Annotated in this window: 52 protein-coding genes, 2 tRNA genes and 1 riboswitch (2 of these 55 only partly in view); of the genes, 43 read left to right on the forward strand and 11 right to left on the reverse strand. The window is 51.8% G+C overall.

Features of this window, described 5'->3' with window-relative positions; all coding sequences use genetic code 11:
- The 3 genes in view from HYT76_01205 to HYT76_01215 are tightly spaced (each overlapping or abutting the next) and all read right to left on the reverse strand, a layout consistent with a single transcriptional unit that may run on beyond the window.
- On the reverse strand, nucleotides 1–134 hold the beginning of the coding sequence (locus HYT76_01205) for a hypothetical protein (protein ID MBI2082163.1). Its footprint begins 421 nt before the window's first position; only the first 134 of its 555 coding nucleotides appear in the window; the start codon lies at nucleotides 132–134; its stop codon lies off the left edge, out of view.
- Nucleotides 118–1,368 carry a hypothetical protein gene (locus HYT76_01210; protein ID MBI2082164.1) on the reverse strand — a complete coding sequence of 417 codons (1,251 nt, stop codon included), beginning with the start codon at nucleotides 1,366–1,368 and terminating at the stop codon, nucleotides 118–120. The genes HYT76_01205 and HYT76_01210 overlap by 17 nt, the downstream gene beginning before the upstream one ends.
- Nucleotides 1,361–4,897 carry an Ig-like domain-containing protein gene (locus HYT76_01215; GenBank protein MBI2082165.1) on the reverse strand — a complete coding sequence of 1,179 codons (3,537 nt, stop codon included), beginning with the start codon at nucleotides 4,895–4,897 and terminating at the stop codon, nucleotides 1,361–1,363. Before HYT76_01215 ends, HYT76_01210 begins: the two co-directional genes overlap by 8 nt.
- 108 nt (nucleotides 4,898–5,005) lie before the next feature.
- On the opposite strand from HYT76_01215, the gene HYT76_01220 reads away from it, so the two are divergent.
- The 8 genes from HYT76_01220 (at nucleotide 5,006) to HYT76_01255 (ending at nucleotide 12,381) form a co-directional block, all read left to right on the forward strand.
- Entirely contained in the window at nucleotides 5,006–5,257 is a 252-nt protein-coding gene (locus tag HYT76_01220; GenBank protein MBI2082166.1) for a hypothetical protein, read from the forward strand.
- 68 nt (nucleotides 5,258–5,325) lie between these two features.
- Entirely contained in the window at nucleotides 5,326–6,180 is an 855-nt protein-coding gene (locus tag HYT76_01225) for a sulfide/dihydroorotate dehydrogenase-like FAD/NAD-binding protein (protein MBI2082167.1), read from the forward strand.
- 347 nt (nucleotides 6,181–6,527) lie between these two features.
- On the forward strand, nucleotides 6,528–7,751 hold the full coding sequence (locus tag HYT76_01230; protein ID MBI2082168.1) for an FAD-dependent oxidoreductase: 1,224 nt from the start codon (nucleotides 6,528–6,530) through the stop codon (nucleotides 7,749–7,751).
- Nucleotides 7,732–8,349 carry a hypothetical protein gene (locus HYT76_01235; GenBank protein MBI2082169.1) on the forward strand — a complete coding sequence of 206 codons (618 nt, stop codon included), beginning with the start codon at nucleotides 7,732–7,734 and terminating at the stop codon, nucleotides 8,347–8,349. Before HYT76_01230 ends, HYT76_01235 begins: the two co-directional genes overlap by 20 nt.
- On the forward strand, nucleotides 8,349–9,287 hold the full coding sequence (locus tag HYT76_01240) for a 2-oxoacid:acceptor oxidoreductase family protein (GenBank protein MBI2082170.1): 939 nt from the start codon (nucleotides 8,349–8,351) through the stop codon (nucleotides 9,285–9,287). The genes HYT76_01235 and HYT76_01240 overlap by 1 nt, the downstream gene beginning before the upstream one ends.
- A 67-nt stretch (nucleotides 9,288–9,354) precedes the next feature.
- Nucleotides 9,355–10,665, forward strand: a complete 1,311-nt coding sequence (locus HYT76_01245) for a hypothetical protein (GenBank protein ID MBI2082171.1) — start codon at nucleotides 9,355–9,357, stop codon at nucleotides 10,663–10,665.
- A complete protein-coding gene (locus HYT76_01250; GenBank protein ID MBI2082172.1) occupies nucleotides 10,662–11,690 on the forward strand; it encodes a hypothetical protein in 1,029 nt (342 codons plus the stop codon). Before HYT76_01245 ends, HYT76_01250 begins: the two co-directional genes overlap by 4 nt.
- Nucleotides 11,691–11,778: 88 nt before the next feature.
- The gene (locus tag HYT76_01255; protein MBI2082173.1) at nucleotides 11,779–12,381 is read left to right on the forward strand and encodes an isochorismatase family protein; all 603 of its coding nucleotides are present in this window, start codon (nucleotides 11,779–11,781) and stop codon (nucleotides 12,379–12,381) included.
- A gap of 2 nt (nucleotides 12,382–12,383) precedes the next feature.
- Here HYT76_01255 and HYT76_01260 read toward each other — a convergent pair whose 3' ends face one another.
- Complete coding sequence (locus tag HYT76_01260) at nucleotides 12,384–12,800, reverse strand: Rrf2 family transcriptional regulator (protein MBI2082174.1); 417 nt, start codon at nucleotides 12,798–12,800, stop codon at nucleotides 12,384–12,386.
- A gap of 82 nt (nucleotides 12,801–12,882) precedes the next feature.
- Here HYT76_01260 and HYT76_01265 point away from each other — a divergent pair, with 82 nt between their 5' ends.
- The 16 genes from HYT76_01265 to HYT76_01340 all read left to right on the forward strand — a co-directional run bounded on the left by HYT76_01265 (nucleotide 12,883) and on the right by HYT76_01340 (nucleotide 27,854).
- Nucleotides 12,883–16,332, forward strand: a complete 3,450-nt coding sequence (locus HYT76_01265) for a molybdopterin-dependent oxidoreductase (GenBank protein MBI2082175.1) — start codon at nucleotides 12,883–12,885, stop codon at nucleotides 16,330–16,332.
- On the forward strand, nucleotides 16,325–16,678 hold the full coding sequence (locus tag HYT76_01270; protein ID MBI2082176.1) for a hypothetical protein: 354 nt from the start codon (nucleotides 16,325–16,327) through the stop codon (nucleotides 16,676–16,678). Before HYT76_01265 ends, HYT76_01270 begins: the two co-directional genes overlap by 8 nt.
- Nucleotides 16,671–17,870: a 4Fe-4S dicluster domain-containing protein gene (locus HYT76_01275; protein MBI2082177.1), complete on the forward strand. Its 1,200-nt coding sequence runs from the start codon at nucleotides 16,671–16,673 to the stop codon at nucleotides 17,868–17,870. The genes HYT76_01270 and HYT76_01275 overlap by 8 nt, the downstream gene beginning before the upstream one ends.
- Nucleotides 17,860–19,041, forward strand: coding sequence for a c-type cytochrome (locus HYT76_01280; protein ID MBI2082178.1), 1,182 nt, complete (start codon nucleotides 17,860–17,862; stop codon nucleotides 19,039–19,041). Before HYT76_01275 ends, HYT76_01280 begins: the two co-directional genes overlap by 11 nt.
- Complete coding sequence (locus tag HYT76_01285) at nucleotides 19,038–19,688, forward strand: molecular chaperone TorD family protein (GenBank protein MBI2082179.1); 651 nt, start codon at nucleotides 19,038–19,040, stop codon at nucleotides 19,686–19,688. Before HYT76_01280 ends, HYT76_01285 begins: the two co-directional genes overlap by 4 nt.
- Nucleotides 19,685–20,146, forward strand: coding sequence for a hemerythrin domain-containing protein (locus HYT76_01290; protein MBI2082180.1), 462 nt, complete (start codon nucleotides 19,685–19,687; stop codon nucleotides 20,144–20,146). The genes HYT76_01285 and HYT76_01290 overlap by 4 nt, the downstream gene beginning before the upstream one ends.
- 84 nt (nucleotides 20,147–20,230) lie before the next feature.
- Nucleotides 20,231–20,407: a twin-arginine translocase TatA/TatE family subunit gene (locus HYT76_01295; GenBank protein ID MBI2082181.1), complete on the forward strand. Its 177-nt coding sequence runs from the start codon at nucleotides 20,231–20,233 to the stop codon at nucleotides 20,405–20,407.
- Nucleotides 20,406–20,542, forward strand: a riboswitch (molybdenum cofactor riboswitch). (Overlaps the previous gene by 2 nt.)
- Entirely contained in the window at nucleotides 20,535–21,752 is a 1,218-nt protein-coding gene (locus HYT76_01300) for a molybdopterin molybdotransferase MoeA (GenBank protein MBI2082182.1), read from the forward strand. Its footprint overlaps the riboswitch before it by 8 nt.
- On the forward strand, nucleotides 21,749–21,994 hold the full coding sequence (locus tag HYT76_01305; GenBank protein ID MBI2082183.1) for a MoaD/ThiS family protein: 246 nt from the start codon (nucleotides 21,749–21,751) through the stop codon (nucleotides 21,992–21,994). The genes HYT76_01300 and HYT76_01305 overlap by 4 nt, the downstream gene beginning before the upstream one ends.
- 2 nt (nucleotides 21,995–21,996) lie before the next feature.
- Entirely contained in the window at nucleotides 21,997–22,401 is a 405-nt protein-coding gene (locus HYT76_01310) for a molybdenum cofactor biosynthesis protein MoaE (protein ID MBI2082184.1), read from the forward strand.
- The gene (locus tag HYT76_01315; GenBank protein ID MBI2082185.1) at nucleotides 22,385–22,963 is read left to right on the forward strand and encodes a molybdenum cofactor guanylyltransferase; all 579 of its coding nucleotides are present in this window, start codon (nucleotides 22,385–22,387) and stop codon (nucleotides 22,961–22,963) included. Before HYT76_01310 ends, HYT76_01315 begins: the two co-directional genes overlap by 17 nt.
- A complete protein-coding gene (gene moaA / locus HYT76_01320; protein MBI2082186.1) occupies nucleotides 22,953–23,939 on the forward strand; it encodes a GTP 3',8-cyclase MoaA in 987 nt (328 codons plus the stop codon). Before HYT76_01315 ends, moaA begins: the two co-directional genes overlap by 11 nt.
- A 2-nt stretch (nucleotides 23,940–23,941) precedes the next feature.
- Nucleotides 23,942–24,847: a bifunctional molybdenum cofactor biosynthesis protein MoaC/MoaB gene (locus tag HYT76_01325; GenBank protein ID MBI2082187.1), complete on the forward strand. Its 906-nt coding sequence runs from the start codon at nucleotides 23,942–23,944 to the stop codon at nucleotides 24,845–24,847.
- A 27-nt stretch (nucleotides 24,848–24,874) separates the two neighbouring features.
- Nucleotides 24,875–25,609 (forward strand): sulfite exporter TauE/SafE family protein, encoded by a 735-nt coding sequence (locus HYT76_01330; GenBank protein ID MBI2082188.1) that lies wholly within the window; start codon nucleotides 24,875–24,877, stop codon nucleotides 25,607–25,609.
- Nucleotides 25,606–26,679 carry a radical SAM protein gene (locus tag HYT76_01335; GenBank protein ID MBI2082189.1) on the forward strand — a complete coding sequence of 358 codons (1,074 nt, stop codon included), beginning with the start codon at nucleotides 25,606–25,608 and terminating at the stop codon, nucleotides 26,677–26,679. Before HYT76_01330 ends, HYT76_01335 begins: the two co-directional genes overlap by 4 nt.
- Nucleotides 26,676–27,854, forward strand: coding sequence for a radical SAM protein (locus tag HYT76_01340; protein MBI2082190.1), 1,179 nt, complete (start codon nucleotides 26,676–26,678; stop codon nucleotides 27,852–27,854). The genes HYT76_01335 and HYT76_01340 overlap by 4 nt, the downstream gene beginning before the upstream one ends.
- On the opposite strand, the gene HYT76_01345 is transcribed toward HYT76_01340, so the two are convergent.
- Together HYT76_01345 and HYT76_01350 are read right to left on the reverse strand one after the other, a co-directional pair.
- Nucleotides 27,833–27,909, reverse strand: a tRNA-Pro gene (locus tag HYT76_01345). The genes HYT76_01340 and HYT76_01345 overlap by 22 nt on opposite strands.
- A 44-nt stretch (nucleotides 27,910–27,953) precedes the next feature.
- A complete protein-coding gene (locus HYT76_01350) occupies nucleotides 27,954–30,761 on the reverse strand; it encodes a hypothetical protein (GenBank protein ID MBI2082191.1) in 2,808 nt (935 codons plus the stop codon).
- Nucleotides 30,762–31,047: 286 nt separating this feature from the next.
- Between HYT76_01350 and HYT76_01355 the strand changes: the two genes are divergently transcribed.
- Genes HYT76_01355 through HYT76_01370 form a run of 4 tightly spaced genes read left to right on the forward strand, consistent with a single transcriptional unit; the run spans nucleotide 31,048 to nucleotide 35,455 of the window.
- Nucleotides 31,048–32,436 carry a M20/M25/M40 family metallo-hydrolase gene (locus HYT76_01355; protein ID MBI2082192.1) on the forward strand — a complete coding sequence of 463 codons (1,389 nt, stop codon included), beginning with the start codon at nucleotides 31,048–31,050 and terminating at the stop codon, nucleotides 32,434–32,436.
- Between the two features lies 1 nt (nucleotide 32,437).
- Nucleotides 32,438–33,310, forward strand: coding sequence for an arginine N-succinyltransferase (locus HYT76_01360; protein ID MBI2082193.1), 873 nt, complete (start codon nucleotides 32,438–32,440; stop codon nucleotides 33,308–33,310).
- Between the two features lie 8 nt (nucleotides 33,311–33,318).
- Entirely contained in the window at nucleotides 33,319–34,305 is a 987-nt protein-coding gene (locus HYT76_01365; GenBank protein MBI2082194.1) for a hypothetical protein, read from the forward strand.
- Nucleotides 34,306–34,336: 31 nt separating this feature from the next.
- A complete protein-coding gene (locus tag HYT76_01370; protein ID MBI2082195.1) occupies nucleotides 34,337–35,455 on the forward strand; it encodes a deoxyhypusine synthase family protein in 1,119 nt (372 codons plus the stop codon).
- Here HYT76_01370 and HYT76_01375 read toward each other — a convergent pair.
- Together HYT76_01375 and HYT76_01380 are read right to left on the reverse strand one after the other, a co-directional pair.
- The gene (locus tag HYT76_01375; protein ID MBI2082196.1) at nucleotides 35,452–35,877 is read right to left on the reverse strand and encodes a hypothetical protein; all 426 of its coding nucleotides are present in this window, start codon (nucleotides 35,875–35,877) and stop codon (nucleotides 35,452–35,454) included. The genes HYT76_01370 and HYT76_01375 overlap by 4 nt on opposite strands.
- Nucleotides 35,858–36,487 carry a nucleotidyltransferase domain-containing protein gene (locus tag HYT76_01380; GenBank protein ID MBI2082197.1) on the reverse strand — a complete coding sequence of 210 codons (630 nt, stop codon included), beginning with the start codon at nucleotides 36,485–36,487 and terminating at the stop codon, nucleotides 35,858–35,860. Before HYT76_01380 ends, HYT76_01375 begins: the two co-directional genes overlap by 20 nt.
- Before the next feature lie 169 nt (nucleotides 36,488–36,656).
- On the opposite strand from HYT76_01380, the gene HYT76_01385 reads away from it, so the two are divergent.
- From HYT76_01385 to HYT76_01420, 8 genes are all read left to right on the forward strand, one after another.
- Nucleotides 36,657–37,766: a porin gene (locus HYT76_01385; GenBank protein ID MBI2082198.1), complete on the forward strand. Its 1,110-nt coding sequence runs from the start codon at nucleotides 36,657–36,659 to the stop codon at nucleotides 37,764–37,766.
- A 45-nt stretch (nucleotides 37,767–37,811) separates the two neighbouring features.
- Complete coding sequence (gene amt / locus HYT76_01390) at nucleotides 37,812–39,224, forward strand: ammonium transporter (protein ID MBI2082199.1); 1,413 nt, start codon at nucleotides 37,812–37,814, stop codon at nucleotides 39,222–39,224.
- An 11-nt stretch (nucleotides 39,225–39,235) separates the two neighbouring features.
- On the forward strand, nucleotides 39,236–39,574 hold the full coding sequence (locus HYT76_01395) for a P-II family nitrogen regulator (protein MBI2082200.1): 339 nt from the start codon (nucleotides 39,236–39,238) through the stop codon (nucleotides 39,572–39,574).
- 82 nt (nucleotides 39,575–39,656) lie between these two features.
- Entirely contained in the window at nucleotides 39,657–41,078 is a 1,422-nt protein-coding gene (gene glnA, locus HYT76_01400) for a type I glutamate--ammonia ligase (protein ID MBI2082201.1), read from the forward strand.
- Between the two features lie 125 nt (nucleotides 41,079–41,203).
- On the forward strand, nucleotides 41,204–42,235 hold the full coding sequence (locus HYT76_01405; GenBank protein ID MBI2082202.1) for a thioredoxin domain-containing protein: 1,032 nt from the start codon (nucleotides 41,204–41,206) through the stop codon (nucleotides 42,233–42,235).
- Between the two features lie 9 nt (nucleotides 42,236–42,244).
- Nucleotides 42,245–43,519 (forward strand): serine--tRNA ligase, encoded by a 1,275-nt coding sequence (gene serS, locus HYT76_01410; GenBank protein ID MBI2082203.1) that lies wholly within the window; start codon nucleotides 42,245–42,247, stop codon nucleotides 43,517–43,519.
- Nucleotides 43,520–43,840: 321 nt separating this feature from the next.
- A complete protein-coding gene (locus tag HYT76_01415; GenBank protein ID MBI2082204.1) occupies nucleotides 43,841–45,280 on the forward strand; it encodes a hypothetical protein in 1,440 nt (479 codons plus the stop codon).
- Between the two features lie 69 nt (nucleotides 45,281–45,349).
- Nucleotides 45,350–47,878: a hypothetical protein gene (locus HYT76_01420; GenBank protein ID MBI2082205.1), complete on the forward strand. Its 2,529-nt coding sequence runs from the start codon at nucleotides 45,350–45,352 to the stop codon at nucleotides 47,876–47,878.
- Here the strand turns inward: HYT76_01420 and HYT76_01425 are convergent.
- Entirely contained in the window at nucleotides 47,875–49,224 is a 1,350-nt protein-coding gene (locus HYT76_01425) for an MFS transporter (GenBank protein ID MBI2082206.1), read from the reverse strand. The genes HYT76_01420 and HYT76_01425 overlap by 4 nt on opposite strands.
- Nucleotides 49,225–49,329: 105 nt before the next feature.
- Here HYT76_01425 and HYT76_01430 point away from each other — a divergent pair, with 105 nt between their 5' ends.
- Genes HYT76_01430 through HYT76_01440 form a run of 3 tightly spaced genes read left to right on the forward strand, consistent with a single transcriptional unit; the run spans nucleotide 49,330 to nucleotide 53,860 of the window.
- A complete protein-coding gene (locus HYT76_01430) occupies nucleotides 49,330–51,741 on the forward strand; it encodes a hypothetical protein (GenBank protein MBI2082207.1) in 2,412 nt (803 codons plus the stop codon).
- Nucleotides 51,704–52,744 (forward strand): class I mannose-6-phosphate isomerase, encoded by a 1,041-nt coding sequence (locus HYT76_01435; GenBank protein MBI2082208.1) that lies wholly within the window; start codon nucleotides 51,704–51,706, stop codon nucleotides 52,742–52,744. Before HYT76_01430 ends, HYT76_01435 begins: the two co-directional genes overlap by 38 nt.
- A 60-nt stretch (nucleotides 52,745–52,804) precedes the next feature.
- Nucleotides 52,805–53,860 (forward strand): serine/threonine protein kinase, encoded by a 1,056-nt coding sequence (locus HYT76_01440; GenBank protein ID MBI2082209.1) that lies wholly within the window; start codon nucleotides 52,805–52,807, stop codon nucleotides 53,858–53,860.
- Here the strand turns inward: HYT76_01440 and HYT76_01445 are convergent.
- On the reverse strand, nucleotides 53,857–54,075 hold the full coding sequence (locus tag HYT76_01445; GenBank protein MBI2082210.1) for a DUF378 domain-containing protein: 219 nt from the start codon (nucleotides 54,073–54,075) through the stop codon (nucleotides 53,857–53,859). The two genes, HYT76_01440 and HYT76_01445, sit on opposite strands and share 4 nt — an antisense overlap.
- A gap of 100 nt (nucleotides 54,076–54,175) precedes the next feature.
- On the opposite strand from HYT76_01445, the gene HYT76_01450 reads away from it, so the two are divergent.
- From HYT76_01450 to HYT76_01465, 4 genes are all read left to right on the forward strand, one after another.
- On the forward strand, nucleotides 54,176–55,156 hold the full coding sequence (locus HYT76_01450) for a GGDEF domain-containing response regulator (protein ID MBI2082211.1): 981 nt from the start codon (nucleotides 54,176–54,178) through the stop codon (nucleotides 55,154–55,156).
- A 38-nt stretch (nucleotides 55,157–55,194) separates the two neighbouring features.
- Nucleotides 55,195–56,619: a S8 family serine peptidase gene (locus HYT76_01455; GenBank protein MBI2082212.1), complete on the forward strand. Its 1,425-nt coding sequence runs from the start codon at nucleotides 55,195–55,197 to the stop codon at nucleotides 56,617–56,619.
- A gap of 151 nt (nucleotides 56,620–56,770) precedes the next feature.
- Nucleotides 56,771–57,352 carry a hypothetical protein gene (locus tag HYT76_01460; protein MBI2082213.1) on the forward strand — a complete coding sequence of 194 codons (582 nt, stop codon included), beginning with the start codon at nucleotides 56,771–56,773 and terminating at the stop codon, nucleotides 57,350–57,352.
- 92 nt (nucleotides 57,353–57,444) lie between these two features.
- Nucleotides 57,445–57,535 (forward strand) — tRNA-Ser (locus tag HYT76_01465).
- Nucleotides 57,536–57,543: 8 nt separating this feature from the next.
- Here HYT76_01465 and HYT76_01470 read toward each other — a convergent pair.
- On the reverse strand, nucleotides 57,544–57,671 hold the 3' portion of the coding sequence (locus HYT76_01470) for an HAD-IB family hydrolase (GenBank protein MBI2082214.1). Its footprint extends 538 nt past the window's final position; only the last 128 of its 666 coding nucleotides appear in the window; the start codon falls outside the window, past its right edge — the gene reads right to left on this strand; its stop codon occupies nucleotides 57,544–57,546.

The raw sequence follows: 57,671 nt of genomic DNA on the forward strand, positions 1-57,671 counted from the left end.
GACGCCGCCTCAAAAATCCCGGTATGCATCTCGTGATCGTAGAGATCAAAGGGGTGTTTTTTCTTCGCCTCAACCTTCATCGGAATCAAAAACAGGAGGCTTAGCGCAAAAATGATTTTATAGGATCGACCCATAGCGGTACTCCAATTTTAGTGATCCCCTCACATCCCGTTCCAAAAGATTGTTCCGATTGTACTCCCCACCGATAGAAAGCCGGAGGTTGTGCGGAAACTCATAACCTGTCCAGACAATCGTCGAAAAGGCGCTGTCATTATCACTCGTAATCTTGTCGTACGTGGCATAATCAAACGACAATTCTCCGTATCCCTTTTTCAGGAGTGTCTTGTAGACAAAAAAACGGATCCCATGGACATCGCCACCGAAACTCTTTGCAAAAGAATATTGAGGGCCAAAATCGAGCTCAAGATTTTCAAGAGAAAAAGGGAAACCTATTTCGAGCAGATGGGCCCGCCGATGATCCGCCTCGCGAACCTCCATCCATTGGTAGGAATAACTTTGGGTAAGGTCGAGAAAATTTTTAATGAGTATCCAGTTCGAAGAAAACCGACCGGTGATTAGTTCCCCTTCGGAAAAAAGACTCAAGATCGACCGCCGTGTCGACTCCCGATTCGCATTGAAATAATTCCCTTCGATCCCGATCGAAACAATAGAGAAAGGAGCCATATCAACGCCAAGGGTCCCCGTCTCTAGTGTCTTCGATCCGGTCTCATACTCAACAAGTCCTGAAATGAGCGGCCTCATCGATCCGGAAAAGAGGTAGGAGAGTGATGAACCGACCCGGATCTCGTCGTTTCTCCCCAGATCGGTCTCTCCCCAATCATTTTTCTGCCAGGCGGTTGATAATCGCGCCTGAAATCCTGATCCATTTTGCCAATCCAGAAAAAGCCCGGAGAGGAGTTGGTCATGATGGTGAAAATCCCCCTCTTCCACGCGTCTCGGAATTCCACCGTAGGTTCCGATACGAAAATTCTCTGTCGGATTGAGTGTTAACTGCAACCCATCGATAATCCCTGTCGAAAAACCGGGATTTAAAAATTGTCGACCAAAATCGATCTGAAACGATTCACGAGGCCTGACATGGAGAACTGTTTGATAGAGATCATAATCATCCAAGGAACGATCGAGATCCCGGAAGAAGCGCATATCTGATTCGCCAGAAAATCTTCCGTCCGGCCTTCTCAGTCCCATACCCAGATAGCCATTGAGGGGGATCTCCGTCTCGTTTTTATCATTCTGACGAACTTGACTCAAAAGAGTTGTATTCAGATGGAACGGACTTCCCCAAACAGGGGCTGAGAAGAGAAAAAGGGAGATGAATAATAAGGCACGCTCAACCACGTTATTCAAACCCCTCTGTCGTGAATGTCCATACATGATTTGTCGCCAATCGATTTCCGGCAAGATCTTGTGCATTCGTTGTGACTGTTGCCCGATAGACCGTCTCCTCACGAAGTGGCCGGGCATTGGTGGCAATCGTAAAATCAACCGCCTGGCATGTCGCCGTCCGGCAATGGACGTTTCCACTGACACTTAACCACTCCCATCTCCGGGTTCTACTATTCCAATTCCTTCTTGAAAGGGTGAAGACGCCGGAAGACTCGACACTCGCCCGAATCATCGCCTCATTAAAATTAACTGTGATGATTGTGGTCGATGTCAAAACATCAGTCGCGCCGTTCGTGGGTACCGTCGAATTCACAATCGGCCGAGTCGTGTCTGGGGTCAGGGTCGTAAAGGTCCAGCGATAATCTGTCGCTAGCGGCGTGCCGCCCCAGTCTGTCACCACCGTGGTAATCCTTCCTCGATATTGGGTGTTCGGTTGCAGCGGGGTCTCCGGTGAAAAGGTCGCCGTCAGACACCAGTCGGCACTGCAAGCGACACGCCCTGCCACCCGACTTCCATCCGAAACCTTTTCCACAACAAAACTGTTTTCGACTGGAGGCGCTATTGTGCTGCGCAACATCGGCTCACTGAATGTAATTCTGATGGTTGTCGGCGAGAAGGGTGTTCCCAACGCAACTCCCGTCGCCCCATTCGTCGGTATCGTTGAGGAAACGGCCGGTGGACCACTAGCAACCTGGTCATTCCCAGGGGGATTGCAGTCAGGGAGTTCCGGTGGGAAGGGACGACTGCTGCTGTGACAGACACCGCCACATGTGCTCTCTGTTCGATAAGAGCGGTTCCCATTGGTATGGCAGGAACCGTCGCTCCCACAGCCGCCTCTGGCAACGCTATCAATATTGTTATCGAGTAAGTAGAGCACGTGACCGAAGTTGGCAGCCGTTCGGGAACCACAGGTCGAACTGACGACCGGTTCCCAATTGTAAGAAGTGGTCCGTGCCGTTGGCGGATCTCCGCTTGTGACGATTTGCTCATAACCGACATGGGGATAGTTCTGGTGACACATATAACAATAGGATCGGGAGACGAGTGTCGCACGTGTCTGTGTCTCATTGAAGGCAGTGGGAGAACCGTCATGACATCCGCCGCAATCCGCCTCACCCCAAGTGGCTGACGTGAAGCGACTTGAATAGGACACACCATGCCCCGATCCCCGCCACCACGTTGATGATGAATGGGGATAACTCGGGTGACAGGTGTAACAGGAGATTGTCGAGATCCCCCCTCCGTAATCGTCCCCGTGACAACTTCGACACCCAACCCGGCTGGCATTGAACCTATCTCCGTGACGGGCGCTACTACTGCCCGTAACCCAATCCTGATCCTCAGAAACATCAGGCGACCGCAGATGCGGGTAGTTCGGATGGCAGGCAGCAGAACCGCAGGAGGTTGCGCGTCCATCGGGGCCTGCACCGAAATTCAAATGACACCGTGTGCAGCTACTCCTTAAACCCCGAACACCGTCCAAATAGGCGGTCGTATGCTCCCCTCCCTGATCGGTCTTCCAGTCCGTAACAAGTTGATGCGGATAGTTTTCGTGACACCCTGAACCGGAACAGGATCGGCCGGAATTACCACCGGCATAGTTGGTTCCATGACAGAGCGAGCACCTGTTAAACGAATCGGGGAAATCATTATCCTGTTGTTCCAGATACTCCGCCGCATGGGGGCTTGGAAAATTTGCTGCCCGGCTCCGCTCAACATCCCAACAAGTCGGTTCATCAGCGCCGTCACACTCCTGCTCCGTCCAGGTCTCTGTCCCCACCTCATATTCCGTCCAGCCGGACCGATGCGGGAAATTGGTATGACAGGAATAGCAATTACGCCCATCAAATTCCCTCTGAAAATCGGTCCCATGACAGCCGGCACAACGCAACTGACGATTCGCATCGCTGATCGCGAACGGCCCGTGCTCCGTCGTTTCCCAGTTCGGCAATAATTCATGCGGGTAGAGATGGCACTGCAGGCAGGGACGCGCCGCAGCGGTCCCCGCTATCTCCCGGTTATGACAGGTCATACAATTGTTAAACCCATCCCTCAAGACAACAGCACCATGTCCTGCGGCCCCACGCCAGTTGTCCTGACTGTGGGTCTCCGGGAAGCCACTGTGGCATTCATTACAATTCGCCCCACGTGTCCGCTGAAGGTCCGGGATCAGATTCACCCCGTGACACCGCGCAGTCCCGCAGGTTGCACGTCCGTTTTCCTGGACAAAGTCGCCATGGAGTTGCGGCTGCCCTTGCTCACGACGCCATCCCTCAGGATGCGGAAAGGGGTTATGGCACTCCCCGCAGCGTCGATTCCCTCGTGGAGACGAATCAGAGGTCAGGGAATGACAAGTCCTGCATTCGTTACGCATCAGGACAGGAAGCGCATAGGATCCATGTCCTTCAAATTCACGCCATCCGGAGGGATGAGAACCGGCAAATGAGGGATGGCAGGAGAAACAGTTTTGTCCCTTGAGAACCTTTTTGAGATCGGCTCCATGACAGAGCTGGCATTTTTCTGTCTCCCCCTGATAGGTCACACGAACACGCTCTCCATGCCCTCCTGAAAAAGGGATCCAAGTAGCACTCGCCGGATGGGGATAATCGGCATGACAGGTGGTGCAATTTTTCCCGGCAACTAGTCTCTCTCCCCGCTCTCCATGACACCCCTGACAGGCGGTGCGACCAAGCTCCAATGAGGTGGGACCATGCTGCGTCTGCCACCCTTCCCCATGCGGATAGAGGGTATGACAACGATTGCAGGCGATCTGCGAAAGTCCTCCATTCAGATCAGCTCCATGGCATTGTGTCGTACATCCTTCCCTCCCATTATCCAGAACATAAGGGGCATGCTTGGTCTTTTCTCCCCAACCGACTTCATGGGGATAGATCGCATGACACTTGAAACAACTGGTCCCGCTCGACCCCCCTTTCAGATCCTCTCCATGACAAGACCGGCAGAGATCCTTCCCTTCCCCTTTCGCAAACTCTCCGTGAAAATTAGCCCCCTTCCATTCGGAAGAATGGGGATAGACTTCGTGACACTTTGTGCAGGAAACCTTGGTCAATCCGCCCGAGAGATCGGTCCCGTGACATTGAGTCGCACATGAAAGGCGGTCATTGGTTCTGACCCAAGTCCCGTGTCTCTCTTTCGATTTCCAGTCAGCCTCATGCGGGTAAAGGGGATGACAGCCCTGACATGTCGGTGTTCTCTCGTTGGTCGTCGAACTGACCTTATGACACTTGAGACAGGCCGGAAGTCCGTACCGCTCCTTGCCACTCCCATGAGAGGCTGGTTCTTTCCACCCCTGCGGATGGGGAAAAAGGGGAAGAGGTTCTGCGATATTTCCGTCCGGAGAAATGCTGGGGGTAAGATCAGAAACATCACGGGAATGGGGCTTCTTTTTGGCACATCCAAAAAGAAGAAAAAGAAGAAAAAAAAAGACTAACCCTCTGAAAAAGACACCCTGACGCCAAGATCGTGGCAAGCGAAGACCCTCCATCAATATTATCGTCCAATAAGGCCTTAGGTAGATATGATACAGATCATCCCTTCGTAGGGCAAAAAGGTTTACTTATCAAAAGGGGGTGATTTTATGCCGGGCCTCCACGTCAAATTCGAGATCTCGCCAGAGGAGTTTCTCTCACATCTGGCCGATGCCGCCTATCAGGTCGCCTTGAAACAAGGTTTTCGGGGTTCCTTCATCGATCTCCGATTGGGCCTTCAGAGGGCACTTCATGAAATGATCCGGAAAGATATGTTCGTCACCGATCTCTGCGGTCTCTACACCATCTGCCAGGAGGCAGAAAAAATCGAGCCCTGGTCGGAAAAGGCAGAGGAAGTGTGACCTTGCGCAGTCCGAAACCTGATACCGATCATACCTCTTTTCCCTGAATACGCTGAGTATCCTCATTGATGTATACAATATTGAAAAAAGAGGTCTTTTCCCCAACAACATTCCTTTGGGAGGTCTTGGCACCTGATATTGCTCATGCGGCAAGGGCAGGCCAGTTTGTCATGGTCCACCTCAACTCCTATGGGGAAAGGATCCCGCTCACCATCGCGGATTTTGATCGGGAAAAAGGAACGATCACGCTTGTCGTCAAGGTAGTCGGAAAAACGACCGAGGAGATGTCGACCTATGCTGAAGGAGCGACCTTTCTTGATCTGGTCGGACCGTTGGGGACACCAAGCCTGGTCGAGCCACTCAACCATGTCGTCCTCGTCGGGGGAGGGATCGGCATCGCCCCACTTTTGCCTATCCTGAGGGAATTCCGAGAGACCGGAAGTTATGTCACCGTCATCGTCGGTTTCAGGACAATGGGAGAGATTTTCTGGAAAGCTCGATTTGAAAAACTCGCCCACCAACTCGTTTTGATGACCGAAGACGGTTCCTCAGGAGAAAAGGGGACGGTGATTGATGGTCTGAAAAAAATCCTTTCCGAGGAAACCCCGATTGAAGAGGTCCTCGCGATCGGCCCGATCGGAATGATGCAGGCGGTCGCCGAAACAACCCGCCCCTGGGAAATACCGACGTTCGTCTCGATGAATCCGATCATGGTGGATGGGATCGGAATGTGTGGTTCGTGTCGTGTGAAGGTTGGCGACAAAATTCTTTTTGCCTGTGTCGATGGACCGGACATGAATGGTCACCTGGTTGATTTCAAAGAACTGAAGACCCGGCAAATCCGATTCTTCAATGAAGAGCAAAGATGCCTGAAGGCCTATCATGAGAGGCAGCCTCCGCTCACCCAAGGAGGGTCGAGATGAATCGGGAAACAAAAAAATTAAACCCGAACCGGATCCCGATGCCGGAACTCCCGATCGATGCCCGACGTCTCCTCTTTGAAGAGGTCAACTGCGGTTATACGTTCGAAGAGGCCCAGGAAGAGGCGACGCGGTGTCTCTTCTGCAAAAAACCGTTTTGTATCCAGGGCTGTCCCGTTGAGATTGATATCCCCGGCTTTATCAAAAAGATCGTCGAGGGGGATCTTCATAGGGCCTATTCGATTCTCAGGGAATCCAACCCCCTGCCTGCCGTCTGCGGCCGTGTCTGTCCTCAAGAGACCCAATGCGAGGCACGATGTGTCGTTGGCAAGAAAGGAACTCCCGTAGCGATCGGGTGGCTCGAGCGATTTGTCGGAGATTGGGCGCTCCAGCAAGGCGAAGCACTCTCTGGTTTTTCTGCGTCGTCAGGTGCCTCCGCGGCGACCTTTAGGGCGCTAGCAGCCAATGAACCTTCTCGCACAAAACGCGAGTTTTCATTGTCTTCTAGCACTCCTAAAGGGCCCGCCGCTCCTGGCAATGCCGACTCGAAAATTCCAGAGAGTGCTTCGCCGCTGAAAATTGCCATCATCGGCTCCGGTCCCTCCGGTCTTGCCTGCGCCCAGGATCTGGCAACAGCCGGCATCGATGTCACTATTTTTGAGGCACTGCATGAAGCGGGTGGCGTCCTCTCCTATGGAATCCCCCCCTTTCGACTCCCGCGTTCGATCGTCGCGAAGGAGATCGATCAGCTCAAACATCTGGGAGTTCATTTTGAACTTAACAAGGTCATCGGAAAAATTTTCACGATTGAAGAACTTCTTCGGGAAAAAGATTTTCAGGCAGTCTTTATCGGCACCGGCGCCGGTCTCCCCAAATTTTTAGGGCTCCCGGGAGAACAACTGAATGGGGTGATGAGCGCTAATGAATTCCTGACGCGTCTTAACCTGATGGGGGGATATCGGAAGGCCGATACGCCGGTCGGGATGGGGAATCAGGTCACCGTCATCGGGGCCGGCAATACCGCCCTCGACTCTGCGAGGATCGCCCTGAGACTCGGTGCTACAGTCACTGTCGTTTATCGCCGGACAGAGAGTGAGTCCCCTGCCCGTGCGGAGGAGCTCCGCCATGCGAAGGAGGAGGGGGTCCGGTTCGAATGGCTCACCAATCCTTTAGGATATCTCGGTGACGATCATCACTGTGTGCGAACGATGCGTTGCCTCCGAATGGCCTTGGGAGAACCGGATGAATCGGGCCGACGTTCCCCCCATCCTCTCCCCGGCACGGAATTTGAGATCCCCACAGATACCGTGATCTACGCCTTGGGAACCGTCGCCAATCCGATCATCGGCCGAAGCACCTTGGGCCTTAAAACAAACCGCTGGGGGTATATCGAAGTCGATCCGGAAACCGGCATGACCTCTCTTCCCGGTGTCTTTGCGGGTGGTGATATTGTGACCGGAGCGGCGACAGTCATCCAGGCGCTTGGAGCCGGAAGAAAGGCGGCGCGGGGAATTTTGCGTTACCTGAATAAAGAGAATGTGAAGGAGGTGAGTTATGCCGTCGCAATGCCCTAAATGCCGGCAAGTCCTCGATGAAGATTATATCTGTTGCGCCGACATCCAGCTCCAGTGGAAATGTGTTGATTGTCATAAGCGTTCGATCGGCTTCGCCTTCCCCTTCGGTCGCTGTTCCCTCTGCGGCGGCAATCTGACACGCGTTGAACCTGTGAAAGAATTATCCAGAAATATCCAGCTCCTTCAGGAGGCGCTCCAGATTGAAATCACGAGCTCTCTTTTCTATCGTCGTCTCTCGGAAGCGGTCGACGATCCTGAAATCAGCGATTTTTTTGAGACCATGTCCGATTGGGAAAAGGAACATGCGCGTGAACTAAGTCAGAAATACCACCTGCATCTCGGCGAAGAGATGTTTCAGGACGACAACCTCCCACTGCCGTTTCCTTTTTTCGACGATCTTTCATTTTTCGCGGCAACAGGCAATCTCCGTCGTCTCTATGATTGTGGGATCTCTCTTGAGAAAAAAACGCTTCGTTTTTTTGAGGAAAAGGCACGCCAGATGCCAATGAGTCGTGAGAAAGAGCTGTATCAAGAACTCGCCGCTGAGGAGAGAGACCATATCGCGCTTCTCGAATCAGAAAGGGACAAGAGGTGTTAATGTCAAAAGAACTCTTAAAAAAATTGGGAGCTGGGGAGACGATCGATGTTCGGGCTGACGGGAAGGCAGGGAGTGGACTCGTGATGATCCTCCAGACCTTCGCCGAGGCGGTTTCCCTCAAGGGAGACTATCAGGTCCAGGAGTGGCCCTTTTTCAGTTCGGCCCGAAAAGGGGCGAATGTCCGCGGCTATCTCCGGATCGGGAAGGGACCAACATTTATCTCCTGCAAGGTGGATAAACCCCACCTCGCCCTGCTCGTTAGCGAAAAAACGGGGGAAGAACTCGACTTTGCGAGCGGCATGAATGAAGGAATCTATCTCATCAATAGTCCACGAAGCCCGGCAGAGACGGCAGACAGCTTCCACCTTCGAGGCCTCGTTTACACCATCCCGGGAGATCAGTTGGGGGAAAAATATCTCGGTCGCCCGCTCCCGAACATCCCGCTCTTAGCCGCCATGCAGACGGCGCTCCCGCTCGTCTCCTCGACAGAGATACTCAAGGCCCTCGAAGATATCGGAAGGAAGAGGCGGCTCCCTGAGAAGATGATCGAGGCCAACAAGACCTGTTTTCTCGAATCCCTTAAACTGATCCGGAGGGAGGAGATCCCGGGAGACCCTTCATGGAAACATCCACTCCCCCCGTTTGAGGGGTATCTCGATTATCCGACAGGGGCCCAGAGCCGGCTTCGGACAAGTCTTTCAAACCAGACAGCGAACTACGCCCGGCCCGGGAGAAGGCTGGTCTTCCACGATCCGGAAAATCGCTGTAACGGCTGTAGTCTCTGCATCGTCAATTGTCCGGAGGGGATTATTCAATTTGAAAAGGATGAAAAGCAGGGTGTTCGCGTCACGGGAGCGAACATCGACCAATTCTGCAAACTTTGCCGTGAGTGTATTGAGGTCTGTCCCATCGATCTTTTTGAGGAGGTTGGATGCTGATAAAGGCCCATCTGCTGCGTTACCTTGCATCTGGGACCTTTCTCAACATCCTTTTGGAGTGCCCAAGATGACAAACCCAGCCGAAAAACTTTACGGTCGCTCCTTTCCAGGGATCATTGATCTGGAAATGATTCGCAAATTACATCGACCTCTTTACCGGGAACGTCAAAGGGTCCAGAAGGATGGCAACGAGGCGGCAGCAATCGCGTCGCTCCAGTTCTGGAGGTCACCGATCTACGCTGGTTTTCCGATCACCCCCTCGACGAAATGGCTCGAGACGATCGCTGCCTCTGTAAACGGCGGTCGTTTTGTCATTGAAAGAAATGGCCAAAAGATCAGCACGAAACGGGTGAAACTCCTCGAGGCGGAGCATGCGGTTGCCGATTATCTCGCAGGGGCTGCTGCCGCCTGTCGCGAGCTGATCTTCATGACTGCCACTTCTTCTGTCGGTCTGGATCATATGACCGAGACGACACGTTCGCTTGGGGCCAGTGGGCTTGGAAATATCATGCTCATCAATGTCTATCGAGCCACCGCCAATTATCCCCTCTGCATCGAAGGAGACCCTTCGGATACGCTGGCCCATCGGGATGACGGCTGGATCCAGGTGGTCTGCCGCGGGAAACAACAAATCTACGACACACTTCTCCAGCTTCCCTGCATCGGGATGCACCCTGATATCCTGATCCCGACAATGCCCGGCTTCTACGGAATCAAGGACAGCCATCGCAGCGAACCGTTTTTTGTCGAACCGGATGAAAAGATCCATTCCTTTCAGGACAGTCTTTTGCCCGATCATTGCCATCTTCCCGGACTCATCACAGGTGACACCTCCATGGGCAATTGTGTGACGAGCCCCTATTTTCAGGGATTCAAATGGGAACAGAGGCAGAGACTCGATCGTGTCTTTCACATCTTAAAAAGGACCTCAGCTGAATTTCAGCGGGAATTTGGTCGGCCGGGGATTGAACCGATCGAGACCTATTCCCTGGACGACTCCCCTCCGGTCATCCTCGTCGCCATGGGACCCGATACCACCACTGCATGGGAGGTACTTCGCCAGAAACGACAGGAGGGACAAAAAATCGGCCTCGTCGTGATCCGACTCCTCACTCCTTTTCCCCTCAATCTCGTCCGGCAGGCGCTTCGCTCCGCAGAAGCGGTGGGGGTTGTAAACAACGCCTTTCAATCAGAACGCGGGCATCTCACGGCGCTCGTGAGCGAGGCGGTCAACAATCTCCCGATAAAAACGGTCGGGTTCTTTACCGGCCTCGGCGCCGCCGACATCTCGACAGACTCATGGGAAAAGATGATCCGGCTGACGACGACCCTGAAAGAAGGGGGAAGCTGCTTCATCTATCGGGGGGAGGCGCTATGACGATCCGACAACTTCCTCCGTATAAGGAAATGGCCAGAAAGGACTCCTGCTTCCGACCCGGCTCGACCTTGTGTGTCGGATGCATGGAATCGATCGCATTCCAGAATTTCGGGCGAGTGACGGACAACGGGACCAAAACCATCTACACGATGGGGACCTTCTGCGGCGAGGTGTCGACACTCTTCTGGCCTGGGGTAATCTCCTGGGGGCGTGGAGAGACGGAACCAGCAGCTTTTGAAAAATCATTTTCCATTATTCATAACGTTTTTGAATCCGCCCCGACAGTCGCCGAGGGGATCCGGGATACCGCCGATATCCTGACCGAACTGGGGGCGCTTCAGAAACCGATTCAGGTTGTTTCGAACTCCGGAGATGGGGGCGCGCTCGTCATCGGGCTTCGATCACTGCTGCATACGATTCAACGAAAGACACGCATCACGGTTGTCGTCATGATCAACGAATTTTTTGCGAACACCGGCTTTCAATTCGCCTCAACAACAACCCCCTATTCGGAAACCTCCACAACCCCCCCAGGGGAATTTATCCCCGGAAATCTCTCGGAACCGATGAATCATATCGGACTTGTCTTGATGGCAGGGGCCGGTTACGTCGCCCAAGTCTCACCGGCATTTCCGAAGGAGTTCACGGAGGCGTGTGAAAAGGCGCTTGCCTGTCCGGAAACATCGGTCCTCTTCGTCCCCTCCCCTTGCATCGCGGGGTGGAAGTATGAAGAGGGGAAGACGATTGAGCTTGCCAAGCTCGCCTCCGAATCAGGTCTCTTCCCAACCTTCCTAAAGGAAAAAGGAAAGGAAGGAATCATGAAATATGTCGCGCCTGATTCGACCCGATCCCAAAAACTGCTAAACTTTCTCAGTGAGCAGAGGCGATTTAATCACCTCGTCCGAAAAAACAAAGAGGATCTCCCTTCCGTCGTGTCAGGACGGGAAAAAGAATTGAAAACAATCGAGGAATGGATCGCTAAGAACCTGAAGAACTTGAACGCCCTCTCGAAATGGGATCAGTGACCTGATCCTCGTCATACCCTCTTGTCCATGATTCACTCATAATGTTAAAGTTAAGTTTTGAAGAATACTGAAAAAAGGGAGGTGTCTTATGGTGAAAGAAACCATTGTCGAACCGACCGATGCCCTCATCCTAATCGACATCCAGAAAGACTTCTTTGAAGGGGGATTCTTCCCGGTCAAGGGGGCCGATGAGATCCTGAAGCCATTGCTCTCCGTCATGAGTCTCTTCCCTCTGATCGTCGCCACGCAGGACTGGCATTATATTGAACAGTTCACCCACCAGAAGGAGGGGGTTTACGAAACTGGACACTGCATTGAAAGGACCCCCGGGGCTGATCTCCATCCCCTCCTCGCCAATCAACATCTCGACCTCACGATTCGGAGGGGACCAAAAAAGGATGGGGAGTCATTCTCGGTCTTTGAACAAAGCGAGCTTGCAACCTGGCTGCTTCGAAAGAGGTGCCGCCGGATCTTCGTGATGGGATTCACGACCGAGTATGGTGTGAAAGAAACCGTTCTTGACGGTCTCAAACGGGGATTCAAGGTCTTCGTCATTGAGGAAGGGGTAAAATCCCGAGGCTCCGCTACAGAAGGAGCTAAGGCGCTGGACGAGATGAAACGGGCCGGGGCTCATCTGGTCTCCGAGGAAGAGCTTGTCCCGGAAAAGGGTCGCGTGACTGTCGGGGAATAGATTCAGATCTGATCGATCGTCGTTCCTTCCGCCCACTTCCGGAAGGCTGACTTGACCTCTTTCCAGGAAGAATGGAGGGGACAGTGGTGGGCCCCTCCGCACCGCTTCCAGCCAAAAATGCAATGTCCGTCCCCTGATGGATAACCGATGGCCCTTAAAATATCATCGATCCGGATTGATTCCGGGGGAGAGGCGAGTCGGTATCCGCCATCAGGCCCCTTGCGGGAGAGAAGAAGTCTCTTGCGAACGAGCGATCTCAAGACTTTAAAGAGAAAAGGAAGGGGAACATGGGTTAATCGGGCGAGGTCGCTGGCGTTAATCCCTCGATCAACACCCTGTCTCATGATCTCAACCATCACTCGCAACGCATATTCTGCTGTCTTCGGAAGCTGCATAAAAAATATTCTAAGATGAACCATACCGAAATCACCTGACCACAATCATGTGATCGGCTGATTCGAATCATTCTCTCGAGACACGACTTCTCGATAATGGACCTTGATGTCCAAAATACATCCCCTTTCTCGGCGTGAGTTCTTAAAAAAGGCAGGGCTAGGTGCAGGGGCTTATGCACTTTTATCGTCCAGCACCTACGCCTATTTAAAACCGATTGTCGGGGTTGATAACCCGCTCGAATTTTATCCTTCACGCGACTGGGAAAAGGTCTACCGGGATCAATATCGATACGATTCTTCCTTCACGTTTGTCTGTTCCCCGAATGACACCCATGCCTGTCGCGTGCGGGCCTTTGTCCGCAATGGGATCCTGGTCCGGACAGAGCAGAACTATGATGTCCAGAGATATTCCGATCTTTACGGCAACAAGGCCTCCCCGAACTGGAATCCACGCATGTGTCCGAAGGGGTATACCCTGGCACAACGGATGTACGGTCCGAATCGGCTCAAGGATCCCGTGGTGCGCAAGGGATGGCGTGCGTGGGTCAAGGATGGCTGTCCCTATCTGACCCCGGAACTCAAAAAGAAATACAAGTTTGACAGTCGCGGAAGCGACGAACTCCAATTCATCGCATGGGACGAGGCGTATGATCTGGCCGCTCGGGCGATGATTGCGATTGCCACTATGTACAATGGTGACGAGGGGGCCAAACGGCTTGCCGAAGAGGGATACGTTCCCGAGATGATCCAGCGGATGGAGGGATCGGGGATGCGCACCCTGAAATACCGCGGTGGGATGGGACTCCTCGGGGTCATCGGAAAGTTCGGGATGTATCGCTTCTCGAACATGATGGCGCTGGTCGACAGCCACCTCCGTGGCGTAGAAGAAAAAGAGGCGAAGGGGGGGCGGAGTTGGGACAACTACACCGAACATGGGGACCAAGCCCCCGGCTATCCTTTTGTCCACGGACTCCAGACCTCCGATTGCGATTTTAATGACCTCCGCTTTACGAAGCTTCATATCCAATGCGGCAAGAACCTCGTCGAGAACAAGATGCCGGAGTCCCACTGGTTTATCGAATCAATTGAGCGAGGGGCGAAGGTCGTCACAATCACGCCGGAATACAGCCCACCCGCAACCAAATCGGATTACTGGATCCCGGTCCGACCCGCCTCCGATGCGGCAATTTTTCTTGGGATTGCGAAGATCCTGATCGACCGGAAGTGGTACGATGCCGAGTTCGTCAAAAAATTTACCGATCTCCCGCTTCTGGTCCGGACGGACAACCTCAAACGCCTGCATGCCGCCGAGGTTTTCCCCGGATACCAGCCGGGGTTGAGTCCCGAGGGGGCAAGCCTCAAGGAGCAAGGTCTTACGAAGGAACAATACGGGCAGTTGGGAGATTTTGTCGTGCGAGACACCGTCTCCGGCGATTTCAAGGCGGTCACGCGTGACGACGTCGGAAACCATCTGAAGGAAAAAGGGATCGATCCGGTTCTCGAATGGAGAGGCATGGTCAAAATGGCCGATGGAACCACTGTCGAGACAACGACACTATGGGAGGCGTACAAGATCCACCTCAAGGACTACGACCTCGACACCGTCGCCGAAGTCACTCAGGCACCGAAAGGGTTGATCGAACAGCTGGCGAAGGACCTTGCAACAATCAAACCGGCCGCGATCCATATGGGTGAGGGGATCAATCACTGGTTCCATGCGACCGAGGTGAATCGAGCGACGCTGCTCCCGCTCATGCTGACCGGAAACATCGGGCAGCAGGGGGCTGGCTCATTCACCTGGGCGGGCAATTATAAATCGGCCAATTTTCAGGCGGCTCCGGGTGTCGGCGCTGGCTTGGGTGTCTGGGTCGCCGAGGACCCGTTTCATCCCACGCTTGATTCCAAAACTCCCGGCAAGGACGTGCAGGTTAAAAACTACGCCCTCGAGGAAGGGGCCTCTTATTGGGCGCACGGAGATCATCCGCTGATCGTTGAAACCCCAAAGTTTGGTCGGAAGATGTTTACCGGAAAGACCCACATGCCCTCTCCGACGAAGGGGATGTGGTTCACCAACGTGAATCACATTAATAATTCGAAGTGGGCCTACCAGGTGATCAAGAACGTCTTGCCGACCTGCAACATGATCGCCGTGACGGATGTCGAACTGAACGGAACGATCGAATATGCCGACATCGCCTTCCCGGCCAGTTGGTGGGCGGAAATCGAAAACTACGAGGTCACCAGCTCCTGCTCCAATCCGTTCCTCCAGATCTGGAAGGGATCGCTCAAGCCTCCTCTCAATACAAAAGACGACGTCCAGATCCTCGCGGGAGTTGCGAAGCGGTTGGGGGAAATTTTGGGCGACCGGCGGTTTGAGGATTATTGGAAATTTGTCCACCAGAAAAAGACAGAGGTTTATATCCAGAGACTCCTCGATGCCTCGATGACACTCCACGGTTACCGTTTCGATGACATTATCACAGGGAAATATGGGGAACCGGGGGCTGCCCTGATGCTCTACAGGACCTATCCCCGCATCCCCTTCTGGGAACAGGTCCACGAGGACAAGCCTTTCTTTACCGATACCGGCAGACTCAACAGTTATTGCGACATCCCGGAGGCGATCGAATACGGGGAAAATTTTATTGTCCACCGCGAGGGACCGGAGGCGACCCCTTACCTCCCCAACGCCATCCTTTCCACCAATCCCCTGGTTCGCCCGGAAGATTATGGAATCCCACCGGACGATATGGAGGCGGAGGCGCGTCACGTCCGCAATATCAAGATGTCCTGGCAACAACTCAAGGGGACCGAAAATCCGCTCTGGAGGCAGGGGTTTCAGTTTTACTGTGTCACCCCGAAGACGCGGCACACCGTCCATTCGCAGTGGTCCAATGTCACCTGGAATCGTGTCTGGGCAAGCAACTTCGCCGACCAGTTGCGTGAGGACAAGCGGCAACCGGACGCTGCCGATCATCAAGTCCATATCAATCCGCAGGCGGCGAAGGACCTTGGGATCAACGACGGTGATTATGTCTATGTCGACGCCAACCCTGCAGACCGACCCTACATTGGTTGGAAGCCGGACGACCCCTTTTATAAGGTGGCGCGTCTCATGCTCCGCGCGAAGTACAATCCGGCCTATCCCTATCACGTGATAATGATCAAACATGGGACATGGATCGCGACGGAAAAGACCGTCAAGGCCCACGAAACCCGTCCTGACGGCCGGGCGCTTTCGGAGACCGGCTACCAGGCAAATTTCCGGTACGGTTCCCAGCAAAGCATCACGCGCGAATGGGCGATGCCGATGCACCAAACCGACACCCTCTTTCACAAGGCAAGATTGGGGCAGAGGTTTCTCTTCGGCGGCGAGGCGGACAACCACATGATCAATACCGTCCCGAAGGAAACGCTGGTTCGCGTGGTCAAGGCGGAGGATGGCGGGCTCGGAGGCAAGGGAAAGTGGGAGGGTGCGACGACGGGCCACACGCCCGGAGATGAAAACAGAGAGATGCAGATCTATCTCGCAGGAAGGTTTATCAAAAATGGCTGAAGAGGAAAACAAAGTGTCGGCGAGTGCAGGATCTGGCTTTGCCAGTCCGGAGCGAGAGGGGACCGGGGGGAAGGGGCCCTCTTCCGCTTGCGGAAGGGGCAGCGTTCCCCCCGATCCAGAAGACCCGTTTGAGATGGTCCAGCAGTTTATCGACGTGCCGGCGGATGACCGGTTCTACGATCAGATGGCCCGGACGTTCATCGAGGAATATTTAATGATGGGATGGAGTGACGAAGAAATCTTCAGTCTCTTTCAGGAACCTTTTTACAGAGGCACGCATGATATTTTGCAAAAGAAGGGTGAGGCCTTCGTGAAGAGCCTGATCCATGAGGTGAGACATGGCTAAGGTGTACAACTGGCAGATCGGGCGCGAGATGGATTATCCGTATGACGAGATCCATCCGAAACGGCAATTCGCCGCCGTTTTTAACACGAATCGTTGCATCGCCTGCCAGACCTGTTCGATGGCCTGCAAGTCGACCTGGACCTTCTCGAAGGGGCAGGAATATATGTGGTGGAATAACGTCGAGACAAAGCCTTACGGAGGGTATCCACGCAACTGGGATCTGAAAATCCTCTCTCTCCTGGCCAAGGCGGATCCGACCGGAGAAAAAACGATCTTTGAGGCGGCTCCCAGCGGAGAGAGGGTCTTGGGTTATCTGCCGGACGATCAGGAATGGAAGGCACCGAATCTCTACGAAGATACCTCCACAAAATACGATTCCGGTTCTGCCTTGGGCCTTTCCGGAAAAGGGGTCAGTCTCCCCGAGCATAAGGCCTGGTTCTTCTACCTCCAGAGAATTTGTAACCACTGCACCTACCCTGCCTGCCTGGCCGCTTGTCCGCGCAAGGCGATCTATAAACGGCCGGAAGATGGGATCGTCCTGATCGATCAAGAGCGTTGTCGAGGTTACCGAAAATGTATGGAGGCCTGCCCTTACAAGAAACCGATGTTCAATGCCGAGACGCGCGTCTCGGAAAAATGCATCGCCTGTTACCCAAGGATCGAGGGAAAAGACCCCCTCCTCAAGGGAAGGCGGATGGAGACCCGCTGCATGTCGGCCTGTGTCGGACAGATTCGTTTGCAGGGACTGGTCGATATCAACAAGGACGGCAGCTGGACCGAAAACCAAAAAAGTCCGCTCTACTATCTCATCAAGAAAACGAAGATCGCCCTCCCGCTCTATCCGCAGTTCGGGACGGAACCGAATATTTACTACATCCCGCCACGTTGGGTTCCGAAATCCTACCTCCATCAGATGTTTGGACAGGGCGTCGATGAGGCGATCGACAGATACCTGGCACCCGATCGCGAATTGCTGGCGGTCCTTCAACTCTTCCGGCGGAGTCAGGAGATCATCTTCCGCTATGAGATTGAAGAAGGGCCGAAGGTCTTTGAGACGACTGTTCATGGGAAGCCGTTTTCTCTCTACAACGACACGATCATCGCCTTCGCAGAGGATGGGAAAGAAATCTTCCGAACGACGGTAGAGGAGCCGGTTCATATCCGACCCAAGGAGCGAACCAATGCTGTTTAAGTTGTTTCTCCCCCTTATTGCCTTCGTTTTTGGCTGTGCGGCTGGAGCCAAAACAGATCCGATGGCGGAGGAGCTTTTGTCCAAGCTCTCTCAAGAGGGGAACCTGATCACCGTCGCTCAAGCAAAAGGGGAAATCCCTACCGACCCCACAGATCCCGCATGGCAAACAACACCGGAATCAATAATTCCACTCGTCTCACAAACCTCTCTCTCCCCCAAAACCCCCGTCTTTCAAAGAACCGATATCTCCGTTCGTGTGCTTTATGCCGGCAAAGAGATCGGTTTCCTGATCTCCTGGAGTGACCCGACCCGGAGTGAGAGCGAGGCAGGTGTCACAAAATTTCGCGATGCGGTCGCGATCGGGTTTGCGCCGAACCTCAAAAATGCCGATTCGCTTCCTTACATCGGAATGGGAAACAAGGGGCGTCCGATGGCTATCTGGCACTGGAAGGCAAGCTGGCAAGAGGATGTCAACCACGGCTATCAAGGGGTCGGCGAAGCTCATGCAGGGATGGTACCGAATATTTCTCCTATCCCCCATCGAACCGCTGACGAGGCCGGCTCCCCGATGGCACAGATGAAACGAACAAGTCCCGTTGAAAACCTTCTCGCTGAGGGGTTCGGAACGCTCACGTCGATACCGGGCAAGAATTTAACCGGAAATGGGATCTGGAATCAGGGACGATGGCATGTCGTGGTCAAGGGGGTACGACGCGCCGGTGGGAAAGGGATAGATCCGGTCACCTTCGCCATCTGGGATGGGGCGAAGGAGAATCGAAACGGAATGAAGGGTCTGACCCGGTGGCGATTTCTCCGTTTTGAAGGAGAACCGGTCCCGCCAGACCTGCTCAACTCATTGATCATCGGCCCCCTGCCAGGTGCCGATCCGAAGAGAGGCAAACAACTCGTCACAGAAATGGGCTGCGTCTCCTGCCACAACTTTCCGAACAACCCGACAGCCAATGACGTCGGCCCGGATCTGGCACATGCCGGCTCGATCCATCGTCCGGAGTATCTCCTCGAGTCGATCAAAGATCCGAACGCCGTTATTGTCCCGGCGCCCGGTTACTTCGACCCAGAGACCTGGACCTCGACGATGCCGTCCTTCGGCGATCAGATCCCAGAAAAGGATTACAACGATGTCGTCGAATACTTGAGGAGTCTGCAATGAACCATCCATCGGACCTCTATAAAATTCTTGCCATCTGCTTTCGTCGCCCGGATGAGCCTCTCTTCGAGATATTTCGAAAAACAGACTCCTTTCGGGACATCCTCAAGGGCACCTCATTAGAAGGACTGCTTTCGGAACATACGCGGCTTTTTTCCTTAAGCGTGGCGGGCGGGATTCCTCCCTATGAAACCGAATATGGGCATAAAGATATCTTCTTCAAGACACAGCGTATGGCAGACATCGCCGGCTTTTGTCATGCCTTTGGGGTTGAGACGACAGACACGCCCCCTGAACGAATAGACTTTATCGGGTCCGAGCTGGAATTGATGTATTGGATCACCCTTAAGGAACAAAGAGCCATGGATGCGGGAAAGACCGAACAAGCCGAGATCTGCCGGGATGCCGCAGCCAAATTTCTTCAGGACCACCTGGGACGCTGGGGCTCTTATTTCGGAGATCAGATCGCAAAATCGGCACACCTTCCTTTTTACAAACAAGTTGGTCAATCGCTTTTTGAATTGATTGAATCCGAATGCGAGCGTCTGAACGTGCAACCGGAAAGGGTCACCGGATGGAATCCGGAGCCGCTTTCTGCCACGGAGTTTGAGTGTGGGAGTGAGACAGGGTGTAAAGGAGAACTTTCATGACAAGTATCACCGACTATTACGCAAAAGACCATGACCGACTGGACGGTCTCTTCAAGACCTTCCAGTCAACCAAGAGAACTGATTTCGGGAGGGCGAAGGTGGCATTCGTTGAATTTAAATTTGGTCTCCAGAGACATATCATCTGGGAGGAGGATATCCTCTTCCCCTTCTTTGAACAAAAGACGGGGATGAGGGATGGTAGCCCGACCGCTGTCATGCGAATGGAGCATCGTGAGATCCGTGACGCGCTCGAAAGCATCCACGCGAAGGTCGCCAAAAAAGACCCGAACTCCGATGAGTCAGAGGAGAGACTCGTCACCGTCCTGACACAACATAACGTGAAGGAGGAGGAGATCCTCTATCCGGCTATCGATCGCTTGCTAACAGATCAAGAGAAGGAAACTGTTTTCAAGAGGATGGAAGACATACCCCCGGAACGCTATGAAACCTGTTGCTGACGAAGATCATGTTGACAGCTGTCTGCAGTCATTTCTGTGGCTCCCCCTTCTTTGGATAATCGTCATTAATTGGAGGAGGTTTTTATGCGTCTTGGACCTTGGGAAATAGCAGCGATTGTTGTTGTGGCCCTCTTGATCTTCGGCCCCTCGAAACTCCCGAAGCTTGGTCAGAGTTTGGCGGAGTTTTTCAGGAATTTCAAAAAAGGGGTCAAGGAGGTCGAGAAGGAAGGAGAAGAGATCAAGAAGAGTCTGACGCCCTGAACTCTAGAATCCGATCCCTCCGACCTAAACCCCTCGAAGGGCATGGTCGCAGGGACGGGGTAGCGCGGGAAACGGCGCTGCCTCCCGATTCCCGCTTGCTGCGGGATGAATTGGAAAGGAGCCCGGTGTGATTTCCGCTCATGAAGCGCAAAACATTATCCTCGAAAAAACAAGCCGGCTTGGAAACGAAGAGGTCCCCCTGTCCCTGTCGCTGCACCGATACCTCGCAGAGCCGATCACTGCCCCGATCGATCTTCCACCCTTTGACAACGCCGCTATGGATGGCTTTGCAATTCAAAGTGGCGATACGAAAACTGCCTCGGCCCAAAACCCGGTCACATTAAAAGTTGTTGGGACAATCGCTGCTGGAGATGCTCCCTCTCAAGCCGTTCTCAAATCAGGCGAATATTTCCGAATCATGACGGGGGCTCCCGTTCCGGATGGTGCCGATGCCGTCGTGCCCTTTGAAGAGGCTGTTCACACCCCCCTTGAGGTAAGAATCATAAAACCAGTTCCCTCAGGTTCCAATATCCGCCTTGCCGGTGAGGATGTAAAAAAGGATCAAAGGATTCTCGATGTCGGAGAAAAGATCACCTCTCGTACGATTGCGCTCCTGGCGGCATTAGGTGTTTATCGAATCCCGGTTTTCAGGCATCCGAACATCAAGATCCTCGTAACCGGAAGCGAACTCACCGCCGTCGGACACCCTCTGCACGATGGAAAGATCTATAACAGCAATGGCCCTGCACTGACGGCCGCGTTACAAGAAATCGATATTATCCCTCAAATAGTCGTCTCCTCCGCGGATGTCGTCTCTGATCTCAAAACCTTCTTCACAGCCTCAGAAGAGGCGGATGCGCTGATAACAATCGGGGCGGTTTCCACCGGCGATTTTGATTTTATCCCTCAGGTCCTGAAGGGGATCGGTGCCGAAATAGCCTTTCACAAGGTCTCCATAAAACCAGGCAAGCCGCTCCTCTTCGCCACTTGGAAAGGGAAACCGATCTTTGGGCTCCCAGGGAATCCGGTCTCCGCCCTAATGGTTTTTGAGCGCTTTGTCCGACCGGCACTCCTCAAGATGATGGGGGCAAATAATTTTTTACGAAGACGAGGGATCGCGGTCGCTACCGAAACTCTGTCTGGGAGCTTGGGCAAGGAAAACTATCTCCGAGGAATCGTTGAATCGTCTGGCAATGGATCCCATGCCCGCTCCGCCGGGAAGCAAGGATCAGCCCATCTTCTTCCACTCGCTCGAGCTAATGCGATCTTGATCGTCCCTCCTGAAAAAGAGGAGATCCGCGCCGGAGAAACAGTCGAATTCGAAACATTTTTGGAGGAACTATGAAGATAAAACTCCGTTTTTTCTCACTGCTTCATCATTACTTTGGCACCGGAGAAATGGAAACCAATCTTGATTCTCCAAAAACCGTTCAAGAAGTTTTTTTTGATCTGTTTGAGGACAAGGAACTCGCGGAGAAACTAGCGCGATCGATCCGGTTTGCCGTGAACTGGGAATATGTCGAGCCGGAGATGGTCGTCCACGAAGGTGACGAAGTCGCATTTATACCACCTGTTAGCGGAGGATAGAGATGATTGAAATAACCGAAAGGGCAATCAACGTTTCGAAAGTTCTTCAATCAATCCTTGCGAAAGAGGCAGGGGCCCTCGCTCATTTCATTGGAACGATTCGAAAAGAGGAAGAGATTTCTGGACTTTTCTACGAATGCTATCCGGGGATGGCCCAAAAGACCCTCGAAAAAATTTCGACAGAAGCAAAAAAGAAATGGCCTCTTTTCAAAATCTCCATTGTCCATCGTTATGGCTGGGTCGGTCTCGGCGAGCCGTCTGTTGTGATTGCCGTCTCAAGCGCGCATCGAAAAGAGGCGTTCGAGGCCTGCCAGTTTATCATCGATCAGATCAAAGAGAGGGTGCCGATCTGGAAGCGTGGGTTGCCGGCCAGAGAAGAGAGGTTTGCCTATGCCGAAAATCAATGATGTGACCGGCGTTATTTTAGCGGGCGGGAGATCAAGCCGTTTCGGAACCAACAAGGCGCTCGCCCTTTTCCAGGGGATCCCCCTGATCGATCGGGTTCTGAATGTCATGAGTCCGCTCTTCCATGACCTGATGATCGTCACCAACACGCCGGAGATTTACGAACGCCTGCATCTCCCCCTTGTGAAAGATTTCGAACCCTACTTAGGACCGTTGGGAGGAATTTACACCGCCCTCCGAGAGACGAGAAACGATCGAATCTTTGTTGTCGGCTGCGACATGCCACTGCTGGATCCAAAAGTCATCTCGGGAATCATCCAGAAGTCAGAGGAAGCGGATGCGGTTGTACCGATTCACGACGGCATCCGTGAGTTCCTGATGGCAGTCTATTCCCGCAAACTCCTCCCGGAGATCTGCAAGAGCCTTGGCGAAGGAAGGCTTTCCGTAAAGGAGCTCTGTTTTCATATACCGTGTATCGAATGGATCCCGGTCAAGGGGGATTCCTGGACCGCGATCAATACCGCTGAGGAACTCAAAAAATTGGAGGAGAGGTATGCTCGTTGATGGTTTTCAAAGACAGATCGACTACCTCCGCCTCTCTGTAACCGATCTATGTAATCTCCGCTGTCAGTACTGTATGCCGTTCGAGGGAGTTCCCAGGATGGGGAAGGAAAACATCCTGACCTTTGAAGAGATCACTCGGCTCGTTCAGATCCTCGTCCCTCTCGGGATCCGTCGTGTCCGGCTCACAGGGGGCGAACCCCTCGTTCGAAGGGACGTCCCAAGCCTGGTAAAAAGACTGAAGGAAATTCCAGGTCTTCAAGAGGTGCTGATGACCACAAACGCCATCCTTTTGAAACCGGTGGCGCAGGAACTGAAAAATGCCGGCCTCGAAAAGATCAACATCCACCTGGATACCCTCTCTCCGGAAAAATTCAGGAAGATTACACGTTGGGGAGAATTCCAGAATGTCCTCGATGGAATCGAAGAGGCCAAGAAGGCAGGCCTAAAACCGATCAAACTGAATGCCGTCATTCAAAAGGGGATCAATGACGATGAGGTTGAGGGACTCCTGCTCTTCGCTGCCGAGAAGGGACTGGTCCTTCGATTGATTGAACTAATGCCGATCGGACCGGCACACGAGATGATGGGGAAGCGATTCATCCCGATAGAGAGCTTGAGATCCCGACTGGAAGAAAAATATTCGCTCCTGCCGGCCCGTCTGGAGATCGGGAGCGGACCGGCTGTCTATTATAAGGTCAGGGAGCTGGGAACCCTCATTGGATTTATCAGCCCGGTCTCTCAACCGTTTTGCAAGAGCTGTAATCGAATTCGGATCGGAAGCGACGGGCGATTTCAGGATTGTCTGGCGTACGATGGAAGTTTTTCTCTGAGGGACCTTCTTCGGAATCCGAATTATTCCGATAAAATGGTCGCTGAAGAGATTGTTCATCTGCTGCAGGGGAAGCGAGAGAGTCACAAGAATTTCATACAGGATGAAACCATTCAAACCCCCTGTATGTATGGGATTGGAGGATAAACATGATCGACATCTCGGATAAAATCGAAACCCTTCGAACCGCTGTCGCCGAGTCAAAGGTGATTGCCAAAAAAGAGACAATCGACAGGGCAGTTCGTGGTGAGACTCCTAAAGGAGAGGTTCTTCCGATTGCTCGAGCCGCAGCGGTACTGGCGGCAAAAAAGACATCGGAACTGATTCCCTATTGCCACCCACTTCCTCTGGATTCTGTCACTATTTCATTTGAACCTGAAAATTCGCGAATTCTCATCCGCTCTGAAGTGAAGACAGTTGGAAGGACTGGTGTTGAGATGGAGGCGTTAACAGCAGCTTCTATTGCTGCCCTCACGATTTACGACATGGTCAAGGGAATCGATAAAGAAGTGGCCATCGGCGAAACGAGACTTGTCGAAAAACATGGAGGGAAGAGCGATTTTGAGGAAAAATTTCTCACCCCTCTTCGAACCGCTGTCCTCGTCACCTCGGACTCTGTCTCAGAGGGAAAGAAGACGGACAAATCGGGCAAATTCATTGTGGACGAGATGAAGAAATTTCCCGTCGTAGTCCAGCATTATGAGATCGTCCCCGATGAGAAGGAAAAAATTCGCCAAAAGATAGTGTCCTGGATCGAAGAGGGAATTCAACTCATCCTAACCACAGGGGGCACAGGGCTAGGGCCCAGAGATGTCACCGTAGAGACGGTCCGGGAGATAAGCGAGCGGGAGGTGCCAGGCATCGCCGAGGCAATGCGAGTCTTCGGCCAAAGACGAACACCGTACGCAATGCTCTCACGTGGAGTTGTGGGCGTCAGGAGAAACACACTCATCGTTACATTCCCCGGCTCTTCCAATGGTGTCAGAGAATCGATACGAGCAATCTTTCCGAATGTGCTGCATGCCTTCAATATGATGACGGGGGGAAGACATTAAAATATGCCAGACCCGATTTTTTATTTGATGCCGCTATTTTTTTTAACGGCCCTCATCTACTCAACAGTCGGACTTGGAGGCGGATCAACGTATCTCGCCCTGCTGGTTCTCTTTTCAATCCCCTACCAGGCGATCCCGAAGATCGGCCTCATCTGTAACCTGATTGTCGTGACGGGGGGATGTTTCTTCTATATAAAGGAAGGGCACTTCTCCTTCAAAAAAACAGTTCCATTTGTCCTAACCTCGATCCCCTTCGCCTACCTCGGAGGACGGATTCCGATTCAGAAGGAATTTTTTCAACTTCTCTTAGGTTTTTCCCTTCTCGCCGCCGCCGTCAGGATGCTCCTCGCAGAAAAGGCCTACTCCGCCTCAGGTTCCATCGGATGGAAGAAATCTCTTCTGATCGGGTTGCCCATCGGCGCCCTTCTTGGTCTTCTCTCGGGGCTTGTCGGGATCGGTGGAGGAATCTTTCTCTCTCCCCTCCTCTGTCTCCTTCACTGGACAGATGCGAAAGGGGCCGCTGCCTCAGCCAGTTTCTTCATCCTCGTAAATTCCCTGGCAGGGTTGTCAGGACAGATCATGAAAAGTGGCGTTCTTCCGGAGATGATCTTCATCATTCCTCTGGGTGTGGCAGCATTGTTAGGGGGTCAGATCGGAAGTCGGCTCGGATCCCGCGAGATCCCAAAACTTGCCGTTCAGAGGATCACATCAATTCTGATCTTTTTTGTGGCAGGCCGCCTTCTCTGGAACGGATTTTTATGATCATCAAGCCCTCACTCAGACTCCTCTTCTGGGAAACAACGACGGGATGCAATCTCGCCTGTATCCACTGCCGCCGTTTGGATGTCGCCACGGAGATGATGCGAGATGACTTAAGCCTCGCCGAATCCTTCACCTTTATTCAGCAATTAAGAGAAGTGGGTCATTGCATTCTCGTCCTCTCCGGCGGTGAACCTCTGATTCGAAAAGATATCTTCGATATCGCGCAGTATGCCAACTGGCAGGGACTCACCGTTGCGCTCGCGACAAACGGGACCCTGATTGATCGCGATGTCGCTTCCAAAATCCGAAAATCGGGAATCCATCGTGTCGCAATCAGCATTGATGGAAGTGATCCAAGCACGCATGATGATTTTCGCAAACAACCTGGCTCTCTCGCCGGAGCCCTTCAGGGAATGACCTTCTGTCGGCAGGAAGGGATCAGTCTGCAGATCAACTGCACGATCACTCAGCATAACGTCCATCAACTGGATCCGCTTTATCAATTGGCCCTCGAGCACCAGGCGGATGCGTTTCACCTCTTCATGTTGGTCCCGGTCGGCTGCGGGATGTCAATCGCCGATAGCCACATGCTCTCAGCCGAGAAGTATGAGGAGGTTCTAAATTGGATCTATGATCGGGCTCAGGAAAAAAAGATGTTTGTAAAGGCGACCTGCGCGCCGCACTATTTTCGGGTAGTGAATCAACGAGCTAAAAAAGAGCACCGCCCAATCGGGGGGGAGAAACAGGGGATGCATGCCTTTACCCGTGGTTGTTTGGCCGGCACCGACATCTGTTTCGTCTCGCACAAGGGCGACGTCTTCCCGTGTGGCTACCTTCCAGTTCCAGCTGGGAATATCCGTCATCAATCGTTCCGTGAGATCTGGGAAAAATCACCCGTCTGGGAAGGCTTCCGAAACACCGATCTTCTCGAAGGAAAGTGTGGGCTCTGCGAGTTCAAGAATATCTGTCTAGGCTGCCGGGCCCGCGCCTATTACGCCACAGGAAATTTTCTCGCGGAGGAGCCGTACTGTGCCTATGAACCGGTTGCCATGAGAAGGAGGGCCCGATGATCAACGTGTCCAAACTCTACTGCGGACATGAGACGGAAAGTGATCGACTTCGTTATGGGGCCCACAAACAAACGAAATTAAGCGAGATCCGGCCGGTCGTAGTCTGGAATACCACCCGAAGGTGCAATCTCAATTGCCTGCATTGTTACAGCGATTCTGAAAATAAAAACTACACCGGTGAGCTCACGACGGAAGAGGGGAAAAGACTGCTAAATGATTTAGCCGGCTTCAAGGCCCCCGCTGTTTTGCTCTCCGGCGGAGAACCCTTGATGAGGGGCGATCTTTTTGAACTTGTCGCGCATGGTCGTTCCTTGGGTCTCCGATTTACCCTTTCGACGAATGGGACACTGATCAATCATTCAATGGCAAAAAAGATCTATGACAGTGGATTCGCCTATGTCGGGATCAGTCTGGACGGAATCGGTCCTACCAATGACCTCTTTCGTGGGAAGCTCGGTGCCTTCGAGGGGGCGCTTCGGGCGTTCCGAAATCTGAAATCGATCGGTCAAAAGGTCGGCCTCAGGATGACGCTGACACGACACAATATCTCCGAACTCTCACGGATCTTCGACTTGATCGAAGAGGAGAAGATCGACCGCGCCTGTTTTTACCACCTCGTTCCTTCCGGGCGAGGCCGAATGATGGCCGATGACCTCCCGACATCCGAGGAGATACGACAGGCGGTTGAATTGATCTGCGAGAAGACGAAGAAGTGGTTTCAACGAGGGACTCCAAAGGAGATCTTGACGGTCGACAATCATGTCGATGGGATCTTCGTCTACCTGAAACTCCTCCGGGAAGACCCTGCACGGGCGGCAAAGATTTACGAACTCCTCAAGATCAATGGAGGGGCGCTCAAGAGTTCTGGCGTTGGAATTGGCTGTATCGATTTTCTTGGGCATGTCCACGCCGACCAGTTCTGGATGCACTACTCCCTCGGCAATGTCCGCAAACGTCCCTTCTCTGAAATCTGGCGTGATGAGCGCGAACCGCTTCTCGCGGGTCTCAGGAATCGAAAATCATTTCTGACAGGACGTTGCGCGAGTTGTCCCTATCTTGACCTTTGTGGTGGATCCCTCCGCGTTCGGGCAGAGCTACTGACCGGCGACCGCTGGGCGACTGATCCAGCCTGTTACCTTACAGGTGAAGAATTTGGTCGGGGCGCAGGGATTTGAACCCTGGACCTCTTGGTCCCGAACCAAGCGCTCTACCAGGCTGAGCTACGCCCCGATTTGCTGAGGTTATCATCTGAACTCCGAGGAGCAAGTCAAAATTTAGAAAAGAGACCCCCAAATAAGTTCCTCAATCTGGGCAATCGGAAAGGCACCGGAGAATGGACCCAAATTGGGTAATTTTTCCGGAAGGGCTTTAGGTTCATAATAGCCGATCTCTGGATCATAATAACTCTGAGGGTAGTGCCCAAATCGATTCCCGTCTTCTGTAACAATCTCTGTCCGCTCATGAAAGATCCCATGAGGAAAATGATGTGGGCTTGCATCAGGGTGGACAAAAGGGACGTAGGCAGGTGACATCCAGAAGGCAAGATTGCGGGCAAGTCGCTGCCAATCCCCGCGCTGCTGAAGGACGCTTCTTGCCTTCTCCGAAGAAATTCCCATGAGCGTCGAATACCCCTCGGCATGAAGTTCAAGGAGCCGATCGGCATAGAGGGCAAGCCGGCGATCCTCTTTCCAGAGCTCGCGTCCGTCGTGTTGGGTCACCATCCGCTGTCCAACAAGGAGATGGAGGGCAAAATAACTCTCAAAGAGGAGAAGAGCCCGAGCCATCGGGGAACTGTTCGCCCTTTCTACAAAATCGGCATGGCTCAAGTGAGGTCTCTCCCAGGCATGTTCGCTGACCGAGACATAATGATCTTTTGTCATCTTGCCTGGGATTTGAATCTCAGAGAGATTAGCCAACTCTTCAAAATCCCTTAAGCCAGTGACCCCGAGATTGGCATATTTCAGGACGCCACGCCAATCCGAGAGCTTCCCCATCCCAAAGGCCATCGTCGGGAAAACAATATCGGGCGAAGGGATATAACGCCCATCATCCCTGGCCCTTTGGTAAGTGCCACCGTAGTGTATTGTCTGGGCATGAAACGCAACGAGAGGCGCTGTATGAAAAACACCGTGACGCGCCAAGAGAGCAGCATCGTGGATCGCCATCCTAAGCCCTTTGAAAAAATCCTCATCCGAAGTGGAAGGATCGGCAAGCTGACGATAGTAGTCCCTCTCTGTTCGAAAGGCGATCGCCTCCCGACCATTGATTGTCAGAAGAAGAGGTCGACCCGCCTCGTCTCTGATAGGCTCCGGTAAATGGCTCTGTAATCCCAAATTCTTCGTCACCTCTAACCATTGAAGCTCACGAACGAGATCTTCTCCCGACTGAGGCTTTCCACCCAAATGGACGGTGTGTGCATACTTAATCGCAAGAAACCCTCCCGTGCGGGGATCGGCATAGAGATCTGTCCGACCACTCTTCTGGGGTGTTTTCTCCCGAATCCCCTCTCGAGCCAAAAAGTCATCCAAAGTCATCACCTCCCTTGAGAAAGAGAGATCCCGTATCGTCACGGTCTGCGGCTCTTGAGGGAAGTGATGCAGAAAAGTCTTCATGAACCGTGGGACAGTGGAGGTCCGATGGCCCTGCATTGGGCCGAATCCAATCCGTCGAATTCTCAAGTCTCTCCAAATCGAATCGGCCAGATGTCGGAATCTTTTTTCTTTCAAGGCACACCCCAACCCCTCCGCGGCCAGGAGCGCAATGGAGTGATCGGGATGCCGAACCCCTGCCATCAGCAGATCAACAGCGACAGGGTTCAGCTGCTCCGGAACCACCTGACTTATATAGGCAAGCGCGCGGTAGGCATTGCGGAGCGAACTCACCTCAACTGAACCGTTCGTCCCATGGGCATTCAGATAGACAACCCACTCATGCCACTTCCTTGACACCGCAAAGCCACACCGATGAGTATAGTCACCTTCATTCCCAAAGAGCATCGCACGACCTTCAGAATCTTTTATGATTTCTGGCGAATCAATTGGGAACGGCAGTCCTTTCAATCTCTCCATCCATTCAATCTCGGCGAAAAGGTTAACAATCCTCGTGTCCATCGCTCCCCGTGGATTTCTGAGAACAACGCACCGGTCGGGATTTGAAGGATCCTCGAAGAACTTGGAATAATGAATGCCCCCAAGCTCCTTACCCGAACTCAAGGGAACCCCTCGTGCTGCTAAAAATGCCTCCCCCACTTGCCCCGTTTCCACAAAAGAAGCTTTGATATCTTCAAAGAGGCGGAGCGGCCAAAAATCCGCCTGATCCCCAAACTCCGAGACAGCAGCCTGAATCTTCGTTAAATCAGGATCCCTCGTAAGGAACTGGGTTAAGCGAGATCGATTAACAATACTGTTGCCAACCTGATCTGGATCAAAACCGAGACGTCGTTCGAGAGATCTTGAACCTCGGCCAAAGAGCATTGTCACCTGCGAGTCAACACAACGAAAATAGAAACTCTCAAGGGTCCATGGGGTCGCCTGAATCTGGGAACCAAGTATCGATGTCGTAAGTCCCTCTCCCAGTATCCCTCCTCCCGTCATGACAACGCCCTGAGATATCGAACCGATCAAGTAACCCAGCGGACCCATCAATTTCTCAAACATTTTTCCAACACCCATTAAGAGGAACCGGGCGGGGAGCCCTTCCGTCAGCTCGCAAACGACACGTTCTCCATAATTACCATCTTTTTCAATTTGCCCTGTTTCCGAATCACGATATTCGCGGAAATTTGCCGACACAAGGCTCGTACCGATCTCATCCGCAAATATGGCTGGGAGCAAAAGAGACTTTTTTGATCGAAAACGAACGGAACGGGTGAGAAGATATTGTGTCCCATAAAAGAGGAATTCTCCCCAATGGGAAATCACGAATTGATAGGCAAGGCTGAAAGGGTCTTTGAAATGATCTGCAATTCTTGAAAAAGTCCTTTCAGCGTCAACCCCGGACTGAGGATGCCTTTCATGATACAATCTCTCAGCGGCTGCGTAACCGGAATCGGCCTTAGGTATGCTTCTCAGTGCCTCTGACATTTATCTCTGTGTCGTCTGACTTCGATGTTTGTTTCGGCTAAATCGGCTGCTTTTCCAATCGATTCAGATTTTTTGTACCCCCTAAAAGTACGAGACCCAAAAAAACCCACAATTGATTTCCCTCTATCATTAATATAGCGTCTCTCCCCATGACCAAGTCCGGGTACCCGCCTGCGGCGGGTGGATTGCGGCGACCGAACCGGGGCGCCCGCTAAGGTGGGCCGGTGAGGAAGTACCCGAAGGCAAGAGCCGGAGGGTAAAATGGTTGGAAACGGAGTCGGAAACCATGTCATGGAACCTCATCGAAGAAGCCAAAAAAATCATCGGGATCCGATCCTTGACCAATGAGGGAACTCGAGCATTGGCCGAGCACCTTGTCCCCCTTTGCCGACAGGCAGGCCTCCAGATAACCCTTCGGCCCCCTTCCAAACCAACCGGTTTTGATGAGCTGAATCTGATCGCACATACAGTACCGGACGGATCGGAAGATCTCTGTCCAAATGGGCTCTTGATGGTCACCCACCTCGATACCGTCCCGGCCGGAGACCCTGCCTTATGGACAGAGACGTCAGGGAAACCTTTTCAGGCAACAATCAAAGGGGATAAAATCTATGGCCTCGGAAGTGCCGATACGAAGCTTGATTTTCTCTGCAAGCTAAAGGCGATCGAAGAGGTCGGCGTCAAAAACATCAAGATCCCCCTCTGCCTCGTCGGTTCCTACGGGGAAGAACGGGCGCTCGCCGGGATTAAAGAACTGCGTCTTTCGGGGAGGGTCAAACCCCGTTTTGCATTAATCGGGGAGCCATCTGAATTAAAGCCGGTGCTGAAGCATAAGGGGATTTTGTATATGCAAGCTTGTTTTGATTTGAAGGGCGGGTGGCTCGGGTCGGGCGCCCGCCCGCGCGCAACGGGTGAGCACGGGTGGGCGGAACCCGAGACAGGACCCGCCCTTGTGAAAACCAACATTTTTCATGGCCGCGCTGCGCATGGCTCGACCCCCCACCTCGGTGAAAACGCGATCTTTAAGGCGTTCGAGTGGCTCTTCGAGGAACAGAAAAAAAATCCGCTCATTCAATTGGCCGAAATCAACGGCGGGACGGTACATAATATTGTCCCTGAAACCTGTATGCTGAAAACTACTAGCGGAGAAAAACCATGCCCACGGATCGAATTCCTGAAGACCTTTTGGGGCCTTTATCAGACAGCGCAGGAAAGATTAGGAGAAAACACCGACTCGCTTTTTGATCCACCAATCACCACGGGCAACGTCGGCGTCTTAAAGACAAAAGAAGATCGGATAGAGATGGAATTTGATTTTCGGTTAATCCCCGCCACGAATGGGAATGAACTGTTCGAGATCTTTCAAAAAATTTCCCATCTTTCGGGTGCCTCACTTGAGGTAATCTCCTCAAATCCGCCGATGGATACTTCGGAGAGGTCGGAAATTGTCCGGCATGTCTCTTCTTCATTAAAAGAGATCGGTCTTCCCGTGGAGTTTCATGCGAAGGCGGGGAATACAGAAGGGGCGATCGTGAGTCAGATGGGGGCTGAGGCGATCGTGATTGGCCCGGGACGTTCTACGGGAAACATCCATAAGCCGAATGAGTCGAATGAAATCTCGCAATTGAAAAAGGCGGTTGAGTTCTATGGGGTCCTTTTGAGGAGGTTTTGCTAATATGAGCTTTCTCATCCGACCTGCCAGCTTGCCAGATACCGGGGATCTTCTCCGTCTCTCGTCATCCCTCTCAGCCAGAGGTTTCCTGACCCTCCCTGCGGATACGAAGGGGATTGAACATCTGATCAAGCTTTCCAGCCGATCCTTTTCCAACCAGTTGGATGACAGAGATGAAGGGGAATACCTTTTTGTTTTGCGAGATAAAGATCAGGAAAAGATTATCGGATGCTCACTGATCATTGCCCGTCATGGAACTCCGGAGTCACCCCACAACTATTTTGAGGTGCTCAAGGTTCAGAAGGCATATCGACGTCTGAACAAGGTCTTCAAGCACCAAATCTTGCGACTCCGCCTCGATGCGGAGGGGAGTACCGAGCTGGGTGGCTTGATCCTCGATCCCGCCTATCGGGGCCACCCCGAAAAATTGGGGAAACAGATCTCTTTCGTAAGATTTCTGTACATTCATCGTCACCCCGAAAAATTTATGGATCGTCTGCTCGTCGAACTCCTCCCTCCACTCACGCCGGATGGGAAGTCACTTTTTTGGGAATCACTTGGCAGGAAGTTTACGGAAGTCGATTATCATGAAGCGGACCGTATTTCTCGAGAGGACAAAAGCTTCATCACCTCTCTCTTTCCTGAAGGAGATCTCTACGCTAACTTTTTGCCGGATGAGGCTCGTGCACTGATCGGTGAAGTCGGCCCAGAAACAAAACCGGTAGCCAAGATGTTAGAGGAGATCGGATTCACCTATCTTAGTCAGATCGATCCGTTTGATGGAGGTCCACATTACGGCGCGATGAAACAGTCGATCAAGATCGACAAGGTTGAATCCCTTTTTAACAAAAGTTCACTGAAGATAGAAATCGATTAAGGAAACCTATGTCACACGCGATCCTGATGGGCGACCCAACACATTTTCATATCTCAGGAGGGGCGAATCCTTTCACGAGAGACTGGTGGGGCCGCAGAAAGTTTGTTGATCAGACGAAGGCAGCCGAGCAGTGGAGACAACTCGCTCGAGTTTTGACCGACTTCGGCATCCAGGTCTTTGTCATCCCCTCTTCTCCGAATAATCCTGGCCTCGTCTACCCTGCCAATGCCGGTTTTTTGAGTCAGCTTGAGGAAAAAATTCCGATCCAAAAAAAGAAATTCATCCTCTCCAATCTCCTCCCCTCCAGGGCGGGGGAATGCCCGATCTATCGCGACTTTTTAAGAGGGCTCGGCTTCGCCGTCGTCACGATTAAACACCGCTTCGAAGGAGAGGCGGAACTTTTCCCCGTCGGTTCGGAACATATTTTTACCTACGGAGGGGTTGTGAAACAACGTTTCACCCCAAAACTTGGACTCCCCCCCTGGAAACGGGTCTATGGCTTTCGCACGGAACGGGACGCCCTTCAGGAGCTCCGTCCCTATCTCGGTGTTTCCGCAGTCCATGATTTTGAATTGCTGCAGGAGTCCCACTATCACGGCGACACTATCTTTTGTTCTTTTGGTGAAAAACGGGAATTCTTGCTCGTCTATCTGGAAGGACTCGCCCCCGAATCCCGCGAGAGGTGCGTCAAGATCTTCGGGGATCGACTAATCCCTCTCTCCACACGAGATGCCTTTTTCTATGCGACAAACTCCTTTCAGGTTCGAACCAAGGAAGGTTTGAAACTGATTGTCCCTGAAGGAGCCAGTCATATTCTTTTGAAAGAAATTGAAACGCGTGGTGTTCAACCTTTCCCGATCAATGTCTCCGAATTTTTAAAAAAGGGGGGCGGTGCAGTGAAATGTATGATCGGAGATTTGGGGGAGTTGATCGATGAGACGAGTCAAGTGACTCCATCGATACAAAAATTTCGAGAAGAACACCTATTTCGTTGACAATAGCTCACCAGAAAATCAATAATAAATCATGTCGCGAAACGGCACAGCACCTGAGATAGAAAGTTTACCGCTGATTCATCTCAAAGATCCCATCAAGAAGAAGGAAAAGAAAAATATCCTCTCGGAAGAGATTCGACCGATCGATCTTGAAAAAACAAAAACGATCGCCGATCTGATCGAGGCGTTCGGAGGGATGTCGATCCAGGCGAGGCGGATCGGTCAGTGTGCGGAGGTGCTGCGGAATCTCTATGCCGACAAGGATCGGCCCACTGTCTTTCTGGGACTTGCGGGTCCCTTGATCGCTGCCGGTTTAAGAAAAGTGATCCGTGACATGATTGCGTATGGTCTCGTCGATGTCGTCGTCTCTACAGGGGCGATCATCTATCAGGATGTTTATCAGGCGCGTGGTTACCGTCATTATAAAGGATCCCCAAACGCTGACGACGCCAAGCTGCGGGATCATTATATTGACCGCATTTACGACACCTACGTCGATGAGGAAAAATTTTGGGAGACCGATTGTTGGGTCGGGAAATTTGCCGACACACTTCCTCCGGGCAATTACTCCTCACGAGCCTTCCTGGAAAAGCTTGGTTCCGTCTTGAAAGACGAGGACTCTTTCTTGGCAACCGCTGTCAAAAAAGGAGTTCCCGTTTTTGCGCCGGCCATCAATGATTCCTCGATCGGGATCGGACTGACCGAACATTACCATCGTTGTTCTCAAGAGGGGCGCAAGGGACTTTCGATTGATTCGATTCGTGATAACTACGAACTCACCCAGATTGTTGAGAAATCCAAAAAGACCGCCGCCTTTTATGTCGCCGGGGGGGTCCCGAAGAACTATATTAATGATAGCGTCGTCATGTGCTACATCTTTGGCCGTGAGACTGGAGGTCATACCTATGCCCTCCAAATCACGACCGATGTCCCACATTGGGGTGGGCTCTCTGGAAGCACACTCGAAGAGGCGACCTCGTGGGGAAAGATCAATGCGAAATCAACCCGCGCGATGGCGTTTGTGGAACCGTCCGTCGCCCTCCCCCTGCTGGTCGGATATTGCCTCCAAAAAGAGCTGACCAAAAATCGAAAATCGCTCCTGCTGCAGTGGGAAAAAGACAGGCTAAATACCTTGAAAGTTTCTCCTTAATGCATTGGAAGTTTCGTCCGTGCCCATTGATAAAACGAATGAAATTTTTTTGAGGAGAGCATCGCTTCGTTTTCTGCGAGTTTTCGTCCCTCCCAGCCGGCAAGAATTTTCAAGTCAAAAAGCTCTGCGAGCCAGCGGATCGCTTGCCCATCCTCTGAGAGTGAATAGAGCCGAAGAAGAAGATAGCATAGCTCTCCATGTCTTTCGCTCGCCGTCCGAATCCCGCTGACATGGGCCAGGACCGCTTCTCCCAGCAAATAACCGGCCTGTATCCATGAAAGGGTTGCCTGATGAAAATCTCCTCGCCTGAGATAATGTTCTGCCATCCTGGAATGATCGATAGCGGTCTTGATGAGGGTTTTCCATTCTTCAGGCGAAACAGGTCTCTGGTGTGATTTTCTTCTAAGAACGGGCCGTATCATTTCTGTATTCCTCTATTCCCCTCCCAAAAAGGAGTTTCCCTTCACTATATATTTTGCCCATAAGGGGGTGATTTTGGGAGATCTTGTTTCTTAATTCAGAAACGCTCAGAACATAAGGGACAAGGAGATTCCCTCCAAATTCCGTCAGGAGGGGAAGCCTTTTTTGGGCCAGGATCCGCTGAACATCGCTCTTCCCCTCTTCGTCTGAGACAACCACCAAAATATCGATGCCGGAAAAAGTGGTCTCGTTACCCCTGGCGACACTCCCAAAGAGGATCACCGATTCGGCAAGAGGTTTGAGCGGATGAAGAATCTTCTCCATGAAGTGATGAAAGGCATCTTTCTCTTTTTGAAAAAGTGGGACCAGGATCTCTCGAACAAGGTAGGAACCCTTATTCATTTTATAGAGAAAACTCTTGCCAGCATGCGTGAGTTCAAGAACCCCTGTGTTCAGGAGTTCTTTCAGAGCCTGATGACAGGACCACACCCCCATCCCTATCTGGATCGCAATCTGACGCCCCGAGAGGGGGTTGCCAGCAGCAAGCTTCCTCAAGATATTGACCTTCATCTTTGTTCCCAAAATCTCATCGAGGAAATTCGAGAAGATCATACTTTTATTAGTATATATATACTAAATTAATTATACAATGAGATTTTATTTGACCTATAAACAAATTGTGCTACCTGTATCTTAAATAGAATCTTTAATTTCATAAACCAAACTTAAACAGGAGGAGACGACTATGGGGAGATCTATAAAAACAATGGGATGGGGATTCATGCTCTTGGTAAGCGTGGTCCTTCTAACACCGGCTTTCGCTGCTGATGAAGGCTCGACCTCATTCTGGGAAAAGACGAAGGTGATGGGGTCGGTTGATGTGAATTATAACTACAATTTTAACCGTCCAACCACCACGGCGGCCGCTGCCGCAGCCAACGGATATCGCGTCTTTGATGTAAATCCCAATACCTTTAATATAGGTCTCGTTGACATCGCGTTGGAAAATTCCCCGGCCGATTGGGTCACCTTCCGAACCGATCTCGATTTTGGGCGTAATGCCACCTTCTTCCATGCTGCCGGCTTTGGGGCAGCGACCGATGTCTTTGATCTCCAACAGGCTTATGTAGCGCTCAAGGCTAACCAGGTCGGAAATGGACTTGGGTTTAAGATCGGGAAGTTTGTGACCCTGCATGGGATGGAGGTGATCGAGGCCGCTTCAAATTACAATATTTCACGAGGCCTGCTCTTTAATTACGCGATCCCATTTACACACACAGGGGTCGTCGCGACTTATCCTTTCTCCGATATGGTCTCCCTCGATCTCGGTATTGTTAATGGGTGGAACAATGTCCTCGATAACAACAACGGAAAGACCGCCCACGGGATGCTGACCGTAAAACCAAATGATGAGTGGACATTTCTCTTGGGTGGAACGTTTGGGCCAGAGACTGCCGGAAATGACAGGACGATTAGATCTCTTCTGGATACCTCGCTGATCTACAAACCGATGGAGGATTGGACACTGGCCTTAAATTACAACTGGGCCCGTGACGGTGGCTTCGCGGCAGGGGGTAGTAATGGAGCTGCCGATTGGCAGGGTCTCGCTGCCTACGCCGACTGGAAGGCGACTGATATGTTCGGCTTAACACTACGCACAGAATACTTTGATGACGACGTCGGTGCCCTTGGAGCTGTCGGTGCCGGCGCAACCGCCTCGGGAAAACTTTTTGAGGGGACCCTTACCTCTCATACTTATCTGATGGAAGGACTCGATCTCCGGTTTGAGTTCCGCCATGATCAGGGGAACAACAATTCCTTCCTGAGAGGAACAGGGGCGGTCCGAAAATTCCAGGATACGATCGCAAGTCAATTGGTCTACTCATTTTAGGTGTAACCCCCACCTTAGGGAGGGGGTTATTCAAAGGGAGGAGATATGAACTGGCACAAGAGACTCTTTGTTACACTCTCGACAATCATCATGGGCGTGGCGTTATTTCCTGGTTTCCTTCATGCCCAGGAAGTAGGGGATCTCAAGATTGCCGCAGATACGGTATGGACACTGCTCACCGCGTTCCTCGTTTTTTGGATGAATGCGGGATTCGCGCTCGTTGAATCCGGTTTCTGTCGGGAAAAAAATTGCGTCAACATTCTGGCGAAGAATTTCATCGTCTTTGCCGTCTCCTCTATCGCCTATTGGGTCGTCGGATATGGACTGATGTTTGGAAACGGTACTGGATTCATTGGAAAGGAAGGGCTCTGGTTCCTTTCCGGCGTCGATAATAGCCCGGCAACCGGTGAGGCGTATCAGGGAGCCTACACAGCGCTGAACTGGACCGGAATTCCTCTCCTCGCAAAGTTCTTTTTTCAGCTCGTTTTTGCCGGAACGGCAGCAACGATTGTTTCTGGTGCTGTTGCCGAGCGAATCAAGTTCCTCTCATTCATTGTCTTTTCCTTTTTGATTGTCGGGATCATGTACCCGATCACCGGACACTGGATCTGGGGGGGCGGCTGGTTGGCGGCGAAGGGATTTTTCGACTTTGCCGGTTCAACGGTCGTCCATTCAGTGGGTGGTTGGTGTGCCCTGGTCGGTATCCTCTTTCTGGGTCCCCGTATCGGGAAGTATAAGGATGGGAAGGTTCGTCCCGTCCCCGGACACAATATGTCAACCGCTACGTTGGGCTGTCTGATCCTATGGCTCGGCTGGTTTGGTTTCAATCCCGGCTCCACGATGGCAGCCGATGCCTCCGCGATCGCGCATGTCGCCGTCACAACGAATATGGCAGCAGCGATTGCGACCCTGACGGCAACAGCAACCGCATGGATCTTGCTTGGCAAACCTGATCTCGGGATGATCTTAAACGGCACTTTAGCTGGTCTCGTAGCGATCACCGCCCCCTGTGCCTTTGTCAGCATTTCAAGTTCATTGGCTATCGGGGCGATAGCCGGTATTCTGGTTGTCCTGTCGGTTGTGATGTTCGATAAAATTCGGGTCGATGATCCGGTCGGTGCCCTTTCGGTCCATCTAGTCAACGGGATCTGGGGAACGCTTTCGTTGGGTTTGTTCGCTCAACACTCAGTCCTGCCAGCCGGTCTTTCAGCCGCCACCTTTAAGGATGGGCTCTTTTTCGGCGGAGGGAGCGCACAGCTTGTTTCCCAATTGACAGGAATCATCACCGTCGGTCTCTTCACTGTTCTCGTTTCCGCGATCGCGTGGGGCCTCATCAAGTTGGTTCTCGGTTTGAGGGTCACCGCTGAAGAAGAGGTCGAAGGGCTTGACTTTGGTGAACATGGGAATAGAGCGTATCCTGATTTCCAAACCGCCTCTTCCATTGAGGGAAGGGCATAAGGAGAGAGTTTATGAAAAAAATTGAAGCGATTATCAAACCGTTCAAACTCGACGAGGTGAAGGAGTCACTCCAGAAGATAGGGGTTCAGGGAATGACGGTCAGTGAGGTCAAAGGCTTCGGGAGGCAAAAAGGACATACGGAGCTCTATCGAGGCGCTGAATATGTCGTTGATTTCCTTCCCAAAGTAAAAGTTGAGGTCGTCGTGGAGGATGGACAGGCCCAGCCTGTTGTTGAGGCGATCATGAAGACAGCCAAAACAGGGAAAATCGGAGATGGGAAAATCTTTATCTCCTCACTCGACGAAATCGTTCGAATTAGAACTGGAGAAACAGGAAAGGCTGCCATTTAGTCCCCTCATTGACAACCTTGAAAACGGCGTGTTACGAGGCCAACTTTAAAATTTAAAAAAGATAACGAAAGGAGTAGTTTCTATGACACCGAAAGAGGTTCTGGCTTTTGCCAAGGAAAACAAGGCACGAATCGTCGATTTCAAGTTTATCGACCTTCCTGGAGTTTGGCAGCATTTTTCAGTTCCGATCAGTGAATTATCCGAATCCAGTTTTGAAAATGGATTTGGTTTTGACGGATCCTCCATTCGAGGTTGGCAACCGATTGACGCCTCGGATATGTTAATTATTCCAGATCCAAGCACTGCCGTTATTGATCCTTTCTGTCAGGTCCCAACCCTCACGATGATCGTTGATGTCGTCGATCCGATCACGAAAGAACCTTATAGTCGTGATCCGCGTTATGTCGCCCGCAAGGCAGAGGCCTACGTAAAATCAACCGGAATTGGAGATCGAATATTTTTTGGTCCTGAGGCTGAGTTTTTTGTCTTTGATTCGGTTCGGTTTGATCAGAACTCCCAGAGCGGCTTCTATTTCATCGATTCGGTAGAGGGTAAGTGGAATTCCGGTCAGGAAAAGCTTACAAATGGGCAGACCAATCTCGGTTATCAACCCCGCTTCAAGGAAGGCTATTTCCCGGTTCCCCCGACCGACACCCTTCAAGATATCCGCTCAGAAATGGTCCTGGAGCTGGAGAAGCTGGGAATCGTCGTTGAATGCCAGCACCATGAGGTCGCTACTGCGGGTCAGTGTGAAATTGACATGCGGTTTGATGCCTTGACCCCCATGGCGGACAAGCTGATGTGGTTCAAGTATGTCCTCAAAAATGTCGCACGCCGGCATGGCAAGACAGTCACCTTCATGCCGAAGCCGATTTTCGGCGACAATGGATCCGGAATGCACTGCCATCAATCGATCTGGAAAGGGGATAAACCACTGTTTGCCGGTGACAAATACGGTGGTCTCTCAGAGATGGGACTTCATTATCTGGGCGGTATCCTGAAACATGCCAAGGCGTTGGCTGGCTTTACGAATCCAACCACAAACTCCTACCGTCGGCTCGTCCCTGGTTTTGAGGCGCCCGTCAATCTGGCCTACTCAGCCCGGAACCGTTCTGCAGCGATTCGTATCCCGATCGTCAACTCGCCCAAGGCAAAGCGAATCGAGGTTCGTTTCCCAGATCCATCCTGCAATGGTTATTTGGCCTTTGCCGCACTTTGCATGGCTGGCATCGACGGGATCCAGAACCGGATCGACCCCGGAAAGCCACTTGATAAGGACCTTTTTAGCCTCTCTCCTGAAGAGCTCGCTACGGTCCCTCATATGCCGGGTGGGCTTGAGGAGTCGCTCAAGGCGCTCGAGGAAGATCAATCCTTCCTGCTCAAGGGAGATGTCTTCACGAAGGATCTCATCGAGAAGTGGATCGAGTATAAAGTAGAGAATGAATTGAATCCTGTAAGACTTCGTCCGGTTCCGTACGAGTTTGCGTTGTACTTCGACATATAGATTCCCTGTCGTAGGGGCATCCCGCGTCGCGGGATGCCCCAATCTCTCTTCTGATATCTTTATTTACTTTTATTCGTAATTCTCTTACACTTACGTCTCATTTATTTTAAAAAGGAGATTCCGTCATGAAAACAATCGTTCTTGGCATTCTATGCGCCCTTCTCGTTTCATGCAATCAGATGAAGAAAGAACCATCGGCGGACGCCTCATCCAACGCAGTCGTTCCGGGGACAGGCGCACCGCTTGCCAAACTCAACAACGAAGTCATTACAGAGGATCAGATCCGAAAGATTGCCGGAACGAGACTCGTGATGGCGGAGATTGATCTCTACGACGCACGCAAAGAAGCGATCGATCAACTCGTTCAGGAAAAACTTCTCGAAGAGGAATCAAAAAAGCAGGGGGTCCCTGCACCCGAACTGATCAAGAAGAATGTAACGGACAAGACAAATGTGACCGATAAAGAGGTCGAGAAATTTTATAACGACAACAAGGATCGATTTGGCGGGAAGGGAATTGATGAAATGAAGCCCCGGATCAAGGCGATGCTGATGGGCCAGAAAAATCAGGAAAAGATGCAGGCCTATGTCGAGCAACTCAAGAAAAAGGCGAAGGTGGAGTACCTTATTGCAGCTCCGAAGCTTGAAATCCCGGAGGGGGATGCCCCGGCCCTTGGACCAAAAGACGCCCCAATTCGTCTCGTGGAATATACCGACTATGAGTGTCCCTTTTGCGGTCGAGCGCGCGACGCCGTCAACCAGGTCTTAAAGGAATATAAGGGGAAGGTTCGCTACGTCATTAAGGACTTCCCCCTCTCCTTCCACAAAAACGCCTTCAAGGCGCATGAAGCGGCTCACTGCGCGGGGGATCAGGGGAAGTATTGGGAGATGAATAAAAAGATCTGGGGAAATCAAAGGGCGATCACCGAAGAGGATCTCAAAAAATATGCCTCTGAGATTCAGTTAAAAACAAATAATTTTGAGGAATGTATGAGCTCAGGCAAATTTGCCTCCCTTATTCGACAGAATGTTCAAGAGGGGCAGGATGTCGGTGTCTCAGGGACGCCAGCCTTTTTTATTAACGGCCGGCCACTGTCCGGGGCACGGCCGTTCGAGGCGTTTAAGGAAATTATTGACGGGCAGCTCTCGCAGCAATAACTGTTTCTTGTGCTCGATATTCGATTCGTCCTCGAAAACATCCCGAAGGTTCGTGAGTCTTTGGCCAAGAAGGGGTTCCGGTTTGACCCCTCTGATCTTGAGCACCTAAACGATCAAAGGAAAAAACTCCAAAAAGAATTCGACGACCTTCGATTTGAGCAGAATCAGGTTTCGAAGGAGGTCCCCCTTCGTAAAAAAGAGAAAAAACCGGTCGATGACCTGATGGAAAAGATGAAGGTCGTTGCCGACCGCGTGAAAAAGATCGGAGAAGAGTCGTCCCGGATCGAGGGGAAAATTAATGAAATTCTTCTGACCCTCCCCAATCTTCCCCATCCTTCCGTTCCGGTTGGAACGGATGCCTCGTTCAACAAAGAAGTCCGAAAGTGGGGGGAGATCCGAAAGTTTTCCTTTAAACCTCGTGAGCATTGGGAGATCGGTGAGACCCTCAAAATTCTAGATTTTAACGCGGCGTCGAAGATAGCGGGGAGTCGGTTTGTTGTTTATCGAGGTCTTGGGGCACGGCTCGAGCGGGCCTTGATTAATTTCATGCTCGACCTCCACACCCAGAAGCATGGCTACGAAGAGATCTGGCCTCCCTCCATGGCAAATACCCGCTCCCTGACCGGCACTGCCAACCTCCCAAAATTCGAGGCGGATCTCTACAAGACGACCGAAGGGCTCTATCTGATCCCGACGGCAGAGGTTCCCCTCACGAATCTCTATCAGGATGAAGTTTTGAAGGAAGAAGGGCTTCCGATCTCTGTCACCGCCTTTACCCCCTGTTTTCGGAGTGAGGCAGGGGCCGCCGGCAAGGACACGCAGGGGTTGATTCGCCAGCATCAGTTTAACAAGGTAGAGCTCATGAAGTTTGCCACCCCGGAGACCTCTTATGAGGAGCTTGAGAAATTACTGTCCCACGCCGAAAAGGTTTTGCAACTTCTGGAGATCCCGTACCGTGTTGTGACCCTTTGCTCCGGTGATATGAGTTTCGCCTCGGCGAAGACCTATGACATCGAGGTCTGGCTCCCGGGGCAAAATGAAGGGAAGGGGGCGTATCGGGAAATCTCCTCCTGTTCCAATTTCGAAGACTTTCAGGCACGACGCGTGAATACGCGCTACAAACCAAAGGATGGCGGCAAACCGCGTCTCGTTCATACGTTAAATGGCTCCGGCCTCGCAATCGGCCGGACCGTCGCCGCAATCCTGGAAAATTTTCAGGATGAAAAAGGATTCAAAATTCCTAAGACACTTCAGCCGTACCTCGGCGTTGAGAGAATTGGTTAACTTCAAGGCGTTCGGTGTTTTTGGGATGGTTTGTTTGGAATAAGCCAGACAATGAGGAGAGAGAGAGCGCCCAAGATAGCTAAACCAAGGAAAAGAATGTCAATGTCAGTCATTTCTGTCTCCCTTCTCGTCTGCTACGAAACCAGCTCCCAGAAAGAATAACCCGGAAATAGCTCCCAAAGCAACTGGATACCATTTAATAGAGGACTCAGCATCCCAGAATTTGGGGGCAACTCCCATTGAGGACCAGTCGAGCTATACAGCGTCGACACTATGGGGGTCTCATCAATCATTCGACCATCTTTCGGAGTTCCCTTTTCATTGAGGGATTTTTCTCTCTTGGGCCCATCGACTTCTCTCCCAGCCTCTCAATTCTCAATTATTTCTGGAATTAAGAAGATCTGGAAAGTTTATACAACCCAAAGAATCCCGATCTCTCGTTCTCACCCTTCACTGACAGTACCGGTTCACATTTTAATCCGTCTCTTGGGAGGGATTGCCTTTCTTCGGGACCTGACTCTGACCGAATCCTCTCGATCCTCACTGGTTGAGTTAAACCACGAAAAACAGGAATCACTGCAAAAAGGATCACTCGACCACTGGTGGGGTTTCTATGGTGGACTGATTGCGACGAACCTTCTCTTTACCCGGTTCTTCGGTCTCAGCACCTTTGGCCGAGATCTTGCGATCCCGTTTAGTATCGGGACCTATCATCTCTTCCGGCTCCTTGCCGGTTCTCGGTGGGGGGACAAGGTCGAGATGGATTACAATGAGGCGTTTCGGTATCACTTCGTGACCTCCTTTGGAGACTGGATCTCGCACTCTGTAATCCACGGCCGGAGATTCTGGAGACCTGACCTTGGAACCAAAATCGCCGGATCGCTTGGATTGAATTACAAGGCGCAATTTTCCCCAAGCCCATTCGGCTACTTCATTGACAAGACAATCGGCGCTGGTTACAGACGCTTCATCCCCGGTTGGCTGAAGACCGTCATTCGCCCCCTCGCCTGCTTTCAGAATCCGACGATCGTGAAAGGGTTTAGCGAGGGGAATCTCATAAAACCGATTTTTGGCATTGGAGGGTCAGCGCTGAGACTGATCTGGCTCACCCCTTATTATCTCTACCAGATCGGAATCGCCCACTTTATCGGAATGGATCGAGGAAACTGGGGGCCCCATCGTCTCTGGAAGGTAGGGGCGTATAACTTTGTTGGGTGGCCCATCCGGATGATGAAGGGGGGAGAGGGGCCTGCAGCCGAATTCTACGCCTGGATCATCGGAATGGCAGTTGACGCTGCCGGAACACTCTTCTGGAATCCGCGTTACAAACAGAAACATTGGGAGGAAGATTTGTTCGATTCATTAGATCAGTTCCAGGGGACATGTGGCTCTCCTCAGGATCAAAAAATCGCGCATCATATCTTCCGCGAAATCTTTGTCCGACAGATGACCGACTGGTGGAACCCGTGGCAGATGGATCGCGGGAATCAGTTTTATCTCTACAACGAAAAATATCTGAGGACGTTTGAAGAAACCGTCAGAAATTTGAGTGAAGAACGTCTCGCAGCACTTCAATTTGTCATACAGATTCAAGAGGAACAGGAAAGACTTGGGAATCTCTCTGACTATCAGAAGAGGGGGCTTATTTTATTCAAGGCGATTGTTGAAAAGAAGGAATGGGAGAGGAGTTTAAAATGGTTAAATTATGGATTCACACAGTCCGTTCATGGTTTGAACGTAAAAGTGAGCGCCCCTTCATAAAAAGGTTGTCAGGGTTATCCACACCAACTAAGAAGGCGGCTGGGGAAAAAACTACGGGGAGTATCGTAAGTGACTGTTAGAACTCCTTTAGATTCGCATTTTAAGGAGCGATTCCCCGGAGATGACTATACATTTCACACCGCTGGTTTAGAACCAAGACTTGATGTCCTACACAGGCAGGATCCTGAATCCTCAACCTTTTTATATCTCTCAACTGCAGCCACAGTCACCGCATTAACGTACCTCCTCCTCAGAAGAAAAGGGGCAGGCTCGGTCCTGGAAGGTACACGCTATTTTGCGAAGGCGTTTCGACAGGAATGTGGCCTCAGTCCCTCAATCACAAAAAGTATAGTGCCTGGAACAGAATCGGCCCGCATCGATAAGCTTCTTGATACCCTCCTCGATGAATCACCCAGCTACGATTCGCTACTTGAGGCAATCAGGGGGGGTTCGACGAGGGAAGAGATTGCAAGCGCTATTCGAAAAAGTGGTGGTGTTCCAGACGAAAAATTCCTTGGGGGCCTCCTGACAAACTCCGCCAAGCGAAGGGTTATTGAAGAAGCTTCAGGGCGCGAGACGGTTAAAGAGGCTCTAAGACCAATCCTGCTGGAATGGCACAGAACCGCCTTTTCTGAAATCGCTGACGTCGCGGCCCGGGCTGATCGGCGTGTTGCGAGGCAAGTTTTAAATAGGGCAATGACCTTGGTCGATGGTGAAGGAGATGAATTCTGTGACGAGCTTTTAGGACTCCTTTCACCGGGTGAACGAGCAGCCCTCGATGGAGCACAGATCGGACGGGCGATTGAGATGTGGAAGCGAGAAAGCCGGAGAGAGCTTGTTGGCCAACTGAAACAGGCGCTCCATTACAAGCCGGAAAAAGGGGTGCTCGATGCCCTCTGCCGTCCCCTCAACGCCGCCTACGATTTTACGGCCCGTCCGATCGATCGAGGGATCGCACGAGGTCTTGAATCGATCGGGCAAGATTTTGCTGATTTGGGCGCGGTCTCCCTCGATCAGCACCCACTCCTCTGGTTAAAGCGCTTTCGAAGACATCTCTATCTCGCCTCACAGTCGGAGTCAGTTCGCAAGAGGGCCGACAAGCCTTTGGGGCCTTTCTTAAGGAAAATCCTCCAGGCTACCGAATTCTTGAGCCAGCGATTTGGTACCGAGGAGTTTCGTCTCGCCCATCGCCCATTCTTCTGGATCGGTCTCGGCCTCTTTAAGTTGAGTGATGAGGATTCGACCACCCATGAGGTGGGGATGGTCTCAATGATCATCGGCACTAACTACTACGTCCAAAAGCTCGGTATCGGTCAGACCTATGCGATGGATATCATCATGATCCAGAAACTGATCCAGACAGGGATCAGCAAGTGGGATGCCGACTCCGATGATCTCCTTGATATCCAGAGGACGGTGGGGGCATATGAAGATGTTGTCTTAAGTCTCTTCATCCAGTCTTACTGGACCTATGGTCTCAATTACGCCGAGCGTTCCCCACTGGGACAGATTATTGGTCATATTCCATTTCTTCGTCGCCTTCCCTTCTCCATGAATGGCCAACCGTTCTTTGGTTTCTATCGCGGCGGTCTCGCAAAACCGGATTTTCTGCGAGGGGCCGGAGTTTGGGGAGGGATCAAGGGGCTTGGTTTTGCCACCTGTATCTCTGCCGTGATGAGTTACGGGATCGGGCTCCTGTTCAAGGACGAGCGACTCTTCAATGCGAGTGAGGACTACGCCCTCCAGAAGGCGGTCTATTATGGACTCAATGGGGCGTTCACGAATGTCCCCGGTTTCCTGATCAGTGCCTATCTCGAACCACGAAGCGCCGGCGGGGCGCTTGGGACGACATTTCGCCAGTTTGTTGAAAGGGTATTGGGTATTGGCACAAATTATCTGAGTCTTCAGGTGACGGACATCTTCGCTGGCAAGGGAGATTACAAGGGGAAAGAAAACCGGCTGCTTGCCGAGGCGGCTCGTGGAAGTCGTGAATCCGCCCGAGAGGCGTGGGATGTTTTTGTTGATCGCTGCTCTTATGACTTTGGTGGTTTGTGGTATCGATACAATTTCTTCTGGCCTCCTGCACCGGAACCGGGACGAACCCCCGGATTCCATCTCGGCCCGACGTATCATACCCTCCAAAGAAAGAGCTGGTACTCGGAAAGTCCCATGGAGTTCTCTGACGAAAAAGAGCACCAAGGCTACTTTGTTGAACTTGCCAAAAATCACCCGAAGCGCCTCGCCGCCTTTTTAGCAGAATTTGAACGGCAACTCGGAGCGGAGGATGCCGAATGGAGGACCAGTCGTTGGACCTGGGACCGAGAGAAGCAACAAAAGTCGATTTACCACTTTTCGCTGATGGTGAAATCGTTTGCCTACCGATCAAAGGACCATGCCGAATACAAACCCTTTGCCGATTTTCTCGCCAGATCCTCTTTCAAGGATTACTGGGATCAGATCGAACTCTGTGAAACCGATACGAAGCTTGAGAAGGCAATCATCCGGCTCGAAGACCTCAAGAAAATCCGAACTCCTGCTGATAAAAACCTTGGATTAGTTGAATTGTTCAGTAAACTTGAGCATCCGGAAGCAACCTAGGCCGGTTTTCGATTATTTTTCATCTGTGGCTTCGAATTCCAGAGAAAGGCCATCAAAACAGCAGCGATCAGGGCTGAGGAGACCCAGAAGATAAATCCACCTTTCCACCCGTAATTGTCTGCAAGCCATCCACTCAAGTAACCTGTCATCGTCGCCCCAAGGTAACTCATAAAGCCAGTCAACCCGACTGCAGTTGCCGCCGCCTTTCGGGAGGCGTAATCAATCGCAGCTAATCCAGGGACAAGCATCTGAGGTCCATAGGTAAAAAACCCAGCCAGCCCGAGTGTCAAGGCATGGAGAACACCGTGCCCCGGCGGGATAAAATAAAGTGCCGTCGCTGAGGCCGCAACACCGATCAGAAAGATCACTGCCACCGGTGCCCGACGGGCACCAAACAACTTATCTGACATAAATCCGGCGGCGATTCCGCCCGGTATCCCAAAGAGCTCGAGTGCACTCGCTTTGAGCCCCGCAAATCCGACACTCGATCCTTTTGCCTCAACAAGATACAGAGGGGACCAATCGAGAAGTCCATAACGAATAATATAGACAAAGAGGCTTGCAAAAGAGAGGAGCCAGATCCTCGGATTTTTTAAAACATAATGCCATGCGGTATGCCAGATCGTCTCTCCTTCCGCGTAGTCCTTTTCTCCGGGGGAACGTTCTCCATGGTATTCCTCAATTGGGGGGAGTCCGACCGACTCCGGACGGTCGGGAAGACGCTTCATGATAAAAAAGGCACCAAGTACGCAGAAAAGGCCCGGCACAACAAATCCATACCGCCAACCCCAATGTTCCACCATAAATCCCCCGGCAAAGAGGATCGCAAAGGCCCCGACGGAATGACAAGTATTGTAGACACCGTAGTAGGACCCTCGTTCTGAAATGGAATACCAGTTTGACATTGTTTTCGGACCACTCGGAGACCCCATCGTCTGGACCCACCCATTGAGCGCCCAGAAAAGGGTAAAGAAAAAGACGGTGCTGGAAAAACCGAAGAAGATATTTGCGATCGCCCCGAGGAGGAGACCGATTCCCATGAAGTAGCGTGGATTGGAGCGGTCGCAGAGGGGACCGTTAATCAATTTGGAGAAGGCATAGATGATATAGAAGGTCGATGTGATCGCCCCAAGCTGTGTCTTAGTGTAACCAAGATCCTGTCTCAAGATCGGCATCGCGACCGAGAGATTGCTTCGACAGACGTAGTAGAAGGCATAACCAAAAAAAACGGCGTAGAAGGCTCGAATCCGCCAATAACGATAGATTTTTGCGATTTGTTCTGATGTGCCGGAGAGACGCGGAATAGCCGGCGCCAGCTTCATGAAGGAGAAGGCCTTACGGAGCATAGAGCCTTGTACTTTATGGAGTTTTGAGAAGCAACTTTTTTTGTTGGCACACGAATGATGCGGTGTTAGGGGACCCTCAGCTTTTTTGTCAACTTGGGAGGTGGAGTGGCTGTCAGAGGCCCAGGAGAGACCTATTATCAAACCCCTACCCTTGCTCGGCCTGAATATTTTGGGACCCCTTTCACAACCGGCGAACTGCTTCGTTGGCCTCCCTCACAGCTCCTCGACGTACCATTAAGTACGCCTGCGTCGCGTTCGGTCGGCCTGCCTCGCATTTCATCCGGTTTTGAAAGTTATCCTTTTACGCATCCTCAAGAGACTCCACCAGCATTACCAGTAAAAACCCTCTCCGCAGGAGAAACCCTCGGCATCGCCCTCTCAGTGGGGGCCCTCGCCACGACATTTGTTGCCCCTCGCTACGGAACCCCACTCATGATCGGGGCGATGGTTTTTCAATTCTTCTGGCCGGCGCAGGCGGAGGCGCAAGAAAGAGAGAAACAGTGGCGACCTGCCTCCTGTGAAAAAGAGAAAACGATCAAGGAAGAACCTTATTGGGTTCATATTGCGATCGGTTCCGTGGTCGGAGGGATTGCGATCCGCTTTGGGCTTGTCCCACACACAAAGTTTTTCCAGGGACTTTTCAAGGACCGCCAGAGAGTTAAGACGCTTCTTTTTGGAAAGGAATGGGAAGTCAAGCCGTATCATAACGGTTTTTGGAATAAAAATCCGGCGATGAGGTTTTTGAACTGGCTGGCCCACCACTGGGGCGCTATTGCCCTCCCGACTGTTGCGATCGAGATCGCCGCCCGAAAGGCGGTTGGGTATGAACATGAACTCTCACCTCTCGGAGGACTCACGCTGATGCTCTTTTGGAATCGGATCGGGACACAGCACCTCGGTGCCGATAAGTCAGGAAGCCACATGCTTCTGATTATTGATCGTCTCTACGACGTGATGATCCAGCACCAGTCGAGCCAGCCATTGAACGATACAAACTGGTGGTATGTGGCGAATCGTTACGGGGCGATCAGTCTCGTCTGTGGCAGTTACCGTGCCCGCCACCTTCGTGACTGGCTCTCGAAGAGACGGAGTCAAAAATTCCTCAGGTCGGTCTGGGTTGAATCAGGCGAGGGGCGGTCCCCCACACTCGTTTATGAAGGAGGTCTTCACAAGGTCTCTCTCTGGGGCCACCAAAGACGGGCCAAGGATTATCAGTGGTGGATGAAGACACTCGATTGGGTATCAGAAACTCGGGTTGGAAAGTTCCTCAGAATCAAAGGAGCCCCCCATCCAAATCTGGAGCGACGGCTCCGGGACAACCAGGCCCGTCTGATTTCTGAAGATGAGAGTCAGCTTGTCAAAAAACTTCTGGCTTCGAGCAACCAGAACAACACCGTTTGGGTCGATGAAATGGGTCGTCTTTGTGAGAGAGATACTGGAAGAGTTCTTGGGGATCTCCTTCTCTCGGAACGAAGGGCAAGGCTCACGAAGCTCATGGGTGGACCCGATTTCGCCTCTCTAAAAGCCTTAGGAAGTGATCTTTCCCCCAAACAGAGGGACATGCTCACAACAATGATGGGCGGGACTGAATTCTCATCATTATTTACAGAAGGGGTCGGGACAGGGGTTGTCAGGCTTGGTGCGCAAAGATTCCGTCAAGTGAAGATTGGCAGTCAATTCGGCGGAGGGGGATTCATGCTCTACTGGTTCTTGCAGGAGGTGGCGACAGCACCGGTCGTCATCGGTGCCGCCTGGCTGCTCTGCGGAGAGGATTTGTGGCAGAATGCGCAATTTTCAATCATCAGGGCCCCTCTGACGATTCCCAGACTCTTCCTCCGTTACCGGTTGGGAGTTGACACCGCACCCGCGATGATTTTTGACCGTGTCTGGAAATATGCGACAGAACCGTACATCTCGAAGATGTTTCCACTCCTCGCGAGTCAGGGACTTTTCCGAAAGAAATATCACGCTGAGGCGATCTGTGCCGATTCGCTTGATCAGTTTGCCAATTACCATATCGGCCCCCATGTCGTACATGGCGGTCTTGGGAGTTACAACCGTCATGTCGCTAATCTCGACCATCTGGCGGAGACGGTCGCCCCTCTCTTGAAACGGGTCGATTTCTCCGGTCCTTCCCCCTACTCGCCTGTTGGCATCTCGTATCAATTGCTCGCAAAATATTATGTGGGCGAACAGGACGGCGATTACACAGGATTAAGCCTGGAGGAGGTGGGCGGGGTCGAACATCATTTGGGAGAACTCATTGAAGAGGCGAAACGACGACTTCGAGGTGAGGTGCGCAGGGAGTTATTGACGTACCAAGATAGCACCGTCATCGAGCTCGCGATGGCCTTGTCTGTCGCCGCCTATTATGCCAATTACCAGGACCACAAGAGGTTTGAGAGGCTCGTACAGGAACATCAGGACTGGTTCCGGCAGTTTGAGTCGGTTGGAAAGGATCTGGACACGCTTGAAGACTATGTCGATTCTATCTCTTCCACTCAAGCTTCGCTTTAACAATTTCACCTCCCCACAAAGAACCCCTTGGGGAGGGACCCGAATCGCCGATCTCAAAAATCATCTAGGAGTCGCCGAGGGAACCATCATCGGCGAGTCGTGGGAGATCTCTGGACACCCAGAACTTCCAAGCCATGTTGGCATGACTTCATTGAACGAGCTGATACGACAAGATCCGATCTCCTTATTAGGGCAAAGGATTGTTGATCGCTTCGGCCCCGAACTTCCGTTTTTGGTCAAACTGCTGGACACCCGAGATTGGCTCTCGGTCCAGGTCCACCCAAAGGCCGATTATCCCGGTCTGAAACCTGGCGAGCATTCCAAAAATGAGGCGTGGGTTATTCTCGAAACTTCACAAAATCCCCCCAATCCCCCTTTGTCAAAGGGGGGCAAAGGGGGATTTTCCCCATCGGGTATCTATTTTGGCTTTAAAGAAGGCGTTACTCGAAAAGATGCCCAATCGGCATTAGAGGATGGGAGCGACCTGACCCGATTTTTGAATTTTGTTCCCGTTCAGCCAGGCGATGTCTACTTCGTCCAGGCCGGTGTCCCGCATGCGATCGGACCTGGACTTTTTCTCTACGAAATTCAAGAGACCTCTTCAACGACCTACCGCTATTTTGATTTCAATCGGAGAGATAAAAATGGGAACCCGCGTCAGCTCCACAAAGAAGACGCCGTCGCCGCAACCGACTGGAATCTTCCTTGGGGAGGGAAACTCCTCTCGCAGTTAAAAATTGAGCCTTATGGAAATCGCCTCTTATCGACCCCGTATTTTGAGGTCTCAAAGATCGAATTGAAAAGGGGGGCGACTGCCACAGGGGATTCTTCGGGAGGATTTCATGGAATCACCGTTCTCAAGGGTGAGCTGAGAATTAAAACTACCTCTTCCCAAATCCAGATGAACCAGGGGGAATCAGCGATCATCCCAGCCGCTGTGGGGCGCTACAGCATCATTTCGTCAACTCCAGAGTCATTTACCCTCCTGGCCAAGATTCCTTAATTTATCTTTGTCTTTTCCCCTATCTGGAGTAAACTACAGCCTTAGTTAGGAGCTTCTTTAATGAAGATTTTGCGCCACGACGACAAGCTCCCCGAGACCCCCCTAAAAGAGTTTAACGACGCTTATCATTTCCAACTCACCCGAAAGATCGCCGAAGGGGGGATGGGAATCGTCTACGAAGCGCGACTCTTCGGCGCGGAGGGGTTCGAGAAACAGGTCGCGATCAAGACAATCCGGGAAGATATCTCCGACTCAAAAAACTTTGTTGAGCTTTTTATCGGCGAGGCGAAACTCGCGGCACGTCTGGTTCATCAAAACATTGTCCAAATATACCGGCTCGGAAAGATTGAAAACACCTACTACGTCGCGATGGAGTACGTGCGGGGAATCGACCTCAGGGACTTCATTATCAAACACTATGAAAAAGGAAAAAAGATCCCGATAGAGGTAGCGACCTTCATCGCAAGCCGTGTCTGCCGTGGACTTGAATATGCGCATTCCAGAACCGATGATAAGGGGCGTCCTCTGCAGGTCGTTCACTGCGATATCAGTCCAAAAAATCTGATGATCTCGACAGAGGGAGAGGTCAAGATTACCGACTTTGGAATTTCGAAGGCGAAGGGTCTGATCCGCGGGGATCTCGTCGAAGGGCTGGGGAAGGCAGCTTACGTCTCCCCGGAACAGATCAAGGGGGATGCGATCGATTGCCGGTCGGATCTTTTTTCATTGGGAACCGTCCTCTTCGAGCTCCTCTCGGGAGAGCGGGCCTTCCAGGGACGGAATCGCGAAGCGATTCTGGACAAGGTCGTCAATCAACCGATTTTATCGGTCAGGACATTGAATGAAGAGGTCCCCAAAGAGCTCGAGGCGATCGTCCTCAAGGCACTGAAGATCGATCGAAACCAGCGTTATCAGGAAGCAGCCGACATGGGGTATGATCTGGAATATCACCTATACCACAAGGGGTATGGACCAACGAACCAAACCTTGAGGAATTACCTCCAGCAGCTCTCTCCGGAACTCTACGCCTCAGACTTCAAGCCCAAGCAGGCGGAGAAACCGCTCCCTGGAGATCTTTCAATATCGCTCCACTCTCCTGCGTCGCGTTATTCTTAACCCGCTTGGCACTTCGGGCAGACTTTGAAAAAGCTAACCAGCAACATCACCCCTGAGAGTCCCACAATTCCATAGACAACCCGAGAGACGGTTGACATCTCGCCGAAGATCATGGCGATCAAGTCAACATCGAAGAGTCCGACCAAGCCCCAATTTAAGGCCCCGATGGCAGCGATCGCCCCGACGATTTTACAGACCTTGCAGAGTTTTTTCATACGATGCCCCCCTTTGGATTGAATTTATAGCGCTATTAAGCCCAAAAGAGAATAAGAATTTTGTCCCTTCCTCTCGAAAAAGTGTTAAAATTCCACTCCTATGTTGACCCCTGTTCATATTCTGATGGTCGAGGATAACAATGACTTCGTCTATCTCGTAAGAGAGTCTTTTGAAGGAGACAAAGATCAATGGCAGATCGAGGTCGCTCAGAGCCTCTCAGAGGCAACCCAAAAACTCGAGAAAGAGATGTATGACCTGATTCTCCTCGACCTCTCCCTCCCAGACAGCAAGGGGTTTGATACCTTTTCAGGCATCAAAAAAACGGCACCGAAAACAGCGATTGTTGTCTTGACCGGTCTTAATGACGAAAACATCGCGCTTCAGACATTGAAAGAAGGGGCACAAGACTACATTATCAAGGGGAACCTCAATAACCAGGCCCTGAAAAGGACAGCCCTATTCGCCATTGAACGTCAAAGCATCGTGGAGAAATGGGAAAAGGCATGGGAGGAAAAAAAGACCCTCGCCATGCATGACCCCCTGACAGGCCTTCCGAATCGGCTTCTCCTGAAGGATCGACTCCATCAGTCCCTCTCCCTTGCGAAGCGGCAAGGCCAGATTGTTGCCGCCCTTTTCATCGATCTGGATCGCTTCAAAGAGATCAATGATACGATGGGCCATGAGGTGGGTGATCAGTTTCTGAAAGAAGTTGCCCAAAGGCTTCAAACCTCGGTCCGACAGGAAGACACGATTGCACGCCTCGGTGGCGACGAGTTTATCGTCCTCCTCTACGGGCCGAAGACACAAACCGATATACAGCATGTGGCAACACGTATTCTTGGTAAAATTGAAGAGCCTTACCGCCTCTATGACAGGAGATACCGACTCACCGCAAGTATCGGTATCGCCTTGTTCCCTGATTCGGCCCAGGATTCCAAAGAGCTTTTAAGAAATGCCGATTTTGCAATGTATCTGGCCAAAAACGAGGGGGGTAATCGCTACACCTTCTTCTCCGAGTCAGAGACTGATTTTTCTTTGAGCCACCCTCATCTAAAACTCCTGCAAAAAACACACGTCTAGCGACCTCTTCTGCACCTTATCTTGCATAGGGGGTTCGTATGTCTTTTTTATCGAATTGGAGGCGGTTTTTTGTCATTCTTTTAGTCATCAGTGCCTTGCCTGTTAACTATCTTTACAGCCAAGAGACCCTCCCCTTTATCTTCCACTACGCCTCTGAAATTTCTACGATCGGCGAGCCTCCTCCCTATGAAGGGGCTGCGCCGATCAGAAGCAGCTCGGAATCGCTTCAAAATTATTTTACGCTCGAGATCGATTCCCAACAGGTCGAGGCGATGCTTCAAAGGTTTCAGGGAGATCCTTCCATCCTCCAGTTCGAACCCAATTATCCGATTGAAAGTTCCTCGCTTCCTGCTGATCCCTTATTCCTGCGGTGGGAAAGCTTCTACAACTATGACCTCATGGAGATGGATCAGGCGTGGGAACTCTCAAACAGTTGCGAAGAGGTTCTTGTTGCTGTTTTGGATTCAGGAATCGAGCAAGATCATCCGGATCTCATAGAAACGATCTGGCACAATCCGAACGAGATCGCCGATAACGGACGTGATGACGATGACAACGGATACATCGATGACGTCCAAGGGTATGACTTTTACAGCGATGACGCTGATCCAAACGATCTCACAGGACATGGGACAGAGGTCTCCGGAATCATCGGTGCTGTTGCGGGCAATGACACCGGCCTCTCCGGAATTTGCTGGAAGGCGCAGATCCTCCCTCTGAAGATCTTTGGGAAAAATGGTGAAGGCCCCCTCTCAGCGGCGCTCGAGGCGATCGACTATGCAATCGCACGCAAGGTTCGGATCATTAATATGAGCTGGGCCCTCAAGTCAGGGGGACGAAGCGAAATCCTCGAGAAGGTAATCAAAAAAGGAAAAGAGAAGGGGATTTTTTTTGTCACCGCCGCCGGCAATGACGGTAAAAATCTGGATCAGGATCCTGTCTATCCGGCCAGCTATGACCTGCCGAATCTGATTGCTGTCGCCGCCCATGATGAGGAGGGTCGACTTGCCGATTTTTCAAATTATGGAAACTCCTCCGTCCTGATCGCTGCCCCTGGTGTGGATGTCCTCACGACAGGTCTTGGGAATCGTTATGTCAAATTCAGTGGGACAAGCGCCGCCACACCGCATGCGAGTGGTGTTGCCGCGTTACTACTGGCCCTCAACCCGAACCTCTCTCCCTCAAGATTGAAAACCCTTTTTCTCGATCAGGCACTGCCAGAGGAAAACCTCTCCGGACAGATCCACTCCGGTGGCCGATTGAGTGCCTTGAAGCTTCTTCAGGCCTTGAACGTCGATTCCGATTCTCAAGAGGAAGGATTGCTTTCTGCCGATCCTGCCAATGAAGAGGATGATGATAATAACCCCCCGGACACCCTTGCTGCCGGGGGTGGGGGAGGGTGCTCGCTGGTTCATGCGAAAACAAGAAATGTTTCAGCCCCCTCTCCCCAACTTGATGTTTGATATCCCCAGTTTTGAGGGCGGAGAGATTGCCTCATTCCGATGAATCATGAATAAAACCATATGGAATTCAGTAACTTGCTGGAAATGCCTCGTCTTGTTTTTGGTCTGGTCACGATCTTGCAGAATCTCTAGCCAACCGTAAGGAGGCGCCATGAAAATATTGATTGGGATATTATCGATTCTATTAGTAACCACCTCTATCCAGATCGCCTATGGTGATCATGGTGGTGGCATAGAGCTAGAGAGTGATCGATTCGACTCGGATACCGATACGGATGGTCTCGTGGATGATGCCGATCGATCTTCGCCCCTCGATTCAATCGATGAAAGATCATTAATGGAATATATAACGAGTTGTGAGTATCGTGCCTGGATCACGAGGCAGTTTTGTGAGGCGAATCATGCCATCTTGTTAGCCAAGGATCCTAATTACTGCAACCGAAGGGCAGAAAGAGTTTTGGATCGATGCCAAGGGAATCGTGACGCGCCATATGACTCTGATTTTGATGAGGATCGTTATTCAGAGGGTGACACCGATCATGATGGACTGGTGGATGGATCGAATGGGCTCAATGGTGAAGGGATTGCTGTTGGACTCTACCATTGCGAGCAGGATGCACATCGCCGACACAAACTTTGTCTGTTGCGAAGTGGTGATCGGGGGAGTTGCAACCGACGTCTTGCCTTGCAGTTAGATGGCTGCCGGGCTCGTCGAGCCGGACGATTCGATTAATTTTAGCTGCGAAGGGGGAAGAGGGTGTTAGCTAGTTCCTGCGAAGTCGTAGACAATCCTATCTCAACAGGTTAATAAAAAACCACGTTTTCGGAAGGGTGGCCGAGTGGTTGAAGGCGGCGGTTTGCTAAACCGTTATACGGGTGAAAACCTGTATCGAGGGTTCGAATCCCTCCCCTTCCGCAATCTTTTTATTTCACATCAAATCTCAAAACTGGCCACCCACGCTCCTTTGCGATTTTTTCCAGATCCTTGTGGGGATTGACAGCACAAGGGTACTTCACCTTTTCGAGAAGCTTCAAATCAGTTATATCGTTAG

This window comes from Deltaproteobacteria bacterium (assembly GCA_016180845.1).
Classification (GTDB): Bacteria; UBA10199; UBA10199; order JACPAL01; family JACPAL01; genus JACPAK01.

Coding starts and splice junctions, on each gene's coding strand:
- HYT76_01295 (MBI2082181.1), top strand. CDS start 20,231: ATGCGTCTTGGACCTTGGGAAATAGCAGCGATTGTTGTTGTGGCCCTC.
- HYT76_01290 (MBI2082180.1), top strand. CDS start 19,685: ATGACAAGTATCACCGACTATTACGCAAAAGACCATGACCGACTGGAC.
- HYT76_01285 (MBI2082179.1), top strand. CDS start 19,038: ATGAACCATCCATCGGACCTCTATAAAATTCTTGCCATCTGCTTTCGT.
- HYT76_01375 (MBI2082196.1), bottom strand. CDS start 35,877: ATGATACGGCCCGTTCTTAGAAGAAAATCACACCAGAGACCTGTTTCG.
- HYT76_01275 (MBI2082177.1), top strand. CDS start 16,671: ATGGCTAAGGTGTACAACTGGCAGATCGGGCGCGAGATGGATTATCCG.
- HYT76_01350 (MBI2082191.1), bottom strand. CDS start 30,761: ATGTCAGAGGCACTGAGAAGCATACCTAAGGCCGATTCCGGTTACGCA.
- HYT76_01360 (MBI2082193.1), top strand. CDS start 32,438: ATGAGCTTTCTCATCCGACCTGCCAGCTTGCCAGATACCGGGGATCTT.
- HYT76_01330 (MBI2082188.1), top strand. CDS start 24,875: ATGCCGCTATTTTTTTTAACGGCCCTCATCTACTCAACAGTCGGACTT.
- HYT76_01425 (MBI2082206.1), bottom strand. CDS start 49,224: ATGCTCCGTAAGGCCTTCTCCTTCATGAAGCTGGCGCCGGCTATTCCG.
- HYT76_01255 (MBI2082173.1), top strand. CDS start 11,779: ATGGTGAAAGAAACCATTGTCGAACCGACCGATGCCCTCATCCTAATC.
- HYT76_01250 (MBI2082172.1), top strand. CDS start 10,662: ATGACGATCCGACAACTTCCTCCGTATAAGGAAATGGCCAGAAAGGAC.
- glnA (MBI2082201.1), top strand. CDS start 39,657: ATGACACCGAAAGAGGTTCTGGCTTTTGCCAAGGAAAACAAGGCACGA.
- HYT76_01310 (MBI2082184.1), top strand. CDS start 21,997: ATGATTGAAATAACCGAAAGGGCAATCAACGTTTCGAAAGTTCTTCAA.
- HYT76_01315 (MBI2082185.1), top strand. CDS start 22,385: ATGCCGAAAATCAATGATGTGACCGGCGTTATTTTAGCGGGCGGGAGA.
- HYT76_01450 (MBI2082211.1), top strand. CDS start 54,176: ATGTTGACCCCTGTTCATATTCTGATGGTCGAGGATAACAATGACTTC.
- HYT76_01280 (MBI2082178.1), top strand. CDS start 17,860: ATGCTGTTTAAGTTGTTTCTCCCCCTTATTGCCTTCGTTTTTGGCTGT.
- HYT76_01395 (MBI2082200.1), top strand. CDS start 39,236: ATGAAAAAAATTGAAGCGATTATCAAACCGTTCAAACTCGACGAGGTG.
- HYT76_01445 (MBI2082210.1), bottom strand. CDS start 54,075: ATGAAAAAACTCTGCAAGGTCTGTAAAATCGTCGGGGCGATCGCTGCC.
- HYT76_01440 (MBI2082209.1), top strand. CDS start 52,805: ATGAAGATTTTGCGCCACGACGACAAGCTCCCCGAGACCCCCCTAAAA.
- HYT76_01240 (MBI2082170.1), top strand. CDS start 8,349: ATGTCAAAAGAACTCTTAAAAAAATTGGGAGCTGGGGAGACGATCGAT.
- HYT76_01270 (MBI2082176.1), top strand. CDS start 16,325: ATGGCTGAAGAGGAAAACAAAGTGTCGGCGAGTGCAGGATCTGGCTTT.
- HYT76_01455 (MBI2082212.1), top strand. CDS start 55,195: ATGTCTTTTTTATCGAATTGGAGGCGGTTTTTTGTCATTCTTTTAGTC.
- HYT76_01365 (MBI2082194.1), top strand. CDS start 33,319: ATGTCACACGCGATCCTGATGGGCGACCCAACACATTTTCATATCTCA.
- HYT76_01325 (MBI2082187.1), top strand. CDS start 23,942: ATGATCGACATCTCGGATAAAATCGAAACCCTTCGAACCGCTGTCGCC.
- HYT76_01245 (MBI2082171.1), top strand. CDS start 9,355: ATGACAAACCCAGCCGAAAAACTTTACGGTCGCTCCTTTCCAGGGATC.
- HYT76_01340 (MBI2082190.1), top strand. CDS start 26,676: ATGATCAACGTGTCCAAACTCTACTGCGGACATGAGACGGAAAGTGAT.
- moaA (MBI2082186.1), top strand. CDS start 22,953: ATGCTCGTTGATGGTTTTCAAAGACAGATCGACTACCTCCGCCTCTCT.
- HYT76_01335 (MBI2082189.1), top strand. CDS start 25,606: ATGATCATCAAGCCCTCACTCAGACTCCTCTTCTGGGAAACAACGACG.
- HYT76_01235 (MBI2082169.1), top strand. CDS start 7,732: ATGCCGTCGCAATGCCCTAAATGCCGGCAAGTCCTCGATGAAGATTAT.
- HYT76_01355 (MBI2082192.1), top strand. CDS start 31,048: ATGTCATGGAACCTCATCGAAGAAGCCAAAAAAATCATCGGGATCCGA.
- HYT76_01260 (MBI2082174.1), bottom strand. CDS start 12,800: ATGGTTCATCTTAGAATATTTTTTATGCAGCTTCCGAAGACAGCAGAA.
- HYT76_01305 (MBI2082183.1), top strand. CDS start 21,749: ATGAAGATAAAACTCCGTTTTTTCTCACTGCTTCATCATTACTTTGGC.
- HYT76_01220 (MBI2082166.1), top strand. CDS start 5,006: ATGCCGGGCCTCCACGTCAAATTCGAGATCTCGCCAGAGGAGTTTCTC.
- HYT76_01435 (MBI2082208.1), top strand. CDS start 51,704: ATGTCGATTCTATCTCTTCCACTCAAGCTTCGCTTTAACAATTTCACC.
- HYT76_01225 (MBI2082167.1), top strand. CDS start 5,326: ATGTATACAATATTGAAAAAAGAGGTCTTTTCCCCAACAACATTCCTT.
- HYT76_01265 (MBI2082175.1), top strand. CDS start 12,883: ATGTCCAAAATACATCCCCTTTCTCGGCGTGAGTTCTTAAAAAAGGCA.
- HYT76_01370 (MBI2082195.1), top strand. CDS start 34,337: ATGTCGCGAAACGGCACAGCACCTGAGATAGAAAGTTTACCGCTGATT.
- HYT76_01405 (MBI2082202.1), top strand. CDS start 41,204: ATGAAAACAATCGTTCTTGGCATTCTATGCGCCCTTCTCGTTTCATGC.
- HYT76_01385 (MBI2082198.1), top strand. CDS start 36,657: ATGCTCTTGGTAAGCGTGGTCCTTCTAACACCGGCTTTCGCTGCTGAT.
- amt (MBI2082199.1), top strand. CDS start 37,812: ATGAACTGGCACAAGAGACTCTTTGTTACACTCTCGACAATCATCATG.
- HYT76_01460 (MBI2082213.1), top strand. CDS start 56,771: ATGAAAATATTGATTGGGATATTATCGATTCTATTAGTAACCACCTCT.
- HYT76_01380 (MBI2082197.1), bottom strand. CDS start 36,487: ATGATCTTCTCGAATTTCCTCGATGAGATTTTGGGAACAAAGATGAAG.